The sequence below is a fragment of the Acinetobacter sp. YWS30-1 genome, assembly GCF_033558715.1.
In the GTDB taxonomy this organism is placed as follows: Bacteria; Pseudomonadota; Gammaproteobacteria; order Pseudomonadales; family Moraxellaceae; genus Acinetobacter.
Map to the genome: position 1 here is coordinate 2,422,206 of NZ_CP114606.1, position 57,671 is coordinate 2,479,876.

Below are 57,671 nucleotides of genomic sequence, written 5' to 3' on the forward strand. Positions count from 1 at the left end.
AAAGTACACCATGTTGGACAGAAATTTAGAGCGGCTTCCCGGTGGGATCAGTTTATTGCCATATTGATGTCTCAATTCTCTTGTAGGCAAAGTCTGAGAGATATTCAATCCAATTTGGAGTGCCAACAGGAAAAGCTAAGTCATCTCGGAGCAAAGTCTATTCCCCGAAGCACGCTGGCACGAATCAATGAGCAGCAGCCTGCTGCCTTGTATCAACAGCTATTTTACAAGTTGCTTAAATACTATGACCACTCAAAAGTCGCTCATAAATTTCGCTTTAAGAATCCCTTGTATTCCTTGGATGCCAGTCATATTGACCTGTCGCTTTCCTTATGTGAATGGGCCAAAGTTCACGACTCAAAAGCCAGCATGAAACTCAGTATAGGATTGAATCACAGCAATGATATTCCTGAGTTTGTTGCAGTTGAAAATGGCAAAGAAAATGACATGGTACAAGGCCGCAAATTCCAGTTTCCTGCTGGCAGCATTGTAGTTTTTGATAAAGGCTATGTCGATTACCAATGGTATGCAAATCTGACTGCTCAAAACATTGGATTTGTCACACGTTTTAGGCCTAAATCTGTGTATCAGGTGATCCAGCAACATCCAGTGCTTGAATCCAAAGGTATTCTAAAAGATGAAACCATTCAGCTGAATAGCGCACATGCCCTAAAAAGAAAAGCCCCAGTGTTAAGAAGAATTGAATATAGAGATCAGCAAAGTGGCAAGCACTTTAGCTTTCTCAGCAATAACTTTCATTTAGCCGCCTCCACCATTGCGGTGATTTATAAAGATCGTTGGAAAGTTGAGCTGTTCTTTAAGGCGATTAAGCAGAATCTCAAATTAAAAGCGTTTCTAGGCCGCAGCAGGAACGCAATTCAGACACAAATCTGGATTGCGATGATCGCCTATTTATTGGTGAGTTTCGCTCAACATTTAGGAAAAACAGGTTGGACAGTTCAACGTTTACTCAGAATAATTCAAGTGAATTTGTTTGAAAGAAGAACTTTAAAAGCTTTATTTTCACCCGATAAAATACCCATAAAACAAGAGGAAGCTCATTTGAGCTTCTTCTTGTGAAAAATTGTGGGACAGCAATGAGCTTAACTCCTCTTTTTTATTTCAACACCATAGAATTTCTAAGCCTGATATTCTCTCTAAATGACACATTTTGATCTGCTTTCCAGGCAATTTATGTTATAAAGTTACATGAGTTAGACATCCACGATGGGTACATGCATATGACTGATCACAGTTCACCTGAAAAATCACCTTGGGGTTGGAAAGCACTGATTATCTTCTGTATTTTAGGTGGATTATTCATGTTGTTTTTCTGGCTTGCGGTCAGCAATGAACCAGACTACATGCCAAGCCAGCAAAAGAAAGAAAATACCCAGCAGCATGCTTTTAAGAATGCACCTGCGATGTCTCCAGAAGCTTTAGCCAAAGCACAGGCTGACCGTGAAGCTCGTCAGGCGACCTCTTCATCTCATCAGACTCATGAGACGAGCGTGGAAGAGCACAATATGTCTGCTGAAGAACATGCACAGATGGACAATGCTAGCCATGACGAAAATACCACTCATGGCCACTAAGCAGTTCCAAGATCAAATTTAAAAAAGCGAGGTTTTCCTCGCTTTTTTATTTTTTAGTCTTTTAAGCTGAGATACATATCTATATGTGGAATGCCACAATCCAGATATTCTTCACCCTGCACGTCAAAACCCAAGTTCTGATAAAAGCCAATCGCATGTACCTGTGAAGAAAGCTTTAGGAATTCACGTTGCTCTGCCTTGGCCTGATCAATCACAGCCTGCATGATCTTTTGGCCAATACCCGTACCACGTGCCGACTGTAATACAGCTACGCGACCAATACTGTGATTCTTTAATAAGCGTGCAGTCGCCACGGCTTGATCCTGTAAATAAGCCACAAAATGCGTAGAGATTGCATCCTCCACATCCCATTCATCTTCAGGAGCAATTTGCTGTTCCTGAATAAAAACGGCTTCACGTATCACTCTGGCATCTTGGGCTAACTCATCCCAGCTGCCTGACACGATCTTAAGATTGTGATTGTCTAGCATTTAGAACCAATTCCCTGCTGATCCCACTGGTTATTCAATAACAATTCCAGTGAATGTTTTTGAATTCCATACATCTCTTTTAATACCTGAATCTGGGCGAGAACAGCCTGATCGGGCTGTTCATAATCCTTCCGCTTGGTCGCCAGAATCATTTTATTTTTACTGGTGTGTTCTAGGGCCACAAATTCAAAGACCTTGGTTTCATACCCATACGCCTTAAGCAATAAGGCACGAATGGTATCCGTCAGCATTTCGGCTTGCTGCCCAGCATGGATGCCAAACTGCAACATTGGTGACAGCACTTTCGGACTCTGTAATTGCGGTCTTAACTCTTTATGACAGCATGGAGCACACATGATGATCTGTGCATTCAAGCGAATACCGCTATGGATTGCAAAATCGGTCGCCACAGCACAGGCATGCAGAGCGATCATCACATCGAGACGTTCCGGTTCATAGGTACGCACATCGCCCTGGAAGAAATCCAGCTGGCTAAAACCGGATTGCTGTGCAACATTCTGACAGAACTCGACCATTTTGGGATTCAGCTCTACGCCAGTGACATACGGCGTCTGGCCATGTTTTTGCATATAGTCATACAGCGCACAGGTTAAATATCCCTTACCTGAACCAAAATCAACGATACGTAATCCTTGTTCCTGTGGCTGGATTTGTGCCAGTGCGCCTGAGAAAATCTCGACAAATTTATTAATCTGTTTCCACTTACGCGCCATGCTCGGAATGATCTGGCCTTGCTGATCGGTGATTCCTAAATGCTGTAGGAATACACTGTCCTGATCGACATAACGCTGTTTAACCCGGTCATGGCCCTGCTCGGCTTTTGACTTTGTAGAGGCAGGTTTAGCTTTACTTCGTGTCAGCATGGCCTTTTTCTTGTTTTTCTTCAGCTGCAATTCTTCCTGATCGGTAAACAGGTTAGCTTGCTTGCAACAGGCCAATAATTCCGTTACTTGAGTCAAGGCTTCATTCAAAGGATAGTTTTTGGTGACATCCTGAGTCTTGTATCGATAGACACAGCTCAAAACCTTCTGTTCATTGAGCGAAATGACTCTAAAGGTCATTTTCTCCAATTGTTCAAGTTCACCTTTATACTGACTCAAAATCAGACGATCAAAATGATCAGTTTCAAAGGCTTGCTGAAAAGCCTCCAAGAATTGTTGTTCCTGAACCGAGAGAGAAGTCGATGGCGACATAAGAAAAACCTGATATGAATTGCTGCTCAAGTTTAATTGTTCTTAACTTAAAAGCAAAATTGAATTATTATACAAGTGTATATTTAAAAAGAATGACAACCATGCAGAATGCTCCCCTAGTTCCAGATTATGATCACAATGAGGAACGGATTAATTATATTAGTCATGGCCTCGGTGCTGCACTGGCTTTAATTGCCGGTATTTTATTGATTATTAAAGGCTCTTATTTGAGTGCCGGACAATGGATTGGCCTTTGGGTCTATGCTTTCAGCATGATTCTGCTTTTTTCCGCTTCGATGCTCTACCATATGTCTACGGCTGCAGACCGACGCTATTTTTACAAAAAAGTTGATCATACGGCAATTTATTACCTGATTGCAGGTACCTATACCCCGTTTCTGTCGATTGCGATTCCAACAGCCAAAGCCCAGTATTTACTGATTGCCTTATGGGTGATTGCTGTACTGGGAACACTATTCAAGTTCATTTTCATCAACCGTTTCCAGAAACTTTCTTTGGTCGCTTATCTGGTCATGGGATGGCTGGCATTACTGGTTATGGACGATATGCAGCAGCACTTAAGTGCTCAATCTTTAACCTTTCTGATCATTGGTGGCTTAGCATACACTGTAGGTGCATTGTTTTACGCTTTAAAAAGAGTAAGATATACCCACGCTATCTGGCACATTTTTGTATTGATAGGCGCAGGATCACATTTTCTGTCTATTTATCTTTACGTGATTTAATCATCTCATTTCTCCATTTCAGTGACCCTGAGCGAGTTGAAACGAGAAGATTGCAGTTGTTTTTTTAAAAAATTACGCCTTTTTTAAAAAGATTACGCTTTTAAAACTAAGTTTTTTATTTTTAGTAAGTGTAAGGTTATTCATGGCGTCTTCAGATTCTATCGTTGTAACAGAAACTACAGCAACCAATTCAAAATTTCGTGTTTTAACAGCAAGTTTAGTGGGCACTACAATCGAATTCTTCGATTTCTATATTTATGCCACAGCTGCCGTTATTATCTTCCCTTATCTGTTCTTCCCTACAAGTACAGATCCTATGACTGCGACTATTCAGTCGCTGGCAACCTTTGCGATTGCCTTTATTGCCCGTCCAATCGGTGCTGCACTCTTTGGTCATCTGGGAGACCGGATCGGACGTAAAGCGACACTGGTCGCGGCCTTGTTGACCATGGGCCTTTCTACCGTTGCCATTGGTTTATTGCCAACTTATGCACAAATCGGTATTGCTGCGCCATTATTGCTGGCCCTTTGCCGTTTAGGCCAAGGTCTTGGTTTGGGTGGTGAATGGTCAGGTGCGGTTCTACTGGCAACTGAAAATGCGCCAGAAGGCAAACGTGCCTGGTATGGTATGTTCCCGCAACTTGGTGCACCAATTGGCTTCATTCTGGCAACAGGTTCATTCTTGACGCTTGGCGCATTCATGTCTGAAGCAGAGTTCATGCAATGGGGCTGGCGTATTCCATTTATCTCTAGTGCGCTACTGGTGATTATAGGTTTATGGATTCGCTTGAAATTGCATGAAACCCCTGCATTCCAGAACGTGTTGAAAAAGCAGAAAGAAGTGAATGTACCCTTCTTCGAAGTATTCAAAAAGCATTCTAAAATGCTGGTATTGGGTACCATCGCTGCGATCTGTACATTCGTGGTGTTCTACCTGACGACTGTATTCGCATTGCAATGGGGTACTAAACAGCTCGGCTATACACGTGAAGAATTCCTTCAATTGCAATTAGTTGCAACTTTGTGCTTTGCTGCATTTATTCCACTTTCAGCAGTACTTGCGGAAAAATTCGGTCGTAAGACAACTTCAATCGCGGTATGTGTGGTCTCTGCTATTTTCGGTATCTTCTTTGCCGATATGCTTGAATCAGGCAGTACGCTGGTTGTGTTCTTCTTCTTATGTATCGGCCTAGCGATCATGGGTCTAACTTATGGTCCGATTGGTACTGTATTGTCTGAAATCTTCCCGACTTCAGTACGTTATACCGGTTCTGCACTGACCTTTAACCTGGCGGGTATTTTTGGTGCATCTTTCGCGCCATTGATTGCAACCAAACTGGCAACAACTTATGGCTTGTCTGCAGTAGGTTATTACCTCACAGCAGCATCTATCCTGTCATTGCTTGCATTCTTGCTGATCCGTGAAACTAAAAATGATGATGTAAACAATCAGATCTAAGGATCATGACAAATTAAGTCATCTCAATCAAAGCCAGCAGTTCACGCTGGCTTTTTTTTATGATTTCACAACAAAAACTTGCTACTTCTTTGCTGATATTTCGGGAACAATCAAATAAATAAAGCCAGAGAATGAGGCAGAGTGATGCAGGATCTTATTGAGCAACTTACTCAAGAACAGCTGGTAGATATTGTGATTCTGCTAGAGGATGATAAAAAACTAGAAGCCATTCGCTATATCCGGACGCATACAGCTTTAGATGAATCACAGGCGATACAGGTCATTGATGAAATTGTCCGTGAACATGATCTGGCGCTGAATCGAGACAATAAAGGCAATATTGGCCCACGGTTCACTGATGATGCAGATGAAAATATTCCAGTGGTAACTACACCTTTGGAAGTTCCAGATCATCCCAACCTGAGCATCGCTAAAGATACTGAGGTAGCTGCACAGCAAGTCGGCAAACGCGTACCCGGCCGTGAGATTGAAAAGAAAATCTGGATCACCGCAGCCATTATTTTACTGATTATTATTGTGCTCTGGTTGCTGCTTTAGCAGCAGTAAATGAATCCTTTTTTATACCAATTCGATAATATCAATGGTTGGTGGTACGCGAAAACGAAATGGCACGCCCACCATACCCGTTCCCACAGTCACAAATACATCTGCATGTTCATGCCGGTATAGACCTTTTTTATGGCCCAGAATGGAGACCTTTTTCATCACATAATCCGTCAGCCAAGGTAACTCGACCTGTCCGCCATGCGTATGCCCAGAAAGCATCAGTGGTCGTGTTGGCAATTTCGGCACCATATCCACGGTATCTGGATTATGTGACAGAATCACCCAAGGTTTGTCTTGAGGCAGATCCGGCATTGCGCGCATATCGGTTTTTCCAGCCCAAAGATCCCCTACCCCGAGCAGACGGAATTCATCAAACTCAACAATCTGCCCTTCAATGTCCATAACCTGATTCACTTCCAGCGCATAACGAAGCAATTCCTGAATAGGCGGACCAGGATACTGTTCATCATGATTCCCTGTCACCGAATATACCGGCGCATGAATTTCTTTCAAGACCGCCAATTCCTGTGCCAGTTTATTTTCAGGTTCATAGGTCCAGTCCCCTGCAACCACCACCAAGTCCGGTTTCAGATGGTTCAGCTTATGTACAATCTGTCTTAACTGGCGCTCATGTCCGGAAAACAGACCAATATGTAAATCTGCAATCAGGGCAATCCGTACCGGTTTTTTAAGTTTCTGCTGAGGATTGATTTGATAAGGCGTGGTTTTAACCCGAATCAAATGCGGCTCGATAAAACGTGCATAACTGAGTACGGCACTAATCACGAAAATAAAAATAGACTCATGAATCGAATAGTAGCCCATCCATCCTGCATAAATACTGAAGAACACCAACGGAATCAGTAAATAGGCCAGATAGAAAGCCAGCAGGTGACAAAACGCTTTAAAGGGATGAATGGTTTCTGTACGAGACTGACTCGACCAGGCCTGATACACTGCCCAAACGGCAAGAATGGCCATGCCTAGATAAAAATAAAAAAGTACGGAACTGGTATCCCACATAGATTTGCCTTGTCGAGTCGAGGAGCTGATTAGTGGCTTTATATTTATCTTTTCATAGCTGGCAATTATACTCAATCCAAATTTTTCAGTCTTTGATGTTTATGGTAAATGCTCCCCACGCTTCCGCTCATTCAAAACCCTCTGGCTTATCAAAAGCTTACCGCTATAAAGCTGGCATTTTACTGAGCTGCAGCCTGGTACTCGGCATTCCTGCTTGCAGTACGCTGCCTCCGCAAACTGAACAGCCTAGCCGGATGGCATTTGAAACGGATACCTCGCAAACCAGTCTGGCCCAGATTGTTGAACCTTTACGTCGGCAGAATATTGGCCTGACCGGTTATCACGTGTTACCAGATCCGCTCGAAGCACTCGCTGCACGTATCCAGCTGATTAATAAAGCGGAACGCAGTCTGGATCTGCAATATTACATCTGGGATAACGACCGTATTGGTGCACTGGCTCTGCATGCCCTCATTCAGGCAGCAGACCGTGGCGTCAAAGTCCGTTTGTTGATGGATGATAACAATGCCAAGAAAATGGAAGGTATTTATCTGGCACTAGATCAGCACCAGAATATTGAGGTCAAACTGTATAACCCCTACCGTTTCCGTAAATACCGTGCCATGGATATGCTGCTGGATCTAAAACGGATCAACCGCCGCATGCACAACAAAAGCTTTATTGCCGATAACCAGATTGCCCTGATTGGTGGCCGTAATATGAGTAGCCAGTATTATAACGTCAGTGACAGTTATCAGTTCTCTGATGTAGATGTGATGCTGGTCGGTGCCGCTTCTGACGAAATCATTCATTCTTTTGATGAATACTGGAATGATGATTATGCCTATCCGGTTCGGCAGATTGTTAATCCTCGTCATCATACGCTACGCTACCCGAGCCTGAAACAGCAGCTGGAAGAATATAGCCATGATACTGCAATCCAGAACTACCTGAATCTGGCCAATCGTTCACAGGCTTTCGATAAATGGCTGGAACACAACATTCAACTTGATTGGGTAGAAGCTGAAGTCGTCAAAGATCCACCAAGTAAAATCAAGTCAAAGGCTAAGACTGAAGATCACTTGAACTTCCAGTTATTACAGCATCTGGAAAAACCGGAAGAAAGTGTGGATATCGTGTCGGCCTATTTTGTACCGGAAAAACAGGGTGCAGAACGTCTCAAGAAATTGGCTTCAGAAGATGTCAAAGTTCGAGTACTGACCAATTCTTATAAGGCCAATGACGTGCCGCTGGTCCATGCCTTTTATGCTAAATATCGTCAGGAATTGCTAGAAAATGATGTAAAACTTTACGAGTTTTTGGCCGCGCCAGATGCCGACAACCTGAATGCCAATACTGAAGAGCTGGCACAAAAAGCGAAGGTCAGCTTAAAAGGCCTGAGCCGTTCCAGCCTGCATGCCAAATTGATGGCCATTGACCAGAAACAGGTATTTATTGGTTCTTTTAATTTCGATCCACGCTCAGCTTATTTGAATACTGAAATTGGCGTATTGCTAAATAGTCCTAATCTGGCCCGTGCGGTACACGAAACCATGGACAAGAATTTAAGCAAGTATGCCTATAAGTTGGTTCTGGATGCCAACCAGAACATTAACTGGAAAATCCGCAATGCCAAAGGTGAAACAAAGACCTTTAAAAAAGAGCCAGGAATGAAGTGGTATCAAAAAGCCTCAATAAAATTCCTGTCGATACTCCCGATCGAAGGTTTTATGTAATGAATATCTCTGAGTATTTCTAATAAAAAAGCCTCTTAATGAGGCTTTTTTAATACTTTGATTTGTAACCTTTGCAAACCTTCTAGCATATTTTCATGTACTAATGCAGTCAGGCTTTCTACTGTATGCCCTTCAGTCGAAATTGCTGGTAAGGCCATCAGATGAGCTGTCACTTTAGGCATTTCCAGAACATTCTGTACATGTTTGGCAAAACTGATGTTCCCAATAAAAGGCGCCACCATATCCAGTTCACCCTGCTGATTCACATAACAGATCAGACAGATTTGTACCGGACGTTGCGCTTCAATCGCTGCACCCAGAATACGTCCATAAATTTTTTTAATTGAGCGTCCATCAGATGTGGTCGCTTCAGGAAAAAACAGGACTGGAATATTCTGTTTCAGGAAGCCGGTAATCTGTTCACGGATTCTGACCGAATCTCCTGAACCACGCTTGATAAATAAGGTGCCACCACCTTTAGCCAGCTTGCCTAGAATTGGCCAATTTTCAATTTCAGCTTTGGCCAGAAAAAACACTCGCGCGCCTGAACCCAAAACGGCGATATCCAGCCAGGACACATGATTGCTCACCCATAATGCCGGCTCACGTGGAATCACGCCATGGACCTGAACCTCAATATTAAATACCTTGCACAACTGGCGACAGAAATACTGCACATATCGGGTATTGTTCGGATTATTCGGATCTTTATACAAACCATGACGGTAAACCAGATAAAACCCCTGGCTGATGGCTGCTAATGCAGAAGTCGTTTTTCTTGTATAAAGAAAGAATTTTGCAAAACCTTGTATCTCAGGTGATTGATTTTGTACAGTCGAGTTCATAAAAAGATCACTAAATCCTAAACAAGATACAGGGAATATCCACGAATTAAACCCATTTTATACTGTTCATGTCCAACTTGCATTGATAATAAAAAACGACCAAGTACATCTATATTTTCAATTTAAATTCATTAAATGAATTAAATAAAATAAATCAATCGAAATATTAGATTAAAAAGGATGCTCATCATGCAAGATGAAACAGTGAAATCAGCTGAGATGATTCGGCCCTTAAAAGTATTGAGCTATATCTTGGGGGGTACCCTGTTATATACGGCGCTGCTCGTAACACTTGCACAACTGTTTGTCACGGCACTCTAAAACAAAGCCTGCTATTTCAGTATCTGTAAAGTTCATTTTCAACTAAAATGAAGTTTTCAACTGGAGATTGGCCTGAGTGGAATATTTTGAGCAACATCAGGGAAAAGAACGCGTCATACTGGTCAGTGTGAGCGTACAAATGCTGGATGACCTTGATGCTGAAGAGTTTCATCTGTTAGCTCAATCTGCAAATGCCGAAATTCTGGAACATCTCTTTGTTCAACGCTTAAAACCGGATGCCAAATTTTTTGTGGGTTCAGGAAAAGCAGAAGAAATTGCTGAACGGGTCAAAGAATTGGATGCCAATCTGGTCATCTTCGATCATGCGCTGACACCTGCCCAAGCACGTAACCTTGAAAATGTGGTGCATTGCCGGGTGGTTGATCGTACCGAACTCATCCTCGATATTTTTGCACAGCGTGCCCGTACCTATGAAGGTAAACTGCAAGTTGAACTGGCACAATTACAGCATCTGTCTTCACGACTGGTTCGTAGTCGTACCAATCTGGATAGCCAGAAAGGCGGGATCGGTCTGCGTGGTCCGGGTGAAACCCTGCTAGAAACAGATCGCCGTTTATTGCGTATCCGCATGGGACAGCTTAAAACCAAAATAGAAAAAGTCCGTCAAACCCGTATTCAGGGCCGTGTTGCTCGGCAAAAAGCGGCTGTTCCAACCGTGTCTTTAGTAGGTTATACCAATGCGGGAAAATCTACCTTATTCAATATTCTGGCCGATAGCGATGTTTATGCAGCAGACCAACTATTTGCGACTCTGGATCCAACTTTAAGACGCCTGCAATGGGACGGCGTCGGTAATCTGGTACTGGCAGATACGGTAGGCTTTGTGCGTAATCTTTCGCATTCACTGGTCGAATCTTTTAAAGCCACACTGGAAGAAACCGTTGAAGCCACCCTGCTTTTGCATGTGATTGATTCCAGCAGTCCGGAAATGCTTGAACAAATTGAAGCCGTTGAAAAGGTGCTCAAGGAAATTGGTGCCGACGTCCCGGTGTTACGAGTTTATAATAAAATCGACTGTAGCGGTGAAGATGCCAAAATCATTTATCGCCAGCCCGGTCAGCCTGAACGGGTCTATGTTTCAGCACATAGTGGTGAAGGTCTGGATCTGTTACGCAAAGCCGTGCATGAAGCATTAATGGGTCAGATTCAGCACTTTGAACTGGTATTGAAACCTGCCTATGGCAAACTGCGCAATCAACTTTATGCGCTGAACGTGATTCAGTCTGAACATTATGATGATGAAGGTCAGTTACATATCGATGTACGGATTGCACCTCCGAAGCTGGAACAGTTGATCAAACAGGCTCATTTACCGATAGAAGAAATTCTGGGATCTCAAGCACTTCAATTCCAGCGTCCACTTGAAGAGTTTGAAATCCAGCGTAAGATCGAGTAAAACTTGATAAGTAAACTTTTAAATGACATCACCAATGAACTGGATAAAACATATTGACTGGCCAGCATGGATCAGCACTCTCCTCTTAATTATTGTATTTCGTGAAGCTTCAGTCTGGCTAATGACCCAGCTAGATCATCCTGAATTGGGCAACCTGGTCGGACTCATCAGCCTGCTAGTCACCTTATTTGCCTGGCGCTATTTTGGCAAAATTCCAGCGCGTCTGGTGGATACTAATAACAAGCTGATGAAAGAAAGTGCCTTCGCTTTTTTACCGATTAGTGCAGGCGCGCTAATTATGTTGATGCATATGGGACAAAAAATTCCGGCCTTTATGCTGGTGTTATGCCTGAGTACTCTGCTCCCTCTTTGGATCTACGCCAAAATGGCAAAACGCTGGTTATAGGAGTCGCACATGTTTTCTGTTCTTTATGGCTTTGCGATTACCTTAATTGCTTATCTGCTTGCCAAACCCTGCAATCGTATTATTCCGCAAATTCCTGTGATTGTGTTTAGCATGTTCCTAGTGCTGGTGATTTTATTGGTGCTGGGTATTCCTTATGAGCATTATATGGATGAGGTCAATCCACTGTTTAACCATTTGCTTGGTTATGTCACAGTTGCACTGGCGATTCCGCTAGCCGCCATGCGTTATGATGACCTGCCACTGAAAGCTATTGTCGGAATTCTGGTTTTTGCCAGTATCAGTGCGGTCGCCTTACCGATGGGTCTCGCCTATTTACTACATATGTCTTCTGGCGACATCATGGCCTTTGCCACCCGTGCAGTCACGACACCAATTGCAATTAATATTGCGACCTTACTGGAGGCACCTGTTAGTCTGGCCATTCTGATCGTCATTTTGTCTGGCGTAATTGGTGCAGCATTTTCACCATTTATTTTACGACATATCAATGATGAGCGTGCTTCAGGTCTGGCTCTAGGTCTAGCAGCACATGCGATTGGTACAGCTCAAGCCTGGCAGCGTGGCAGTGTTGCCGGACGTTATGCTACGTTTGGCATGGCAGTGAATGCCGTTTTTACTGCGATCTGGTTGCCAACTTTTATACTTTATCTGCAAAAAATGTGACTCATCAATCAATATTTAACGTTTGTTTCTGAATGAAACTATTCTTACTATAGGGAAATAAAGAATTTTTCACTCAGGAACAGACCTATGAAAAAGGTTCAATTATTATCCGTTTTAGCCCTGACCTTTTTCAGTCATCTGGCTTTCGCTTCCGATATTTCAGGTACCTGGAGAAGTATTGACGATAAAACAGGATCAGCTAAAGCAATTCTGGAAATTCGTGAAACTTCAAATGGTGTTTATACTGCCAAAATTACCAAGATCACGCCTCGTCCTGGCTACACACCACGCGAAACCTGTGTTTCCTGTCCTGCACCTTATACCAATAAACCGATTCTTGGTCTGGATGTACTCACCGGCTTAAAAGATGCAGGTAATAATAATTTCTCTCAGGGCAAACTGATTGACCCTTTATCTGGCAATATTTATAACACCAAAGCTAAATTAAGTGCCAATGGCAAACGTCTAACCCTACGTGGTTATGTGGGTGTTTCAGCCTTAGGACGCAGCCAGACTTGGATTAAACAAGATTAATTCATGACTTAGTGCACAGAAGCTTGCATTTTCATGCATTAAGTTGTATCAATATTAGACAGATGCTTTTTTTATACAATATAAAACATGCATATAAATATTAGATTCATTTGCTTTAACAGGCTTAGCATCAAACGGATTTTGATGGGCAATATAAGGAGATAGAATGCAAGACATTACCATGTTAAAGATCTTACTGAATTTCTCTGCTTTTACTGAAAATTCAGCCACAAAGCAATTAACATCGGCATATTTCTGTCATGGGGAATCAACAGGGTTAAAGCAGATTGATCGAGCAATCTGCAACGCTCATTACTCTAAAATCAACCAAAATTAAAAAACCACACGCTTGTGTTTGGGATAGTTTGTTTCATCTATGAAAAAAGGATAAATATAAATGAATAAATCTAAATTAGGATTAATGCTCATTGCTACATTCATGACTGGGACCATTTATGCACAAGACTTGACCGGGACATGGCAACAAATCGATGATAAGACTGGTTCACCCAAAGCACTGATTGAAATCCGTCAGGACAGCAATGGTACTTATGCCGGCAAAATTGTCAAAGTAACGCCTCGTCCAGGTTATACCCCACAAAAAACCTGTAATAAATGTCCTGCTCCTTATACCAATCAGCCGATCCTGGGGATGGACGTACTGACAGGTTTAAAACAGGTCGGTGATAGCGTGAATTATGAAAAAGGTCGTGTGATTGATCCATTGACAGGTAAAATTTACGATGCCAAGGTTCGTCTGAGCAGCAACGGCAAACGTTTAACCCTACGCGGTTATGTGGGTGTATCTGCTCTGGGTCGTAGCCAAACCTGGATTCGTCAGGAATAAGTTCACACTTTTTCTCAAAGCTGCCAAACAGGCAGCTTTTTTTATAAATTTAATTCCATGTTTTTAATTATTTATTGACTATTTGTGCAATCTTCCTAACATGTGCGGGTAATAATGAAAAGTTCTTTGGAATGATGGATATGTTAAAGAAGATATTCCTTGCCACATTGACTACAGGATTCATGATGAACCTGTGGGCTCAAGATATTAGCGGAACCTGGCAACAAATTGATGATAAAACTGGAGCAGCAAAAGCCATCATTGTCATCGAAAAAGAAGCAAATAATACTTACTCAGGCAAGATTGCGAAAATCACGCCACGTCCAGGTTATACACCACGCGAAAAATGTAATAAATGTCCAGCCCCTTATACCGATCAACCGATTTTAGGCATGACTATTCTAAAAGGCCTGAAACACGTTGAAGGCACCAAAAATTATGAAAAAGGTCGTGTCATTGATCCATTGGCAGGTAAAATTTATGATGCCAAGGTTCGTCTAAACAATACCGGCAAGCGTTTAACGCTACGTGCCAGTATGGGCGTTTCAGTTCTGGGTCGCAACCAGACCTGGATTCGCGCAGACTAATGATCAGCACATAAAAAAGCCACGTTGAACGTTAATGCCAGTCAGTTAAGAGATTGACTGGCTTTTTCTTGGGTATTTTTGAGGTTTTCCTTTTACAACCCTTGGATAACTCCTCACTCTTCTCTCAGGTATAACATACCGATTAGATTTCTCCATTAAACTTTCCAGATGTTTGGGGAGATTACCTGCAGAAGCCAAAGAGTCGAATCTGAGTAAATTAAGAAGGGCAATAGATGCAATATGAAAACTGATTCTCAAAGGACTTACTTTAGCTCGTTGAGCCATATGTTTCATTTGTCGTCTCAGAACATTATAGGCAATCAAGACACCCCATAATTCTTGATAAATTAAGTCTGGTTGCTTGCTTCTTAAGAGCTTACCTTTCTGCAAATTGCTTTTAATTTCTCGGTAACACATTTCAATTTCCCAACGCTGAGCATATAACTTTGCCAAGGCTATAAGTGGGTATGTCTTTGAATCTAATAATGAAGTAATGTAACGTCTGATTTTTCCTGCCTGCTCAACTTCAATCAAACGTGCCTCCCAATAATCCCCTAACGTTGGGTTAAGCTTCTTGGCTCTAGGTGATATTGGCATCCTGATATGAAAATCATGTGGGGAATTCCGTTTAATAATTTCATAACGTAAATTATCTTTTGCTCGCATCAGCCAATGACTTGATTCTGCACGTGTTTGCCACCCTATTAGAAAATCAGCAGAGAAATAAGCTCGATCAAATAATGTAATACTTTGTGCTGGAGGAGATAATTGATTTGCTAATGTGAGTTCACCCTGATCCATACTGCCTATTTGGGCATCTATGATTTCATGGGTATTGGTATTGACTAGGCACGTGGCTCTCACTTGTGGGTAAGGTGCTACAGCAGTTTTACCTTTAGATGAGCCAAAATGATTAAAGTTCTCTTCGGTCAGCGGCATAGACCAAACCACCCCATCAACAGCACATATGCTAAGTCCTTGAAAGTTTGAATATTGTTGCTGTGTTTCATCAAACCATGCTTGGCTGAGCAGAGAGAATAAGGTACTTAAAGGCTCTTGTCCTAAACGTTGTCGTGCTTGGACTGCTGCACTAGGAACACAATATTCTGTTGTACCAAACACGAGGTTTAATTGCTCTACAACATAGCTGATGGGTTGATTTCGAAACAAGGCAAGCCCAATAACAAGCCAAACCACATGCTCAGCAGGTAATTTTCTCCTTCTGATTGATGCCTTACCTGTTTGATGCAGGCTTGTTTCAATCCAATTTAAATCAATAAGTTCACAAAAATGGTTGAGTGATGGGAGAGAATGTTCAAGAGTGGATTCTAAATGTTCAGATAAAGACATAAAAAAATGAGCGTATTTACATACACTCATTTTTACTACATTTTACTAAAATTTGCTTAACTGACTGGCATTAACGTTGAACGTGGCTTTTTTAGCTTTGAATTTTTTAAAATACCGGATTATCGACAGCGAACATTTGCTGGTCTTCCAGTCGATAAGCCATCAGCTGATTACCCCAGACACAACCACCATCGACATTCTGAATTCGCTCAGAAATGGTTTTACCCTGTAAGGCAGCCCAATGCCCAAATACAATTTGATGGGTTGCGGCAGTTTTCGATTCAAATTCAAACCAGGGCTTAAAGCCTTCCGGCATTGGATCATTCAGAGAGTCTTTAAAACTGTATTCTAAACGTCCTTCTGTATCGGTTAAACGCATCCGGGTCAGGTAATTCACGATACAGCGTGTACGCTCATGACCTTCTAATTCATCTGACCAGAGTGTAGGCTCTTTCCCAAACATTTCCTTTAAGAAAGTATCCACCACCTCAAAATCATCATGGGCAATAATGGCTTCTACTTCTTTAGCCAATTCAGCCGTCTTGGCTGCATCCCAGATATTGGGAATACCGGCATGGGTCAGTACCGTCTGTTCATTCGGAAACAGACACATCGGCTGTTTACGGATCCAGTCAATTAACTCATCACTGTCGATCGCATCAATCACATCACGGACATTATCCTTGTCTTTAATCGGCTTAATACCGCGTGCATAAGCCAGCAAAGTCAGGTCATGATTACCCAGCACTGTTGCCGCCACGCCATTATCGACAAGCTTTTTAATGAAGCGTAATGCACCCAGCGAGTTTTCCCCTCTAGCCACCAGATCACCAGCAAACCAGACAAAGTCCTGATCAGAATCAAAACGGATTTCTTTCAGCAGTGCCTTCAAGGCTTCAAAACAGCCTTGTACATCACCAATCACATAATTGTATCGAACAGTGCGGGTCATTATTTTTAAGCTACCATTTGATCAGATAAAGCCACAAATTGGGCAAGTGACAGTATCTCTGGACGTGCCATTGGATCCACACCTGCCTTTTCAAAACCATCTTCAACCAGCATCCCTTTCAGGCTATTACGCAAAGTCTTACGGCGCTGGGTAAATACATGCGATACCAGATGAGCCAAAGCTTTTTCATTTTTTGCCACGATCGGTTTTACATCGTACGGCTCCAAACGGAACACGGCAGACGTCACTTTTGGTGGCGGATTGAAAGAGCCTGGCGGCACTTCAAACAGGAAAGTCGGTTTGCAGTAATACTGGATCATGACCGACAAACGACCATATTCTTTGGTATTTGGTGAAGCTGTAATACGATCGACCACTTCTTTTTGCAGCATGAAGTGCATGTCTTTGACTTTGTCACCAAATTCCAGGAGATGGAACAACAGCGGTGTCGAAATGTTATAAGGCAGGTTTCCGACTACACGTAACGGACGACCTTCTTCAAACAAATTGGTGAAATCGTATTTCAGCGCATCTGTTTCAATAATGGTTAAACGTTCAGGATGCGGCACACGACCCGGCAAACCAGCGGCCAAGTCACGGTCCAGCTCAAGTACGGTCAAGGCATCACATTCACCAATTAAAGGAGATGTCAAAGCAGCCAGACCCGGACCAATTTCAACAATATTTTCGCCTGCACGCGGATTTACGGAACGCACAATTTTGGCAATGACACGTTGGTCATGTAAGAAGTTTTGACCAAAACGCTTACGCGTGTGATGCCCTTCATCTTTTGGGTTTAAGGCATTAATCTGATACATAGACATTTCCAACGTGTAATAAAGACGAGATCATTGACGCGCTAAATCCAGCGCCAAGTCCACAGCCACATGTAAGCTTGAGCTTTTCGCAAGGCCTGTACCTGCGAGGGAGAGTGCTGTGCCGTGATCGACAGAAGTTCGGATAAACGGTAAGCCCAAAGTAATATTGATGGCTTCACCAAAGCCCTGAGATTTTAACACAGGTAAACCCTGATCGTGATACATCGCCAGAACAGCATCGGCATCTTTCAAATTTTCAGGGGTAAATAAAGTATCTGCAGGCAGGCTCAGGCTCATATTGATACCCTGAGCGCGATAGCTTTCAAGCGCAGGATTGATCACTTCAATCTCTTCCATCCCCAGATAACCGCCCTCACCTGCGTGTGGATTTAAACCGCAGACCAGAATATGCGGATGTTCAATTTTGAATTTGGATTTCAGGTCATGAATCAGGATATCAATCACCTGATGCAGGCGTTCCGGAGTAATCGCATCAGCAACTGCACGAAGTGGAAGATGTGTGGTTGCTAAAGCCACGCGCAAGGTTTTGGTTGCTAACATCATCACCACACGCGGTACACCTGCAAATTCCTGGTAATACTCGGTATGACCGCTAAAATGGATGCCTGCATCGTTAATTACCGACTTTTGCACTGGTGCAGTCGCTACACCCACGCTTTTATTCGTCATAGCATATTCAGCTGAACGACGTAGCTGCTCCAGTACATAAGCGGCATTATGGCTATTCAGCTGTCCTAGTACTACCGGCTCTTTTAAAGGCACATGCTCGACATAAAGCTGACTTTTTTCTGAAGAAATCGTTTGCCCTGTATATTCAATCAGTTCAACCAGAAGTTTTAACTGCTGTGCCCGTTGACGGAGCATTTCCAGATCGGCAAGTACCACCAATGGACGTTCATCAATACGATCCGCCAGACTCAGGCAGATATCTGGACCAATTCCGGCAGGTTCACCACTGGTAATATATAAAGGCAGCATGACTTTCTTCTGTATTATCAATTGTCCTTATTTTAGTACAAATTTCACAGGGAAAGTTTTAGATAAAGGTTTAGATGATGTTTATTCAAATAATACTATACCTTTCTCATTATATTAAAGAAAGATAAACCGGACGGACGTCAATAAATCCTATAAAGAGTTTCAGGCAATCATCTCAACACTCGACACGTTTAGCTTTTGGCATTTTCAGGGAGGATTGTCTCAAGTTTAGAAAGTAAACCTAAGCAGAATCGAAGACGGGCCATTTGCTAAAGAAATACATATTAAAAAACAGGTGAATCCATTCATACAAAGATGTGCCCCCTAGTCTTAGATCCGTTTTATTATTTAATGATTAATCATATGGGCTTATAGGCTAAAAATCCTACTGGTCATTCATTGAAAGACGTTGTAAAATACAGCGCTTGAAATTTTATATTTTCATTGTGGTTCTCCCGGCTTTCGGGTAGAATTCGGTCTCCTTTTGTTTGGACAGCTTCCATAGTCCAAACCAACTATAATAGGTAGTGGTTTAATGAAAACTCTCAGCGCTAAGCCAGCTGAAGTTCAACACGACTGGTACGTTGTTGATGCTTCTGGCAAAACTTTAGGTCGTCTCGCGACTGAAATCGCTCGTCGTTTACGCGGTAAGCATAAAACTTCTTATACTCCTCACGTTGACACTGGTGATTACATCGTTGTTATCAATGCTGAGCAAGTCCAAGTGACTGGTAACAAATCACTTGACAAGAAATACTATCGCCATACTGGTTTCCCTGGTGGTATTCGTGAAACTAATTTTGAAAAATTAGTTGCTCACAAACCAGAAGAAATTTTCCAACGCGCTGTAAAAGGCATGTTGCCAAAAGGTCCTCTTGGTTATGCAATGATCAAAAAAATGAAAGTGTACGCTGGTACTGAGCATCCACATACTGCTCAACAGCCACAAGTTTTGGACATCTAAGGGATACAGCACATGGCTACTAACTATGGTACAGGTCGCCGTAAGACCGCAACTGCACGTGTTTTCCTATCTGCTGGTACTGGTAAACTCGTAATCAACAACCGTTCTTTAGAACAATACTTCGGTCGTGAGACTGCTCGTATGGTTGTTCGTCAACCTCTTGAACTTCTTGAAGCGACTGAGAAATATGACCTTTACATCACTGTTGCTGGTGGTGGTATCGGTGGTCAAGCAGGCGCTATCCGTCACGGTATTACTCGTGCACTGATCGCTTCTGACGAAACTCTTAAACCTGCTCTTCGTCAAGCTGGTTTCGTTACTCGTGATGCTCGTGAAGTTGAACGTAAGAAACTTGGTTTACGTAAAGCTCGTAAACGTCCTCAATTCTCTAAACGTTAATTCGTTTACCGAATCGGACAAAAAACCCTGGTGTATACCAGGGTTTTTTTATGGCTTGAAAATGACCACTTAATATTATTTTTATTGTCATTGTTCATGCACATCCTTACCCCATACCCCTTCATGACACCAGAAGGATTTGGTCAGATAATAATTCGCAACACCGATGATAATAAACAGAATAATTAAGCCAAAATTCATGATCATGTTGTTCTGCTCCTTTCATTTTTTTCTACTCTACCCTGCCTTAGTCCAATTGGCTTTTTATGCTTCGTGCTTTTTAGGTTGATTTTTAGTATCCTAGTCTATTCATTAGAACTTAATCAGGATTTATGTCAGTCGAAAGCGCGCCACTTCAAGGACTCACCTTATATAGCCATGCCGATGACTTTCGTTCCCATTGGATTCGCTACGTACTTGCCGAAAAGCAGATTAAATATAACCTGATCCTGGTCGATAGCGATGATGAAGATCTGGCCAGCCTCAATCCTTATAACCAGCTGCCCATGCTGATTGAAAATGATTTAAAATTATTCAATACCAGCATCATTTCCGAATATATAGACGATCGTTACCGCCAGAACAAGCTCTATGCAGATGCCCCCATGCCTCGTGCGGAACAGCGGCAATATATCTGGCGTTTTGAAAATGACTGGCTCAAACTGGCAGATATCATGCTATGCCATCCGGATACTCTGGACGCTGCAGCCAAAGTGAAGGCTCAAAAACAGTTGCATGATATCCTGATTTCATTAACGCCCCTGTTCCAGCATTTTCCTTATTTTATGTCGGAACAATTCAGCATCTTAGATTGTATGCTGGCTCCCATTTTCATTCGACTCAAAAGCATGGGAGTAGAATTACCTCGACAACAATGTCGTCCATTTTATTTATATTGCCAACGAGTTTTTAGCCGTCCTGCATTTGCAAAATCCATGACCTTGCAGGAAAAAAACCGCTACCAAGAGCAAATCAAACCTGTAGAGAAACATCATGTCTGAACAAGAATTCAACTTAAGTCCTACCCGTCCCTATATGGCACGTGCAATCTATGAGTGGATTTGCGATAACAATATGACGCCTTATCTGCTGGTCGATGCTACACGTCCAAATACCATGGTACCCGAGCAGTTTATTAAAGATGGCCAAATTGTCCTGAATATTGTGCCGCATGCAGTTCATGCGCTAAATATGGATAATGAAGCCATCACCTTCTCAGCACGTTTTGGTGGCGTATCACGTGATATCTATGTACCGATGGCAGCAGTCCTCGGGATCTATGCACGTGAAAATGGTCAAGGATTATTCTTTGATCCAAATGAATATGAGCATACACAAAGTGATGAAGATGCTTTAAAATCAAGCACTGAAGAACAGCCTGAACCCGCAAAGAAAAAACCAACCCTAAGGTTATTAGATTAAAAATAATGGAGTAAGTGAATGGCTTTTGATTTAGTACAATATTTTGTTGAACAGATAGAAACTCAAAAGCCTGAGCTTCTACAAGGCTATACAAAAGAAGAAAGACGTAAATATATTTCAGAAATCAATGCTCTCACTTTAGGCAAACTGATTAGCGAATGGCGTAACAATCCGCAAAAAATATATAATGAAATCAAGCATCCAGATAAACTTTATATTCTGGAAATCGCCCGTCACCTGACTACCCGAGTGGAAAACAAGTCAACTTTACCGAAACCCGAGCTGGAGCAGCTCACGTCTGAAATTTTCCATTTTCAGCTGACTGAATTGAAGCAGTTACATGATACTGGCAATCATAATCAGACCAGTATCCAAGAGCTGTTGAAAGGACAAATTGAACATTTGTCTGGGCAGGCAGATGATTGGGTTTGGACAACAAATAACCTAACAGAACTCAAAGGCTCTAAACCAATTCATGAAGAAGAGCTATCATTAGAAGCATCAATGAAGGAGTTTAGCCAAATGGTTCATCAAAATAGCCAGCATCATGATATTGAAGAAGTTGCTGTTGTAGAAACACCAACCTGGGCAAAAATCGTTGAGCCAGTGGTTGCGCTTGCGATTCTTTGGGTATTGATTGAAGCAGTATTACGCGTATTTGCATAACTACTTCAACCTCAAAAATTTAGTTTTACTAAAAGCCAATGAGATATTGGCTTTTTTTATTCTTTAAATTTATTAGAGAATGAAGTGAATCTATTTTTTCAACTGAAATTTTTACCTAATTAGTTCCATAATCCATTCAAAATATTTTATTACATCTTTTAGATTAAGGTGAGATTATAGATTAAAAAATAATCACAGAATCATTTCACATATCCTTAAATAAAAAGATAAACGCATCACATAATTAAAAAGTACAAGTTAAAAATTAAGATATAAAGTAAAACATTAAATTTTATATGGTTTTTATTTCAATTGTAATTTACTCCCCCATTTTTATAATGAATTTGAATGAAAAAGATAATATTCGAACTTCATCAAATACAACTAACGCATCAACTATTTTTATAACAGGGAAATAATTATGGCTAAGGTAACCTAAGATACACTTACAGACATTGATGGTTTCGTTGCTGTAGCATTAGCTGATGGTGAAAGCGGCTTGGCTCTGGCAACTCAAGATGGTGGCAATATCGATCTTGAACTTGCAGCAGCCGGCAATACAGAAGTGGTTCGCGCAAAACGCCGTGTAGCGAATTCATTAAACCTGAATGACTCGATTGAAGATATTCTGATTACGCTGGGCAAGCAATATCATCTCATTCGCCCACTCGAAAAGAATAACAATGTATTCCTGTATCTTGTACTGGATCGTTCTAAAGCAAACCTGGCTATGGCTCGTCATGAGCTTAAATCTTTTGAACAAGGTTTAGACTTTAGCTAATACACAGTTTTCCCCTTTATTTCATGTAATAAAGGGGATCCTTATGCGCTTCACCCAATAAAATATAAACTTTAATCGAGACTTAAAATGCATAGGCATTATATTCATATTGGAATAGCAGGTTTAAGTATTCACGATGCAGATAAACTAAAAAAACTTTACAACACATCATTCCTGACCATTTTATCCTGCAATGGAACACTGCTTCCGATCCTCATCTCGATTGCCTGTTGGTGTATGAATACTTTCTTGAAACAGAGGGTATTCAACGTGTTCTCAAAAACCAAAAATGCCCTTATTTATGCATTTCTAAAAATACTCAATACTCGAACCAGATTATAAATAATACGCTCGCTTTACCCCTGCAAAATACACAAAATCTCAAGCACTGGTTTGAGCAAAACGTCCTAAATTCAGAAATTACCTCAGAAATAGAAGAACCTATATTTTCAGCCCCCATTCAGATCCAGCAATCTTCTGACCATCCTTACACCATTAACTTTTTTAAAGAGATGCTGCATCCTGAAAAAGGTAAATTACATCTCTATGATCAGCATGGCACCATTGCCATTATTGACTCAGCAAAAAACCTGGCCTGGTTAAACAAAGACCGGGCTGAAACTGGCACAGACTTTTCTTTTCAATATGACTTCGCATCTACTAGCGACCTCTTAAAAGTGACACGTAGAGAAACGCAGATTCTCCAAGACTGGTTATGGAATTTTTTCTGGAACTCGCCTAGTTTTGCTCAGATCGCACCTGAAGATGGTCATTATAAAATTCATTACTGGCCAAAGCCGGCTCATCCGCTGCATAAAAAACGTATTTTTCAGATATCAGCCTGTTTTATTCAAGGGGCTAAAATTTCAAAAATTGCTGAACAACATGCAATTTCTTTACTCACGCTTCGACAATTTATCGCAGCCAGTATGGCTTCAGGAAATATTGAAAAAATTAATGCTTGGGAAAGTCGCTATCGCACCACTGAGCCAGTTGAAAGAATAGAACAGCAAAATTTCATTAAAAGCTTTTTTGGAAAGCTTCGATTTAAATTTGGATTTTAATAAAGTAAATACTTATGATTTTACAACAATATAAAATCGTTTTTGCGGGCTCCATGGGCGCAGGTAAAACAGCCGCGATACGTTCATTATCTGATATACCAGTGTTACTCACTGAGGCACTGAATACTGACGACCGCAGCCATACAAAAATGGAAACCACGGTAGGAATCGATTATGGTGAGATCACATTAGAAGATGGAACCAAAATTGGCCTGTATGGGACGCCTGGACAAAGTCGCTTTGACTTTATCTGGCCTGTCATCTGTCAAGGCGCACTAGGTGCCATTATCCTTATTGATCATACAGTGAGTGATCCGATCCAAGAACTGGAAAGCTATATCGAAGTATTCCAGGAATATACCCATAATATTGCCATTGGGATTACGCACAGTGATCTTGAAAGCCCTCATTTTACCCAGATTTATAAGGACTGGCTGATCCAGCAGGATCTCTATACCCCCCTCTTTTTTGTAGATGCTCGTCAAAAAGACGACATCTTGCTTCTCTTAGAAGCCCTCATTACTTCAATCGAAGTCAACCATAACCTCATGAGCTAAGGATTAAAGCATGCTTACTATACAAGAAAGACGTCAAGCCCCCGAAGCCCTCGTTCAGCATGCCAAACAGCAAATTCAGGAGATCATTAGCAATGTTCGTGGCGTATATTATGTAATGGTCTGCTCAACAGATGGGTTTGAATTGGCCACAATTCATAAGAAAGACAACTATAACAATAGCAAGCTTGCTGCTGTGAGTAGCTCGATTTTAGCGATGGTTTCTGCATTTACTAAAGAGATCCATCTTACTGGCTGTCAGAGCATTACTTTGGATGCAGAAAATGGTAAAGCCATTTTGACAGCGGTTGCAGCACCGAAACACCCTCTTATTCTGGTCACTTTAGCCGAAAAAGATATTTTATTGGGTCAGGCCCTGTATATGCTGAAGAATGCCACACAATCCATTATCGCTGCAGATCAATAAATATGTCTTGTCCTGAAATAGATTGACAGTATTCCACTTCAAACCGAGTTAAGCAATTAGCTCGGTTTTAGTTTGCTCATACGTCTGATTCGGGGTGTTCATATTTAAACTTAAATGTGGTCTATAGCAATTATAAATCATAATAGATTCCGCAATTAAGTGATCTAACTCCTTCATGGTTTGACATCGTGTAATTAAAAACTCCTGCTTTAATATTCCATTAATCCGCTCTGCTAATGCATTCTGGTAACAGTCTCCTCCATCTGTCATAGAAGGACATACCCCATAATGGCGTAATGCCGATTGATATAGTTCAGAGCAATACTGAGAGCCTCTGTCTGAATGATGAATCATCCTTGTCGCTCGATCCGTCACATGCTGCATCGCCATATGTAGAGCCTGCACAACATTCTCCGCACGCATATCATTCGATAACTTATAACCTTTAATCTGACGGGTATAAGCATCTGTCACTAAGGATAAATAATGTACGCCTTCAGCACTCTCAACATAAGTAATATCACTAACAAAGACTTCGTTGGCTTGCACTGCTGAATAATCCTTTAATAAATTTGGATGCTTCTTCATCCAATGCTTGCTATCCGTAGTTTTTGTATAGCGACGCTTGGGGCGAATCAATAAATTATGCTCTTTCAATATTTTAAATAACTGATCCCGTCCACACTTTAAACCACGCTGCAACAATTTGCCTTTAATAAGCCAATACAGCTTACGTGTTCCGATACTTGGCATGAGACAACGATATTCCATAACCAACTCAAGTATTTGTTCAGTTGCTTGTGCAGTCATTTGAGCACGTTTTTCTGCTTGATAATAAGCTTGTCGGGTGATTCCCAACCACTGACAATAACTTGAAACGCTTAGTCTTCTTTGGCTTTGCCAATCTTTGAAACGTGCTCGGTATACTTTTTTCCAAGATCAGTCCCACATTCTTTATCAATGTGATAAATCACATCCTGAATAAATTCAGTTTTAAGCTTTTCTGCGGCTAACTGCTTTTCTAATTGGCGGATTCGTTGTTGGGGGGTTAATTGGCGTTTAGAAGAAGTCGGCATATTCGAAGTCCAGTCCTGTTGTCCGTGCTTGCGTAACCATACCAGCACAGTTGATCTTCCTTGAATACCATATTTTGCCTGAGCTTGTTTATAAGTAATTTGCCCTTTTTCTACTTCATGTACAACCATCATTTTAAAGGCGAAGCTATAATCACGTTGTGTGCGTTTAACTCGTTGTTCTTGTGCATGTTCCATAAAATAAGTCTCTTAAGGTGTAAACTTATTTCAGGACGGGACAATAGATAGATTCAAAAAGGCTTAAATTTATTTAAGCCTTTTTCTATTTCATCTTTATTTCACGCATAAAAAAAGCCCCCTGCATGAGCAGAGGGCTTTTGGAATAATGAGCTGGCGATGACTTACTCTCACATGGGAGACCCCACACTACCATCAGCGCTAAGAGGTTTCACTTCTGAGTTCGGGAAGGGATCAGGTGGTTCACTCTTGCTATGGTCGCCAGCACAACTGGTATGCTTACTCGCTATGGTCTTATTTACGTTGCTTGCGCTTCGTTTGCCTAGCTTTCTTCAAATAGAATGCATTAACAGATGTATCTGAGTTCTTGCGAGTAGAACTAAGCAGTGCTTAATTATACTCTCATTTGTTCGATTAGCTTAACTAAATCAAGTTTTTGTCTGATCGTTAGATCAATATGAAATCAATTGATGCTTTATATACAACTGCTTGGGTGTTGTATAGTCAAGCCTCACGAGCAATTAGTATTGGTCAGCTTCATGCATCACTGCACTTCCACATCCAACCTATCAACGTCGTAGTCTTCAACGGCTCTTTAGGAGACATAAAGTCTCGGGGAAATCTTATCTTGAGGTAGGCTTCCCGCTTAGATGCTTTCAGCGGTTATCCCTTCCGAACATAGCTACCCGGCGATGCGACTGGCGTCACAACCGGTACACCAGAGGTTCGTCCACTCTGGTCCTCTCGTACTAGGAGCAGATCCTCTCAAATTTCCAGCGCCCACGGTAGATAGGGACCGAACTGTCTCACGACGTTCTAAACCCAGCTCGCGTACCTCTTTAAATGGCGAACAGCCATACCCTTGGGACCTGCTTCAGCCCCAGGATGAGATGAGCCGACATCGAGGTGCCAAACACCGCCGTCGATATGAACTCTTGGGCGGTATCAGCCTGTTATCCCCAGAGTACCTTTTATCCGTTGAGCGATGGCCCTTCCATACAGAACCACCGGATCACTAAGACCTACTTTCGTACCTGCTCGACTTGTGGGTCTCGCAGTTAAGCGCGCTTTTGCCTTTATACTCTACGCGTGATTTCCGACCACGCTGAGCGCACCTTCGTACTCCTCCGTTACTCTTTAGGAGGAGACCGCCCCAGTCAAACTACCCACCAGACATGGTCCTCGCTCCCGATCAGGGAGCAGAGTTAGAACCTCAATATTACCAGGGTGGTATTTCAAGGACGGCTCCATGGCAACTAGCGTCACCACTTCAAAGCCTCCCACCTATCCTACACAAGTAAGATCAAAGTTCAATGTCAAGCTGCAGTAAAGGTTCACGGGGTCTTTCCGTCTAGCCGCGGGTACACCGCATCTTCACGGCGAATTCGATTTCACTGAGCCTCTGCTGGAGACAGCGCCGCCATCATTATGCCATTCGTGCAGGTCGGAACTTACCCGACAAGGAATTTCGCTACCTTAGGACCGTTATAGTTACGGCCGCCGTTTACTGGGGCTTCGATCAAGAGCTTCGCTTACGCTAACCCCATCAATTAACCTTCCAGCACCGGGCAGGCATCACACCCTATACGTCCACTTTCGTGTTTGCAGAGTGCTATGTTTTTAATAAACAGTTGCAGCGGCCTGGTTTCTGAGGCTGCCAACAGCTCAAGGAGCAAGTCCTATCACCGCCGGCAGCGTACCTTCTCCCGAAGTTACGGTACCATTTTGCCTAGTTCCTTCAGCAGAGTTCTCTCAAGCGCTTTGGTCTACTCGACCTGACCACCTGTGTCGGTTTCGGGTACGATTCCAGTGTAACTGAAGCTTAGAGACTTTTCCTGGAAGTATGGTATCAGCCACTTCACCAGTAAACTGGCTTGCTATCAACTCTCAGCATAGAGTACCCCGGATTTGCCTAAGATACATGCCTACAGTCTTCCACCTGGACAACCAACGCCAGGCTGACTTAACCTTCTCCGTCCTCTCATCGCATTACACTGAAGTATTGGAATATTAACCAATTTCCCATCGACTACGCCTCTCGGCCTCGCCTTAGGGGTCGACTCACCCAGCCCCGATTAACGTTGGACTGGAACCCTTGGTCTTTCAGCGAACGGGTTTTTCACCCGTTTTGTCGTTACTCACGTCAGCATTCGCACTTCTGATACCTCCAGCATGCTTCTCAACACACCTTCATCGGCTTACAGAACGCTCCCCTACCACTTGCAATAAATTGCAAATCCGCAGCTTCGGTACATAGTTTTAGCCCCGTTACATCTTCCGCGCAGGCCGACTCGACTAGTGAGCTATTACGCTTTCTTTAAAGGGTGGCTGCTTCTAAGCCAACCTCCTAGCTGTCTATGCCTTCCCACATCGTTTCCCACTTAACTATGATTTAGGGACCTTAGCTGGCGGTCTGGATTGTTTTCCTCTTGACTACGGACGTTAGCACCCGCAGTCTGTCTCCCGGATAGTACTCATTGGTATTCGGAGTTTGCATCGGTTTGGTAAGTCGGGATGACCCCCTAGCCGAAACAGTGCTCTACCCCCAATGGTATTCGTCCGAGGCGCTACCTAAATAGCTTTCGGGGAGAACCAGCTATCACCGAGTTTGATTAGCCTTTCACCCCTATCCACAAGTCATCCCCTGGCTTTTCAACGACAGTGGGTTCGGTCCTCCAGTTAGTGTTACCCAACCTTCAACCTGCTCATGGATAGATCACCCGGTTTCGGGTCTATACCCAGCAACTAAACGCCCTATTAAGACTCGATTTCTCTACGGCTCCCCTATTCGGTTAACCTCGCTACTGAATATAAGTCGCTGACCCATTATACAAAAGGTACGCAGTCACCACACAAAGTGGCTCCCACTGCTTGTATGCATGCGGTTTCAGGATCTATTTCACTCCCCTCACAGGGGTTCTTTTCGCCTTTCCCTCACGGTACTGGTTCACTATCGGTCAGTCAGGAGTATTTAGCCTTAGAGGATGGTCCCCCTATATTCAGACAAGGTTTCACGTGCCTCGCCCTACTCGACATCATCATATCAGCCCTTTCGTGTACAGGACTATCACCCACTATGGTTGCACTTCCCAGAGCATTCCACTAAAACTGATATGACTTAATGGGCTGTTCCCCTTTCGCTCGCCGCTACTGAGGGAATCTCAATTGATTTCTTTTCCTACGGATACTGAGATGTTTCACTTCTCCGCGTTCGCCTCATAAACCTATGTATTCAGTTTATGATACCGACCTTATAGCCGGTGGGTTTCCCCATTCAGACATCTCCGGATCACAGGATATTTGCCGCCTCCCCGGAGCTTTTCGCAGGCTATCACGTCTTTCTTCGCCTCTGACTGCCAAGGCATCCACCACATGCACTTAATTACTTGACTATACAACCCCAAACAGTCGTTCATCCCTACAAGTAGGATAAACAACATAATCAACCAATCACTCAGTTAATTACACAGTTAGAGTCTCGTGAACTTAATCACTGTACAGCTTCAATTAGATTCATATACCAAAACGCTTGATTCAGTTAATTTCGCTAGTTCTCATTCAATCACTTCAACAATCAATCTTGCGATCTCCTGTTTCCGCTCTTTCATGAGTATGAACAAATTATTTCAACTCAAATATATTCTGTTAATGATTTAATGCATCCTCGTCGGATTGCATTACTGTGATAAATCACAGAGATTATCAAGTGGTGCGTATCTTAACGCTTCTACTTGTTAATCTCTAGGATCTAAACACTTGATCGCTTAGGAACTAAACATTCACACCACTGTATGATCACATACTGCGCGAAGCGTAGCTTCTTGCTTAAATTTCAAGGAAAAACGTTGTTTTTCTGGTCTTGAAATTTGGTGGAGACTAGGAGAGTCGAACTCCTGACCTCCTGCGTGCAAAGCAGGCGCTCTACCAACTAAGCTAAGTCCCCAGCTTATCAATTAAGTCAATGTTTCTGATTTTCTGTTTTCTGGCAGATGGTGGGTCTGACAAGACTTGAACTTGTGACCCCACGCTTATCAAGCGTGTGCTCTAACCAACTGAGCTACAGACCCTCAGATACATCGTCATGAAGAACAACTTGTTGTGGATTCTTACCAATCGTCAATCTTTCGTTAAGGAGGTGATCCAGCCGCAGGTTCCCCTACGGCTACCTTGTTACGACTTCACCCCAGTCATCGGCCACACCGTGGTAAGCGTCCTCCCTAAGGTTAGACTACCTACTTCTGGTGCAACAAACTCCCATGGTGTGACGGGCGGTGTGTACAAGGCCCGGGAACGTATTCACCGCGGCATTCTGATCCGCGATTACTAGCGATTCCGACTTCACGCAGTCGAGTTGCAGACTGCGATCCGGACTACGATCGGCTTTTTGAGATTAGCATCTGCTCGCGCAGTAGCAACCCTTTGTACCGACCATTGTAGCACGTGTGTAGCCCTGGCCGTAAGGGCCATGATGACTTGACGTCGTCCCCGCCTTCCTCCAGTTTGTCACTGGCAGTATCCTTAAAGTTCCCACCCGAAGTGCTGGCAAATAAGGAAAAGGGTTGCGCTCGTTGCGGGACTTAACCCAACATCTCACGACACGAGCTGACGACAGCCATGCAGCACCTGTATCAGAGTTCCCGAAGGCACCAATCCATCTCTGGAAAGTTCTCTGTATGTCAAGGCCAGGTAAGGTTCTTCGCGTTGCATCGAATTAAACCACATGCTCCACCGCTTGTGCGGGCCCCCGTCAATTCATTTGAGTTTTAGTCTTGCGACCGTACTCCCCAGGCGGTCTACTTATCGCGTTAGCTGCGCCACTAAAGCCTCAAGGGCCCCAACGGCTAGTAGACATCGTTTACGGCATGGACTACCAGGGTATCTAATCCTGTTTGCTCCCCATGCTTTCGCACCTCAGTGTCAGTATTAGGCCAGATGGCTGCCTTCGCCATCGGTATTCCTCCAGATCTCTACGCATTTCACCGCTACACCTGGAATTCTACCATCCTCTCCCATACTCTAGCTAACCAGTATCGAATGCAATTCCCAAGTTAAGCTCGGGGATTTCACATTTGACTTAATTAGCCACCTACGCGCGCTTTACGCCCAGTAAATCCGATTAACGCTTGCACCCTCTGTATTACCGCGGCTGCTGGCACAGAGTTAGCCGGTGCTTATTCTGCGAGTAACGTCCACTTATCCCGGGTATTAACCAGGTAAGCCTCCTCCTCGCTTAAAGTGCTTTACAACCAAAAGGCCTTCTTCACACACGCGGCATGGCTGGATCAGAGTTGCCTCCATTGTCCAATATTCCCCACTGCTGCCTCCCGTAGGAGTCTGGGCCGTGTCTCAGTCCCAGTGTGGCGGATCATCCTCTCAGACCCGCTACAGATCGTCGCCTTGGTAGGCCTTTACCCCACCAACTAGCTAATCCGACTTAGGCTCATCTATTAGCGCAAGGTCCGAAGATCCCCTGCTTTCTCCCGTAGGACGTATGCGGTATTAGCGTCCCTTTCGGAACGTTGTCCCCCACTAATAGGCAGATTCCTAAGCATTACTCACCCGTCCGCCGCTAGGAATCAGGTGCAAGCACCCTATCCCCGCTCGACTTGCATGTGTTAAGCCTGCCGCCAGCGTTCAATCTGAGCCATGATCAAACTCTTCAGTTAAAATCATTTCGAACTTTATAAGTAAAGTTCTTAAACTTGGCTCATCAATTTTCTGACTTAAATTTCGCTCAAATAAACTTCGAGTAATTTAAACCAATCAATCAATGAAAATAATTTCGATCAATCAACCAGTAAAAATCCACACAAGTTGTTCTTCATAATCTCTTAATGATCTTCTTGCTACTTCGTCAGTAGCAAGCTAGGTCGGCTATATTACTCTCTATCTCTAGAAAGTCAACCAGTAATGAAAATTATTTTTAAACTTTCTTTCTAAAACCTAACTCAACCATTTCATGCTAAGTTACTGTTTTATCAGAAGTTTTAATCTTCATCACCGCCGATGGATGTGCATTCTACAGCATTTCAGAGGGCTTGCAATACCTTTTTCAAATAAATCTTACCGCATGTCTAATTTTTAGCCTTTTATGAAGTTTTTATTCATTTATTATACAATTTTGCTTAAATTACGCCTATTCCTAGTAATACAGTTTATTATTCCGGGTTAAACAACGCCACTATACTCAGAACAAGGCTTTGGGGTTTCCTTATGCATCGCTCTATTTATTTATCTTTATGCTTATTTTCTTTGGCCTCTAGCCCATTAATTTTTGCTGAAGACACTACTCAGTCTGAACAGACTGAAATAGAAACTGAATCTTCTACTACTGCTACGGTTCCACTCAGAGAAAAAATATCTTCTAAAGTGAGTCACCTGCAAACCCAGCTAAAAGTCGATGCTAGCGCTGCACAGGCTGAAGAAGTTAAAGATCCTTTCCAGGGCTGGAATAGAAAGGTGTATCAATTTAATGATGCAATCGATCAGGCAGTTGTTCGCCCCATTGCGGTTCAGTATCAGGAAAAGGTTCCTCAAGATGTGCGTGGCAGCTATACCCAGTTCCGTAGCAATTTAGGTGAACCATGGAATGCGGTAAACCAGTTGATTCAGGGCCGTCCTGCTCGTGCAGCAAAATCTTTGGGCCGTTTTACCCTTAATACCTTAACTACTTTAGGTCTGGCAGACCCAGCCCGTCGTCTGGGACTGGATCATGAAGATGAAAAGTTCGGGATTACGCTAGGTTATTACGGTGTACCTTCCGGTCCTTATGTGATGTTACCGTTCCTAGGCCCAAGTTCTGTGCGTGATACTTTCGGTATGGCAGTCGATAGCCAGACCCGTCCACAGAAATATATTCTTGAAGATGATGAAGGCTTGTATTGGGGTGATCAATTCTGGCGTGCAATTGATAATCGTGCAGAATTACTTGATATTGAAGGTGTGTTAACAGGTGATCGTTATGCACAAATTCGCGATATTTATTTGCAACGTACCAATTATATGATCGCCCAGAAAAAAGGTCTGGAACAGGAATCTTTATTCCTTGAAGATGACTTCGATGATGAAAATCTTGAAGATGAATCTTTCGATGAAAATGAGACTGAATCTTCTAGTGATGACCTTTGAAACCTAAGCTCAATGATGATTTGCTAGCGAAAACCGTTCGCTAGCAATCATTTGCTTGTTATAGTACATCTTATAACTCATTCCAGGATCGAACTACCTGTCTATGTATTTCATTCAACCTACTCGCGATATTCCTTATTTAGATCAAGTGCTTGAGAAGCTTCCGCACGTTCAAGTAATCAAGCTGGAAGATCACGAGTTGTACGATGCAACGATTATTGCCATTGCAGATGTACATGATTATCTGAAATACAAGTGGAACCTTCCGACTGTAGTATTAGCGCTGGAAAATGAAGGAACAGCCTTGGCACAAGCTTGGGAACAAGGCGCTTTGGCAGGCTGGATCTGGAATAAACTGCCTGAACAACCCGATATCGCATTACAAAAAATTGATGCGCAATATAAGCGTAATCAGGATAGTCGTGACCTTCCTTCTGCGGCAGAGCTACAAAAACGTTTGCTACCGAATGAAATTGAATTAACCAATTATGCGGTTGAAACCTATTTTCAGCCTTCTGCCTATCTATCTGGCGATTGGTATGATTACTGGAAAATCAGCGATAAAGAAGTCATTTTCTATCTGGCAGATGTTTCTGGTCATGGCGTTACCAGCAGTTTATTAACATCCTGGATGGCAGCCTTTCATGGACGTTCGAAAACGCCTCGTGAGCTGATCAAGAAGCTGAACGGGATGCTGGTTCAGGAAAATATTGAAAAACATATTACCATGATTGCCGGAATTCTGAATCTGGAAACCCATGTCTTGAAATGGTCTAGTGCTGGCCACTACCCTCCTCCGATTATCTTTGAACCGAATCAGGAACCTAAAATCCTGTCATCCAGCAGCTTTCCTCTTGGCCTCACTGAAGACCTTGAGGTAGAAGAAAATGAATATATCCTCAGCCGCAATGCACGATTTATTATCTGTTCAGATGGAGCATTGGAGCCGTTTAACGGCGGTCTGAATGAACAATTTTCCCAATTATTGCATCACTTACAGAACGAATCCTTCGAAGCACCCGAACATGTTGCCGACGATATTGCCATTCTCAGCTTTATAAGAGTGAAATAGCAGTATAATCACAAGCTTTATAAGCACTTAATTTGATTGCGACTTTCAGCTACTTGAGTATCCGTAGACCCTATGGGATAATTTAATATCCTTCTCTGCAAATGGCATTTATATGTCAACAGGTCATGTTGAATATGCAAGCTTGAATGGAACGCATATTTTTAAGCTTATCGGCGAAGTGCGGGCCCAATCTTGTATTAGTCTAGACAAATTACTGAACAAACTTGAGCAGCAGGACAACGTTGTTGGCGCAATTGTTGATCTGACTGAAACCAGCTTTATTGACAGCACTGTACTGGGTGTCCTAGCAAAATTAGGACTTAAACTTAAGCAGTTCCATAAGATCCAGGCGGTGATGTTGTCGACTAACTCTGATATCACGACTCTGGCCAACAGTATGGGCTTGGGGCAGGTCTTTGTCATTTTGGATTACTGCGGTGATTCAAATGTATGTACGCGTAAACTGATGGAAGAACATGTGACGCATCAAGCAATGCTGAAAACTGTTCTAGATGCACACAAGACTTTAATGCGGTTAAATCAGAGCAACCAGAATATGTTTGAGCCCTTGGTCAAACAGTTGCAAAAAGAACAAGATAATCTAGATCAAGTGTCTGAACAAAAGGTATGAACACACAATAAGGAATCCCTATGACTTTACTTTCTGTTGCACAGATGAATTCCCAAAATGAAATTGAGCAAAATTTCATGACCATCGAATCATTAATTCAACAAAGTAAAGCAAAAGGTGCTGAGCTTATTGTCTTTCCTGAAAATTTCGTCTGTTTTGCTGCTGGTAAGCAGCGCGAAACTGCAGCTCAATTCGAGAGCATTCAACAACGCCTGGAACAACTAGCGCATCAATATCAGATCTGGATTATCGCAGGGACATTACCCTGTCCTTATCGTCCTGATGGTTCGATTATTGAAGATGGCCGGGTTAGAACCGTAAGTCTGTGTATTAGTCCAGAAAAAACTGAAGCTCGCTATGATAAGATTCACCTCTTTGACGTGCAGGTCGGTGATGCTGTTGGGGGCTATCAGGAATCCCAATTCTTTGAACCAGGTACCGATGTCGTCGTTGCGAAGACGCCTTTTGGCAATATTGGCATGATGGTCTGCTATGACCTGCGCTTCCCTGAACTTGCGCTTCATTTACGTACACAAGGTGCAAATATTTTGACTGCACCATCTGCCTTTACCTTCACCACTGGCCAAATGCACTGGCAATTATTATTGCAAGCACGTGCTATGGATACCCAATGCACAGTTCTTGGCGCTGCTCAACAGGGCTGGCATGGTGAAAAACGTCAAACTTGGGGACATGCCGCTGCCACAAACAGTCGTGGTCAACTTCTCGATATGGTGCATACCGAAGGCGCACAGATTATTACGGTTGATTTTGATTTGACTGAGCAGGCTAAAGTGCGTGAGTCTATGCCACTCATGCAGCATCGCAAGCTGCTACAATTCTCTTAATTCAGACTTTCCACCGTATTCTCATTCGCTTGCATAAATTAACAAAATCCCTGCTTATTCTTCCCTAGAAATTATGGAGCATAGAAGTTCCATAAAAGAACAAGCAGGAAATACTCTCATGTCATTAGAAAAAGCAGTATATACCGCACGTGCCAAAGCTACAGGCGGTCGAGATGGCCGTGCAACCTCTGACGATCAGATTCTGGATGTAAAACTGGCAGTGCCTAAGGAAATGGGTGGCCCAGGTGGCGGGACCAATCCTGAACAATTGTTCGCTGCAGGTTATTCAGCCTGTTTTTTAGGTGCCATGAAGTTTGTTGCCAACCGGGATAAAATCAATATTAGCAAAGATGCCCATATTGAGGGTGAAGTTGGCATTGGTCCGATTCCTACCGGTTTTGGCATTGAAGTGACTTTAAATATTCATTTAGAAGGAATGGAACAGGACGAAGCTCAAAAGCTGGTCGATGCCGCACACATCGTTTGTCCTTATTCAAATGCAACCCGAAACAATATTGATGTTACTTTGAATGTCATCACCTAAGTCTACATAAGCATTCCACTCTCTATCCTGAAAAATCAGAAGTCATTTCAGGATAGAGCTGATTATTCTTATAAAATTTTAATCAAAATTGCTTTGTGCTATTTAATAGAAAAATAATCATTTGAGATATTTACTTAAGAAAACTGCGCCTTCCTATCACAACGAATAAAAATTTACTCTGCCGCCTCATTGGTCACACGCAAAACTTCTTCAATAGTCGTTTTACCAGTCAGCACTTTACGTAAACCATCATCACGAATTGAACCAGATTGCTGACGTGCATAGGTTTCCAGCTCATATTCAGCCGCATTACCATGAATCAGACGGCGCATATGCTCATCAACCGGTACAATTTCATAAATGGCGGTACGTCCACTAAAGCCGGTATTACCACACCGTTCACAACCGTGCGGTTGAGGTAATCTTAAATCCTGTGGATGCTCAATATGTTCAAACAGATTCTTTTCAAATGCATCCGCATCCTTCCAGGTCGCACAATGCGGACATAAGGTACGTACCAGACGCTGAGCAACTACCCCAATTAAGGAGCTGGATAGCAAGAATGGCTCAATTCCCATGTCTTTTAAACGGGTCACTGCACCAATCGCAGTATTGGTATGCAGCGTTGACAATACCAAGTGACCTGTCAGTGAGGCTTGAACTGCAATTTCTGCGGTTTCCAGATCACGAATCTCACCGACCATCACCACATCCGGATCCTGACGCAACATGGCTTTTAAAGCACGAGCAAAGGTCATGTCGACTTTGGTATTTACCTGAGTCTGACCAATCCCTTCTAACTGATATTCCACCGGATCTTCAGCCGTCAGGATATTTTTGGAACCATCATTTAGATCAGAAAGTGCTGCATATAAGGTAGTGGTCTTACCCGAACCGGTAGGTCCAGTCACCAGAATAATGCCATGAGGACGATGCACCAGGGTCTTGAGTCGATCATAATCGTTATTCATCAAGCCCAGATGAGTCATATTTAGACGGCCAGCCTGTTTGTCTAGCAATCGCATCACCACCCGCTCCCCATAAGAGGATGGCAAGGTTGAAACACGGACATCGACTTCACGCCCTGCCAGACGCAAGGAAATACGTCCATCCTGAGGAATACGTTTTTCTGCAATGTCCAGCTTGGCCATGACCTTGATCCGTGATACCAGTAATGGCGCCAGCTCACGACGTGGCTGCACAATTTCACGCAACTGCCCATCGACACGCAAGCGTACCGAAAGTCGTTTTTCGAAAGATTCCACATGAATATCTGAAGCTCCAACCCGGATTGCTTCAGACAACAAGGCATTGATCAGACGGACAATAGGCGCATCATCCTCCTGATCCATCAGATCTTCGGCTTCAGGGACCGAATCAGCAAGGCTTAATAAATCCGGGTGATCTTCCAGACCAGCCGCGACCTGCTGTGACTCACCACTATCGCCGGCAAAACTGGAACTGAGTAACTGATTGAATTCTTGTTCTGTACAATGTTGATACTGGGCCGGATGACCCAGCAAACGGCGTGCTTCCTGTAATGCAAGCATAGATGTATTATCACGACGGACAATAAAAGCCTGATCTCCCTCATAACGCAACAGCACACCATGACGTTTCGCAAAGCTATACGGGATTTGTAATTGTTTCAGTACTTGCATCGCAGATTATAATAATGATGAAAAAATTTAAATTGAGTGTACTCTAAGCATATGACAGCGTGAAGTATGTTTTCAAAGATTTAGCAAGAAAGGATGCCAACATTGCCCCAAGATCAAGAGGAATTAAACCTGCAGTCTCCCCGAATCCAATGGTGGGGAGAGCAAAGTTTTGAAATTAACGAGTCCAAGGCCTGGCAATTTGGCTCTCTGCTGTTTCGTTTGACCCGAGGCTTGCAGGAATGGCGACTAGAATATTACCGTCCGAGGGTTCAGTACGATTATGAACAGCAATGGCATCAGATCAGTGACCCACTGTTTGCATTTCCAACCCCGGTAAAAATTGAACGCTATATGTTCAAATCTACCCAAAGCAAATTACAGCTTATGCCTCGGCTGGCAAATCGCTCTGTGGTGATTAAACCGGTTGATCCGATTTATATTCCGGCTGGACAACGTGGAACGCTCTATATCAGCACTCCGCTATGGATTGCCGGTTTTGTCGAAGGTCAACGTGAACCGATTTTTGATCTTCCAGTGATTTTACCGAAAGACACCTGGTTTGGACCCAATCATCGTTCCGGTGAAATTTGCTATGCTACCGCGGTCGACGGAAGAACCGAGCTAGAACAATTACGTCCTCGTGCATTCCGTGCTGTGACTCCAATTGAATTTCATAATACCAGTCACAAGCAACTACGTTTCGATCGTATGAATGTTCCAGTACCTGCATTACCTCTCTTTTATAGTGCCAGCACTGAACGTCTGTGGACCTCGCAGATTAAGGTTTTGCATGAAGGTCTGGATCGCCCACCCCGGATCCGGGTAGAAAACCGTACCCCGCCCAATGCGGGTGAAGTAGATTATTTACACCCACCGCGTGATCCGGCGGGAAATTTATTTAATATGTTTGATTCATTTTTCTAAGAGCGTGTGATGCCAAATTCGAATATTCCAACCGAAGTCACCAACAGTCTCAAGGGAGTATTTACTAATATTAATACCGATCGCCTGACTGAAATCGTCGTCGCGGTTGTGCTGTGTTTTATTGGTTTCCTGATCGCACGTTTTTTTTCGAATGCTTTTATCCGTACTATTGGTATACGCTTTAATGCGCATCAGCAAATGGTCTGGCGTCGTGGGATTTTCTACTTTATTTTCCTGCTGTTTGTAATGGCAAGTTTAAAGGAGGCTGGCTTTAAGCTGAGTGTTTTCCTTGGTGCAGCAGGTATTTTAACTGTGGCCTTGGGTTTCGCATCCCAAACCTCTGCATCCAACCTGATCAGCGGTATCTTCCTGATTGGTGAAGGATCTTTTGAGGTCGGTGATACCATTCAGATTACACTGATTCGTGGACATACCGTTGAAGGTGAAGTGATTTCGATTGATCTGCTCTCGGTCAAACTGCTTACCCAAGATAATATCTATGTACGTTTACCGAATGAACAGCTGATTCGGGCTCCGGTACATAACCTGTCCAAGTTTCCAATCCGGCGTATTCCGATTACCTTGGCTATTAATTTCCATGAAGACATCATCAAGGTGCGTGAAGTACTGCTTGATGTTGCCAATAAATATCCGCTGGTTCTGGCCGATCCAAAGCCTGCAGTCACAGTCACCGCCTTCCGTGAATCTTCGATTGAACTTTTGTTTGCGATTTGGTGTCAGCAGGAAAATTATCTGAAAGTCCGTGATGAAATGCAGGAACGGATTCGAAATGGCTTTCTCGATAACCAGATTGAAATTCCGGTACCGAAAATGGGCTTTGTTGATCATCCACTGGCTCGCCCACTGGAAAATGAAGACGTTGATCAATATGCCAATGAGAAGGAGCTGAAGAGAGAGCCGGATTTAAAATAACTTTTTCTAAATCACTCCTCACCTCCCTTTACTAAGGGAGGAACTGTCATAAAAAGCCTGTCTTTCTTTTACATATCGCTTAAAGCAGTGCTTTAAGCTCGTTCAGGGTTTGGGGAGATTAAATTAACGCTCAAATCGAGTAATTTAGATTCAAACCCTTTTCTCCCCATCCGGCATTGGTGCTATATACGCAATCAGTAGCATGACCCCACCGGCCAGCAAGAATGAAATCACACGTGTCAGTGTACCGGTATGAGATAAGTCGAATAACACCAGCTTCAAGCTGACGATTACCAGAATACTGCCTCCTAAAATCCACATCGGTTTAAGCCTTTTTAGCGTAGCCGTCCACATAGTCGCCCAGGCCAGCAATACCCAAAGAATCGTCAGGCTTAACTGTACTGTGGCATTACTCCACAATTCCAGACTATTGAATGGTGTTTGCAGATAGATATGTAAGGCCCGTAATACAATATAGCTCGACAGCCATAACAGGCTCAGCACCATCAGTACCGACATCATCCCACGATCGTGTCCTGCCCGAATCTGCTGCAACAGCATCCACAGGAAACTGGCAAGCATGGCCAGACTAATCAGGTCAAATGGATTGAATAGAGGTAACCAGTAATATTGGAAAGCTTGCTGGTTAAACAGTTGTGAGCATATTAACCAAGCTCCCATTAACACCAAGCAGTTTTTACTTTGCCAGAGTAAGCGCCACTCTGAATTTTCTTTTTGTCGGTAACACCAGAACCAGAACACCAGAGGAAGAATTACCATACTCAGATAAGGCATACCTGGAAGCAGGCATACACTGGTCAAAGCCAAACTGGCAAATACCCCAAAGCTCATCCACTCTTTGGATAAATCAATTCCTTTCACCGGTCTTAACCATAAAGCAGCCAGCAATAATGATGAAAGTGCAAAGATTCCACGCTCCAAAGCACTTGGCCAGACCAGAATCCCATTTTCGCTATAATCAACAGCCAGCAAAATCGCAATGATCACCAATGGCGTAAGACCGCTCCATTTTGGCAATAACCAGCACCATTCCTGATGCTTGCGCTGTATGATTTCACTTAGAACCGTATAACCCAGTCCAAGACTGAATAAACTATAAATATAAGCCTGTTCATGAGCAAACTCATCTTCAAGCAAGGCAAACAACATCAGGGTCGAAGCAAAACTGAGAATGCTCAGAAAACTGATACTTAAACTATTGAGCTGCTGGCGGTATTTGGCTTTAAGCTGACTCAGGAAGACGACGGCGACATAACAAAAGCTGAGAATCCAGAAAATTTTCCGCGGTGTGGGATTAAGCTCGATCAGATAGTAAACACTACTGAAGCCTGCCATGATCAGCAGTCCCATACTCAGATAATGCGCAACCCGAATATTCTTTTCCAATGCCCAGAGATAAATTAGTACGCCTTCAACTGCCCAACCGACTACGCTCCACTGCTCTGTCAATAAAATGGGTGGAACCAAAGCCAGAAAGATCAGCATCAAGCTGAGATAACTTTGGGAAATGACCTGAATACTTTCTCTACGACGCACTAAAGTCCAACAGATTGCAAATATCCCGGCAAATAACAGACTAAGCCCGGCTTGCCAAAGCTTCTGATCAGGCTGATTGAAATGAATCAGATACAGGAAAATATATGCGGTAATCGGTGCAGCGAAAATCAGGGCAAGATCCAGAACCGGTTTTAGACGAAAACGGGAAAGATCTTGCTTGGCCAGTAACTGGCTAAAGCGAAAGCCTAGCCAGATGAATACCGCACTATGTGCCAGAATTAGAGCGGTCATGGTATAACGCTCGTATGTGTGGCCATGAATCAGGCTATACATCCCACCTACTATGACTGTGACCAGAAAAGCAATCTGGTTCAGGATTTTCCAGGGCCGCAAACTGCTAAGTAACAGCACGCCGATATTAATCAGCAGATAATAACTAATGAACTCAACCGCAGAAGCATCCCGGGTCGGCAAGGTAAACGGCGCCAGATAGGCAATGAATAAGGCCATGACTGCCAGCTCAATACTTTCCTGTTTCAAGCTTAAGTACAGCGTAATTGCCAAAATGACCAAGAACACCAGAGCTGCCAGTGGCAACGTGGCAATCACCAGATTGTAATAGGCAAAGAACAAGGTCAGAAATAGTGCCCCTAATCCCAAGCCTTCCAGTGCCAGACCAAAACTTCGATTTTTAGCGATCAGGGTATAACCCAATCCGGTCACAACAACAGCAGATAAAGCGACCAGTCCTAATTTTACCGCCAAGCTCAGCTGCCAGTGCTCTGTCGCAAAACGAAGTAATAAAATAATCCCAATGACCAGAATCGCGATCGCAGCTTTAAGGACCGGATTTCCTCGAAAAATCCATTGTTGGATCTGATCCAGCAATTGTGGTTGCTCTGGACTAGCTTGAGCAGCAATAGGTAAAGGAATATCTGGTTGAATGATTTCTGGATGTGTCTGATCTGCTGACCGGTAACGAGATTGCAACTGGACAATCTTACGTTCCAAACGTTGTAACCAGCGTAATAGAAAGAAAATCCAGGCAGTAATGCCAATTCCCATCAGCCAGTTGAGCTCAGTCACACCTCCGACAATGGCGATAATAGAAGAAATATATAGCGGTATTTTAGAATTGGCTGGCACAATCACCTGCGTCGGTGCAGCCAGATCTCGCATGGGCGCTTCAATCGCACTGATATATTGCATCACGCTGATCAGGAAACCCAGACCAGTGAGATAAGTCACGATCTGCAATTCCAGATACCATGCACTTATTCCCACAATTACCAGACTAATCAGCCAGATCATACGCAATTCATTTTGCCCTGCCGTCATTCTTCTCGTTCTCGTTCCTTAACCATGTCATCATACAACAGCTTGTACTGCTTATTTCATCTTCACCCGATATTCGCTAAGCTGTAGAAACCGACTTGCCCCTGCGAGTGCAGTAAAAATCACGTACAATAAAACTGTTTTTTGAATAAGGAATTGATTACATGCCACCATTTGTCTTGGTCGATGGCTCTTACTTTTTATTTCGTGCCTTTCATGCACTACCACCATTAACCACGTCAACCGGTCTGCACACCAATGCAATTCGTGGTGCGATTTCTGCTATTCAAAAACTGATGCGCCGTACCCAGCCAACCCATATGGCGGTGATTTTCGACACGCCTGAACCGACTTTCCGTCACGAGCTATCACCTATTTATAAAGGTGACCGTCCGAGCATGCCGGAAGAACTGTCACAGCAAATTCCATACTTACATGCCTTGATTCGTGCTTTGGGCATTCCCCTGCATATGCTGCCAGGTGCGGAAGCGGATGACATTATTGGTACACTGGCTAAACGTGCTGAAGCTTTAGGCCATCAGGTGCTGATTTCAACCGGTGATAAAGACATGGCACAGCTGGTGACTGATAAAGTGACCCTGGAAGACAGTTTCAAAGAAAAACCAATGGATGTTGATGGGGTTTTTGAAAAGTTTGGTGTATGGCCAAACCAGATCATTGACTATCTGACCCTGATGGGCGATGCCTCAGACGGTATTATGGGTGTGCCTGGGATTGGGGCGAAAACTGCAGCCAAATTACTCAATGAATATGGCTCGATTGGTGGCATTCTGGAAAATGTCGACAAGATCAAAGGTAAAGTGGGGCAGAATATTAAAGACAATACCGATGGCATTGCATTGGATCATCAATTGGCCAGCATCATTTGCGATCTGGATTTAAGCTTCACTTATGATGACCTGAAACTTCAGGACCCAAATGTAGAAGCTTTACGTAATCTTTATACTGAACTGGAATTCCGTAACCAGCTGCAATCACTGGACCATCCGAATAATCCAAACAATCGTAACTATAAACAGGCTACCCAATCGATTACTGCTAAAGCAGCACCTGAACCTCAGGAAGCCAATGACCAGCAGGCAACACTAAGCAGTGATAACGATCATCTCGGAAAAGCGACGTATCATACTGTGTTGACTCAGGAAGATTGGGACAAGCTGTTTGAACGTTTAAACACTGAAAAACGCTTTGCTTTTGATACTGAAACCACCAGCCTGGATTATCGTATTGCACAGATTGTTGGTTTTTCGGTGGCTTTTGATGCAGAGGAGGCCTATTACGTACCGCTAGCACATGATTATGAAGGTGCGCCAGAACAGCTAAATCGTGAAGAAATTCTGGCTCAGATCAAACCGATTTTAGAAGATGAAGCGATTCAGAAAATTGGCCACCACCTGAAATATGATGCGCATGTTCTGGAAAATCACGGCATTCATCTGGCAGGCTGGTATTTTGATACTATGCTGGCTTCTTATGTACTCAACTCGGTTGCCACCCGTCATGGCATGGATGATGTGGCTCGTCTGTACTTAAGCCACTTAACCACGACCTATGAACAGGTGGCAGGTAAAGGCGCCAAACAAAAAACTTTCAATAAAATCGAGATCGAAACTGCCGCCCACTATGCCGCAGAAGATGCGCATGTGACCTATCGTCTGTTTGAAGTACTAAGCAAAAAGCTGCAGACTTATCCTGAACTGGTCAATATTCTGTACAATATTGAAATGCCGGTAGCGCGTGTGCTGACCAGTATGGAAGAAAATGGCATCCGACTGGATCTGGCTTTCCTGGATCAGCTCGGTTGTGAGTTCGCTCAAACCATGCAGAATCTAGAAAATCAGATCACGGAAATAGCCGGTGAAGCGTTTAATGTCAGCTCTCCAAAACAGGTCGGTGAAGTTCTATTTGAAAAACTAGGCCTGAAAGGTGGCAAAAAGACCTCTACCGGTCAATACAGTACCAGCGAAAGTGTACTGGAAAAACTGGAACACCCGATTGCTGAACTGATTTTGGAATATCGCGGTCTGTCTAAACTGAAAAGTACCTATACCGATGGTCTATGCAAACAGGCCAATAACGAAACCCATCGTGTGCATACCAGTTATCATCAGGCACTCACAGCCACTGGCCGTTTATCGTCTACTGATCCAAACTTGCAGAACATTCCCATTCGTGCAGAAATCGGACGTCAGATTCGTAAGGCCTTTATTGCGCCTGAAGGCCGTGTCTTACTCGCAGCAGATTATTCACAGATTGAATTGCGTCTTATGGCACATTTATCTCAGGATGATGCGCTAGTAGATGCCTTTAACCATGGACAGGATGTGCATCGCCGTACCGCAGCTGAAGTTCTGGGTATCCCGCTTGAAGAAGTGACCAATGATCAGCGTCGTCAGGCCAAAGCCGTGAATTTCGGTCTGCTCTATGGCATGTCTGAATTTGGTCTGACCCGTCAGTTAGGTTTCACTCGTCAGGAATCACAGGAATATATCAAACAGTATTTCCGCCGCTATCCGGGAATTTATGAATATATGCAGCGTACCCGTCAGGTGGCATTGGAACAAGGCTTCGTTGAAACTATTCTAGGTCGCCGTTTATACACACCTGATATCGATGCCCGTAACATGATGGTCCGCAAAGCCGCTGAACGTGCGGCGATTAATGCACCATTACAAGGTTCAGCTGCAGACATTATCAAAATGGCGATGATTGAGGTTGATAAAATGCTACCTAAAGATCAGGCCAAAATGCTGCTACAAGTGCACGATGAATTGGTATTTGAAATCGATGAAGCGATTGCAGATGAACTGGCTCCTCAACTGGCCGAAGTGATGCAATCTGTGATTGAAATCTCTGTGCCTTTGGTCGTGGAAGTCGGTAAAGGCATGAACTGGGATGAAGCGCATTAATACTAAAGCTCCTTCCTCCTTTTAGGAGGAAGGTTGGGATAGAGGTTATTTAAATTTATAGACCTCACCCTAACCCTCTCCTACAAGGAGAGGGAATTTTCTTTGGGATCTGATTAAAGGCCGGTTAGCAACACAATTGCCACCTGGTTCATAATCATTTCAATTACGATCAGTGCCAAAATTGCCAGAATTGGAGACAGATCGATCATTCCCATATTCGGCATGATACGACGGAACGGTGCCAATAATGGTTCTGCAAGTTCCTGAACCACTTCAATATAAGGTGAACGGGATTGCGTAAACATCACCACCCAGCTCAAAATAATCGTTGCAAAAATCAGGTAACGACAGAAGCGGATCAAATCCTGCATCATGGTGACGAAGGTTAGAATAAGCAAATGGATTGGACCATTTGGCATTCCCCCAGACAAATACATGATGCCAAAAATTTTCAGCAAATACAGCACGACCAAAAGTGCCAGTGCAGCAGTATTCACCCGGCCTTTACCTGCAGTTGGGAAAATACGCCCAAACACATCTACAATTTTAGTCGCTTTGACAGTAGATAGAACGACAGGATTATAAGGACTCACCGCGGCTAATTGCATTAAAAAGCGGAAGAATACGAGCAAAATCGCGACGTTAATGATAATGCCAAAAATTAGCGCAGAATTTGCACCCATACTTGAACGTTCCTAAAAATTAAACTGATAGATTATTTGCTATTGTCACTGAGCTCTTGGGCCAGTTCCTGACTACGTTTTTGCGCAGCAGCAAGCGCTGCCTGAATATTCTGAGAAATCTGCGCGCGATCAAACACTTCCAATGCCGCCTGAGTTGTACCATTCGGAGATGTTACATTTTTACGCAGCTCTGCCGGTGTATTCGAACTGGTGATCGCCATTTGCGCTGCCCCCAAAGCAGTTTGCAATGTCAATGCAGTAGCTACTTTTTCATCCAGACCTAAATTCTTGCCTGCACGAATCATGCTTTCCATCATATAGAAGAAGTAAGCAGGTCCTGAACCAGAGACTGCAGTTACGGCATCAATCTGAGCTTCTGAGTTTACCCAAATTGTCAGACCGGTAGAAGCCAAAACCTGACTCGCCAGCTCACGGTCATCATTACCAACTTCTGCATTGGCAAATAAACCATGTGCACCAGTCTGTACCAATGCGGGTGTATTCGGCATCACACGGACAACACGGTCAGTACCCAATAGCGCGGATAATGTTGCAATCTCGGCACCCGCAACAATTGAAATCACCAGCTTGCCATCAAGTAAACCTTGAAGTGGTTTTAACACACCAGCTAAAACCTGTGGTTTGACTGCAAACAGAACGATATCCGCATCTTTAATGGCAGCAATATTATCATCGGTGACATTCACTTCTTTTTCTGCAAGAAGTGAGCGTACTTTCTCAACCGGATCAGAAACTGTAATACGCGTTGCTGGCAACCCCTGTGAAATCAGCCCGCCAATCAAGGCTTGAGCCATATTACCGCCACCAATAAAACTAATATTACAATTTAAAGCTGCACTCATGTTTAATGCTCGTCGTTGAATTCTAAAGTTGAAGAAACCGAAATGGGTAGCCACCCCCCTGCTTCACAATATGCAGATTGAGCTAACCAAAATCCTTTAGGTGTAAACACGCCTAGCATAACATTATCTATGCTTAATATTTGAATAGTATGCCGAGTCCAGGGAAATATTTGCGCTTGCTGAATGGCTTTTTTGAGCGGCCAGTGCCCAATCCGGCCATAGAGATGAATTTTTTCACCCCCCTTCCGTTGACGCAAATACAAGGGTTGTCCTAATAAAGTGGGAGATAATCCTATCTCAGCCCTTTGAATCCTAAATTGACCAGAAGGAAGATGAACCTGATCTTTATTCTGTAAAATGATCTGCTGTTCGGCTACAGTCGATTGTTGGTCAACCAGATAAACTTCAGCTTTTAGGCGATGCAACTGCTGCTGATAACGCACATAGTAATAACCCGACCAATGCAGCGCTGCTTGGGCATCTGGTTTCGCTCCAATTACTTCAACCTGTACACGCTCAACCATGTTCAGAGAGGGACGATATTGTCCTTCGCCTTTCATCCAGACCGAGAGTAACTGACGCTGCCGTGCTTTGGATAAACTTGAGAATGAAGGTAGATCGAGAATTTCGGCATTGCCACAGAGTTTCAGATCCTGCTCTAATACGTCTTGCAGAATGTTTTGCGCATCCTGCATCAGTTCACTAGTACGTGCCAAGGCAGACTGCATTTTCGGATAGCGATGACTTAATACTGGCCACAGCACCTGACGTGCCCAAGCACGGTCATAATGAGTATCCTGATTGGTCGGATCTTCAATATTCTGGATATTTAAATCTGCTGCCCATTGGCAAATCTGCTCACGGGAAATATCCAGCAGTGGCCGCCAGATGGTTAAATCGTGGCGGATATCGATGGCTTTCATCGCAGCCAGACCATCAATCCCTGCACCAGAAAGTAAGCGCAACATCAAAGTTTCCGCCTGATCCTGCTGATGATGGGCTAAGACCAGAATTTCATCGGGCTGAAGATGCTGTAAATAAGCTTGGTAACGCGATTGGCGAGCCTGAGATTCCAGATTACCACTGGCAACATGGACGGGCTGAATGATGCAAGGAATATTTAGTTGCTGACACTGATGCTGGACAAAAGTGCCCCATTCATTGCTGATACTTTGCAATTGATGATCAACATAAATCGCGCGGATTTTTTTCGGGTACAAAAAAAACATCAGATGCAGCAACAGCATAGAATCTACGCCGCCACTGCATCCGATTAGAAATTTTGTTTCTGCAGGAAATTCCTGCAGTTGCTTTAAGATGCCAGACCTAAATTGTCGCTGCCAAACTTCATTAAACGTTGGTAACGTGCTTCGCATCGTGCTTGTGGTTCCATTGCTTGCAGTTCATTTAAAGCTTCTTTCAGGACTGCTTTCAGTTGGTACATGACTTCATCCGGATCCAGATGTGCGCCTTCACCTTCATCAACGACGTATTCAACAATGCCCATCTTCTGTAATTTTTCAGCAGTCAATGCCAAAGCTTCACTGGCCTGTTCTGCTTTTTCTGCGGTTTTCCACAGAATAGATGCACAACCTTCTGGTGAAATCACTGAATAAATACTGTGAGAGAGCATCACTACACGATCCGCAACACCAATGCCGAGTGCGCCACCTGAACCACCTTCACCCAAAACTGTAGCAATTACAGGTACTTTCAGATTAGAAAGTTGTGCCAAACTTGACGCAATCGCTTCAGCCTGACCACGCTCTTCCGCACCCACACCTGGGTATGCACCCATGGTATCAATAAAGGTGAAGACTGGCAGATTAAAGCGTTCCGCCATATCGAGCAGACGCTGAGCTTTACGGTAACCTTCCGGGTTACTCATCCCAAAATTATGCTGCAATTTTTCACGGGTACTACGACCACGGTGCTGACCCACGATCATCACCGGTTGTCCATCAAAACGTGCCAGACCACCGATCATTGCGCCATCATCACCATAGAGACGGTCGCCATGTAAAGCATCAAATTCGGTGAATATTTCACCTACGTAGTCCAGAAATTGTGGACGTTCCGGATGACGAGCAATCTGTACTGTCGTCCATGCTTTTGATGGGGTAGCTTTATTTTTCATAGGTCAACCGTTTTCATCCCTATAAAGGTATTAATTAACAAATTGTTCAGATTGAACCGAGAGCTCGATCTCCCAATTTTTAAACTGCACCTGTTCATCATGCAGTTCAGCAATCAGCAATGGCCATTGTTTGGCATCACCAGAAATGCTGAGCTGCCATTGTTGCGCATTCTTGACCTTGAGTTCAATGGCAGGAAGCATCTCATCACTACGACTGTGATTGACCAAAACCGCCAGACGCAACAGCAAACACAGCTGTAAAAGTTTAGTTCCACCGACTTTCATCACATCATGCTTGGCATCAGCGCGCAATTTACGGCGATGGTGTGCGACCAAATGTGACAAATAATTCTGATCTACCTGCGAAAAACCGGCAATGTCAGAATGTTGCAATAAATAGGCACCGTGGCGGTGATAACCACTATGACTGATCGCTAAACCAATTTCATGCAAATAAGCGGCGCGACGGAGTAAATCACTGTCTTCACTATACAGGCCGAGATCACCAGCCACATCATCAAACAGTTTTTGCGCAGTCTGCACTACACGTTCGGCCTGTTTGGCATCGGCATTATAACGACCAATTAAGGCATGAACAGAACGATCACGGATATCTTCATGCTTGAAACGACCCAAGAGGTCATACATCACGCCTTCACGCAATGCGCCATCTGAATAGACCAGATGTGGGATATTCAGTACATCAAATACTGCATATAAAATGGCAATTCCTGCAGGTAAAACTGCACGACGGTCATCTTTCAGACCTTCAAACTCCATGTCCGAAACATGCTTATATTTTAATAATTTATCTTTAAGTTTTTCCAGACCTTCACGGGTGAGCTGTTCTTTATCATTGCTCCAGCCCATATTGACACAGATCTGACGACAGGCTTTGATCGTACCACTCGAACCAACGACTGCATCCCAACCGGCAGATTTATAAGTATTGGCAATGCCTGAAATTTCTTTACGTGCCGCAGTCACTGCCTTATCAAATGCTTTATGGGTGATTTCACCATCAGCAAAGAATTTCTTGGTAAAAGTCACACATCCCATCTGCACAGATTCGGTATGAATGGGTTCGAATTCTTCCCCAATAATCAGTTCAGTCGAACCCCCACCGATATCTACCACCAGACGACGGCCAGTATTGGCCATGGTATGTGACACACCGAGATAAATTAGACGCGCTTCTTCGCGACCAGCAATAATTTCAATCGGTTTTGGTAAAATTTCAGCTGCTTTCTGAATAAATTCATGACCATTTTTGGCCTGACGCAAAGCATTCGTTGCCACAATCCGTAAACGGTTCGGTTGTACCGATCCCAAGCGTCCGACAAAACGGGCCAGACAAGCCAAACCGCGCTGCTGTGCGGCTTCAGTCAAATTTTTATTTTCATCCAGTCCCGCAGCAAGTTGAACCTTTTCTGACATTGATGCGACTTTTTTCACTTCGCCATGATCCACCCGGGCAATCGCCAAATGAAAACTGTTTGATCCCATATCGATGGCTGCGAGTAATTCTTCATCAATCAAAAAATCAGACATTCTAGAAATAAACCTTTTAAGAATTGTGCTTAGAGTAATTCACAACCATGCAATTTAAAAGCCATTTGTCAGGACAATTTCGCGTAATTATTTTTTTCATTTATAGGACAATTGTATGAGGCGATGGTGACTATCGTGATCATCCATTAGACAAAACAACATTAAAGCTTGAAAATTTACAGATTCCCCTACATTGTTAAAGATGGCTATGTAATACTAATAATTATAGTTATCTTTATAAAATTAATTCTGGAGCACTCCATGTCTGGCAACATCGTAAACACTACTGACGCAAACTTCGAAGCAGACGTTCTTCAATCAGACGTTCCTGTACTGGTTGATTTCTGGGCTGGCTGGTGTGCGCCATGTAAAGCTATTGCCCCTGTACTTGAAGTATTGGCTGATGAATATCAAGGCAAAGTGAAAATTGTCAAAGTTGACGTAACATCTTGCGAACAAACTGCTGTGAATTTCAATATCCGCAACATTCCAGCTTTATTGATGTTTAAAAATGGTGAAGTCGTAGCGACTCAAGTCGGTGCAGCACCAAAATCTAAATTGACTGCATTTATTGATCAAAACATCTAAGCATAAAATGCTATAGTAAAAATACGCGACCAAAGGTTGCGTATTTTTTTCGTCTATAAATTGACAAAAACCTGTTTCTCTCTTATATTTCAACTTCAAGAGATAAAGGATGCTAAATCCTGTCAGTTTCTTACAAGACACATTACATAACATGCCGCTCGGCAATAGAAATTGTTTTCACATTTCTCTTTGAAACAATCAAACAGACCTCTGAATTGTTCTTGTGCAAATTCAATTGCTTTCGTTTGAATGCTTATATGCGGCCGAATGTTACTCCCTTTCTAACCTATACCTTAGAACTTTGATTCTATCTGACCACCTATGAATTTAACCGAACTCAAGAAAAAACCGATTGGCGAACTCATCAAGATTGCCGAGTTTATGGGCCTTGAAGGTATGGCTCGTAACCGTAAGCAAGACATTATTTTTGCCATCTTAAAACGCCATGCGATGAATGGCGAAGAGATTTTTGGTGATGGCGTTCTAGAAATTTTGTCAGATGGTTTTGGCTTCTTACGCTCTGCAGCAGGCTCTTATTTGGCCGGTCCTGACGATATCTATGTCAGCCCATCACAAATTCGCCGCTTTAACCTGCGTACCGGTGACACCATTACGGGAACCATTCGTCCGCCTAAGGAAGGTGAGCGTTATTTTGCTTTGCTGAAAGTCAATCAGATTAACTACGATACCCCGGAAAATTCACGTAACAAGATCTTGTTCGAAAACTTAACTCCATTGTTCCCTACTGAACAATTAGTAATGGAACTTGGTAATGGTACGACTGAAGATTTAACTGCACGTGTCGTCGATCTGGTGGCACCAATTGGTAAAGGTCAACGTTCAATTATCGTTGCACCACCGAAAGCTGGTAAAACCATGCTATTACAGAACATCGCTCAATCGATTGTTCGTAATAACCCTGAATGTTTCCTGATTGTCCTTCTGATTGATGAACGTCCTGAAGAAGTCACCGAAATGGAACGTACCGTTCGCGGTGAAGTGGTCGCTTCTACCTTTGATGAATCACCTGCCCGTCACGTTCAAGTGGCTGAGATGGTGATTGAAAAAGCCAAACGTTTAGTTGAACACAAGAAAGATGTGGTGATTCTGCTGGATTCGATTACCCGTCTGGCACGTGCATATAACACTGTGATTCCTTCATCAGGTAAGGTATTAACTGGTGGTGTAGATGCACATGCACTTGAACGTCCAAAACGTTTCTTCGGTGCGGCACGTAATATCGAAGAAGGCGGTTCTCTTACTATCATTTCTACTGCACTGATTGAAACCGGCAGTAAAATGGATGAAGTCATTTACGAAGAATTCAAAGGTACAGGTAACCAGGAAATCACGCTAGATCGCCGTATTGCGGAAAAACGCGTCTTCCCTGCGATGAATATTAAGAAATCCGGTACGCGTCGTGAAGAACGTTTAATGTCCGAAGACAAACTTCGTAAAGTCTGGATTCTACGTAAACTTCTGCATACCCAAGATGAACTGGTCGCGATGGAATTCTTGCTTGACCGCATGAAAGAAACCAAGACCAATGATGATTTCTTTGATCAGATGAAACGCAAAGCATCGAACTAAAATTATCGGAAAGGTCACCATTCAAGGTGGCCTTTTTTTATGGTTGACGCATGTTACACAATGAAACAATGTAATGAGATATCTGTAAACTTATTTTTAAGTTTTTGATTATTAAAATAAACAAATAAATAACTGTATAATTTTTATAAGCTTAATAAGCCTTTCTCCAATCTATATCTTTCAATTAATTGTTATTTTCTGTTAAAAAACCCTTAATTTTTATCGTTTTTTCGCTGTTTTTGATGCTCCCCTAGTAGCAATTAAAAATGCGCAGTGATAGCATATTTGCAGACCAGTTAGACTGCTCCTGCGTTGTTAGTCCCTAACACTATTAGGAATAATAAAAGCATATTACAGCCTGACTTTGGTTTTTTTTAATCTCAATTTTTTAGAGAGTGATGCCATGTTATTCAAAAAAATCGCTATTGCTGCTGCAGTTGCTACTACTTTAGCTTTCGTTGGTTGTGCTAAAAAAGCTGACGACGCTGCTGCTGACGCTAACCAAGCTGCTTCTGAAGCTGTAGAAGCTGCTTCTGAAGCTGAAGCTGCTGCTGACGCTGCTGCTGTAGAAGCTACTTCTGAAGTTGCTGCTTCTGACGCTGCTGCTGTTGCTGAAGCTGACGCTGCTGCTGCTGTTGCTACTGACGCTGCTGCTCAAGCTACTGCTGCTTCTGAAGCTGCTGCTCAATAATCTTTACGATTATTCAGTACAAAAAAGAGAGCCTTTGGCTCTCTTTTTTTTGTTTGGCGGATTCAAGCGGCAAGTGCAACAGTATAAAAACCAGCCATAACTTCACTCGGTGTATACCAACCTAGTGTTTTTCTAGGACGATGGTTGAGTGCAAATTCTATCTGCTCTATTTGTTCGTTTGACACGCCATCAAACGATGATGATTTTGGCAGATATTGACGGATTAAACCATTCGTATTTTCATTTCTAGCTCGCTGAATAGACTTGTAAGGATCAGCAAAATACGTCTCTATGCCAGCATCAGTAATTCTTTTGTGTTCGGAAAATTCTTTGCCATTATCAAATGTCACACTATAAGCATGGCTCATTTGTAAACGATCTAATGCACAAGTAATCGTTTGAGAGGATGCTCTTGTTGGCCCTAAATGAACAATATGTACATACAGGCTCTTTCGATCAACGAGAGTCAATAAAGCACCTTTATGATGTTTACCAATCACCGTGTCACCTTCGAAATCTCCTAAACGTTGTCGTTGATCAATGACCTGGTCTCGGCAGTGAATACTTGTTTTATCAATGATTTGACCCCTACGATCCGTGTTTTTGTAACCGCGTTTTCGATATTTCTTCTGATGCCTTAAATGTAGATGAAGTTTACCGCCTTTTGATTTATCTTGATAAATGTACTGGTAAATCCACTCATGTGAAGGTACATCCAGCCAACCGCGTTGTGTTAAAGCACCTGAAATTTGTTCGGGTGACCAGTCCAAACCAATCAAATAATCAATATAAGCGAAGGCAAATGCTGTCATTGATGATGAAGGACGGTACCGTCTTTGACTTGCAAATTTAGCTGCCTGTTGAGCTCTATATCCACGTTGCCCAGTATTTCTTTTTAATTCACGGTAGATGGTTGATCGTGAACGTCCTAATTCCCGAGCAAGGGTAGCGATTGAACTTTTACTTTTCAAAGTAGCATAAATTTCGTATCTTTCATCTTGAGAAAGTTGGGTGTATTTCTTCATTGTGTGCTTTCCAATTGCGAGTTGAAAAAGTCTAATGATTCTATGAATACACCTAACTTTTTCAACTAACTACAAATGTGTTGCACTTGGGATTTGAATCTGCGTTTAGAAATATAAAAGATTAAAAAAATAAAATTTTTAAATGAAAAAAAGCAGATCAATTGATCTGCTCATTCCCCACACGTTGACGGAACTTCTGCCCCGCGCGGAACGTAACAACACGGCGTGCAGAAATCGGAATCTCTTCACCCGTCTTCGGATTACGGCCTGGACGTTGGCGCTTATCACGTAATTCAAAGTTACCGAAACCCGATAATTTTACTTGTTCGCCCGAGATTAGCGCTTGGCTAATCTCATCGAAAAACAACTCGACCATTTGTTTAGCTTCACGACGGTTTAAACTCGTGAGCTCACTTAAATGATCAGCCATTTCTGCTTTTGTTAATGCTGTCATGAAGCCCTCAATGTCGCTTGGTAAGTGTTTTCCAACACCTGAAGGATATTATCCATACCTGATTTAATTTCAGCATCTTCCAGTGTACGGCTTGGATGCTGCCAGAGAAGTGCAAATGCCAGTGAGCGTTTCCCTTCTTCTACTCCTTGTCCAGTGTACACATCGAACAACCATGTCGAGCCTAGAAGCTCTCCACCTGTTTTTTCGATAAGTCCCTGAATTTCGCTAACATTAATCTTATCACTAATTAAAAGCGCAATATCACGTCGAACCGATGGAAAACGTGATAATTCTGTAAAATTAGATACATAAGTTTGCAAAACAGCCGATTGATCTAATTCAGCGACCCAAGTCGTCGCCAAATCGAGCTCATCTTCAAGTGATGGATGTAAACGACCTAAGTAACCAATTGACCGACCATCCACTAGAATTTCTGCAGATTGACCAGGATGTAACCAGCTACGTTCAGAACGTACATATTCCACATTCAGACGTGCAGCTGCCAGCATTTCCTCAATGTCACCTTTGAAGTCAAAGAAATCCATTGGCTGCGCTTTACCATGCCAGGTTTCAGGCGTACGTGAACCAGTGGCAATCAAGGCAAAAGTTGGAATCTGTTTCAGATCATGAATTGAAGCCGCATTTTGGTAATCAAAACGCAGACCAAGTTCGAAGAAACGTACACGGTTCTGCTGGCGGTTGACGTTGTACTGTACGCATGGAATCAGGCTAGACAGTAAAGTTGAACGCATCACTGCCAAATCGCTTGAAATTGGGTTCGCCAAAGCCAATGGATTCACCGCTGGATTTAACTGTTTTTCCAGTTTCAGGTCAGCAAAACTGAAGCTGATCGCTTCCTGATAACCCAAGGTCACGGCTGTTTGACGAAGCTGAGTTAGTTCGAATTGATCTTCATATTTCGCCAACTTCACATCAATGACCGGTAAGCTGATTTGAATATTGTCATAACCGTGAATACGGGCAACTTCTTCAATCAGGTCTTGGTAAATTGCCATATCATAACGGTGTGATGGAGGAACCACTGACCACTGGCCTTCAGCTTTTACAGTCACTTCACAACCTAAACGCGTTAAAGCATCTGTAATGAAATCTGATTCAACTGTATAACCTAATAATTGATCGACTTGCGCTTGTTCTAGCTCAATCGCTTCACGCTTTGGTAATAGCTCTGGTTTTTCAGCTACAATGATTGGACCAAACTCACCGCCTGCAAGCTCAGCAATCAACTGAGATGCACGATGCATTGCAATCATAGGCAATTCGAAATCGACACCACGTTCATAACGTTGAGATGCATCAGTATGCAGACCGAAACGACGGGCACGGCCAGCAATATGCAATGGCGCGAAGAATGCTGATTCTAGGAAGATTTCAGTAGTTTCATCAGTTACCGATGAAGACAAGCCCCCCATAATCCCTGCAATCGCTAATGCTTTTTCATCATCTGCGATTACCATCACATCATCTTGCAGTTCAACTTCCTGTTCATTTAATAGAACAAGTTTTTCACCTGCAGTCGCTTGACGTACATGTACTGAACCTTGAACCTTGCCACCATCAAAGGCATGCAGAGGTTGACCCAGTTCCATCAATACATAGTTGGTGATGTCGACCAGAATACTGTGCTGACGGATACCGGCACGTACTAAAGCTCGTTCCATCCACTCAGGGGTTGGTGCTTTGGTATTGACGTTTTTGATCACACGACCGAGGTAACGTGCACAACCTTCAGTTTCAACAACGACTTTCTTCTCATCTGCAAGAGTTGCTGCAACTTCTTTAGTTTCAGGTGCAGTGACAGGCAATTGGTTAATTACACCAATTTCACGTGCGATCCCGCGAATACTGAAACAGTCACCACGGTTCGGAGTGATGCTGATATCAATCACGTTGTCATCAAGGTCTAAATATTCACGAACATTGACACCGACTGGTGCATCTGCAGGCAGTTCTAACAGACCATCAATTTTATCTTCAAGATCGATTTCTGAAGCACCGCATAACATACCTTGTGATTCAACACCACGCAGTTTGCCTTTCTTGATTTTAAAATCGCCTGGTAATACTGCACCGATGGTAGCTACTGGTGCTTTCATACCGGCACGTACGTTCGGTGCACCACACACGATTTGCAAAGGCTCACCTGAACCAATGTTCACAGTCGTTACACGTAAGCGATCTGCATCAGGATGCTGTTCGACAGTCAGGACTTCACCCACAACCACACCTGTGAAGGGTTTTGCGGCTGGAGACAAATCATCTACTTCCAAGCCCAGCATAGTCAGTTGGTCAGACAGTTTTTCGCTATCGATGGCTGGGTTAACCCATGTGCGTAGCCAATTTTCGCTAATTTTCATTTATAAAAAACCTGTAATTTCAATCTCTAGAATCCCCCTCTGATTCCC

The 57,671-nt window shown here is 43.2% G+C and carries 52 protein-coding genes, 2 tRNA genes and 3 rRNA genes (1 of these 57 only partly in view); 33 read left to right on the forward strand and 24 right to left on the reverse strand.

Annotated features, from left to right (window positions below):
* Together O4M77_RS11410 and O4M77_RS11415 are read left to right on the forward strand one after the other, a co-directional pair.
* Nucleotides 1-1,080: the 3' portion of an IS4-like element ISAbe18 family transposase gene (locus O4M77_RS11410; RefSeq protein ID WP_323713474.1), read on the forward strand. 72 nt of this gene lie to the left of the window's left edge; 1,080 of the gene's 1,152 nt are visible here — the last part of the coding sequence; the start codon falls outside the window, past its left edge; its stop codon occupies nucleotides 1,078-1,080.
* 161 nt (nucleotides 1,081-1,241) lie between these two features.
* A complete protein-coding gene (locus tag O4M77_RS11415) occupies nucleotides 1,242-1,595 on the forward strand; it encodes a hypothetical protein (RefSeq protein ID WP_034705429.1) in 354 nt (117 codons plus the stop codon).
* 53 nt (nucleotides 1,596-1,648) lie between these two features.
* On the opposite strand, the gene O4M77_RS11420 is transcribed toward O4M77_RS11415, so the two are convergent.
* A complete protein-coding gene (locus tag O4M77_RS11420; RefSeq protein ID WP_323713475.1) occupies nucleotides 1,649-2,086 on the reverse strand; it encodes a GNAT family N-acetyltransferase in 438 nt (145 codons plus the stop codon).
* Complete coding sequence (locus O4M77_RS11425) at nucleotides 2,080-3,300, reverse strand: SAM-dependent methyltransferase (RefSeq protein WP_323713476.1); 1,221 nt, start codon at nucleotides 3,298-3,300, stop codon at nucleotides 2,080-2,082. Before O4M77_RS11425 ends, O4M77_RS11420 begins: the two co-directional genes overlap by 7 nt.
* A 101-nt stretch (nucleotides 3,301-3,401) precedes the next feature.
* On the opposite strand from O4M77_RS11425, the gene trhA reads away from it, so the two are divergent.
* From trhA to O4M77_RS11440, 3 genes are all read left to right on the forward strand, one after another.
* A complete protein-coding gene (gene trhA / locus O4M77_RS11430; protein ID WP_159123667.1) occupies nucleotides 3,402-4,046 on the forward strand; it encodes a PAQR family membrane homeostasis protein TrhA in 645 nt (214 codons plus the stop codon).
* A gap of 142 nt (nucleotides 4,047-4,188) precedes the next feature.
* Nucleotides 4,189-5,505 carry an MFS transporter gene (locus O4M77_RS11435; protein ID WP_323713477.1) on the forward strand — a complete coding sequence of 439 codons (1,317 nt, stop codon included), beginning with the start codon at nucleotides 4,189-4,191 and terminating at the stop codon, nucleotides 5,503-5,505.
* A 144-nt stretch (nucleotides 5,506-5,649) separates the two neighbouring features.
* A complete protein-coding gene (locus O4M77_RS11440) occupies nucleotides 5,650-6,063 on the forward strand; it encodes a hypothetical protein (protein ID WP_323713478.1) in 414 nt (137 codons plus the stop codon).
* A 21-nt stretch (nucleotides 6,064-6,084) separates the two neighbouring features.
* Here the strand turns inward: O4M77_RS11440 and O4M77_RS11445 are convergent, their stop codons facing one another.
* A complete protein-coding gene (locus tag O4M77_RS11445) occupies nucleotides 6,085-7,095 on the reverse strand; it encodes a metallophosphoesterase (protein WP_179993349.1) in 1,011 nt (336 codons plus the stop codon).
* A gap of 101 nt (nucleotides 7,096-7,196) precedes the next feature.
* On the opposite strand from O4M77_RS11445, the gene O4M77_RS11450 reads away from it, so the two are divergent.
* A complete protein-coding gene (locus tag O4M77_RS11450) occupies nucleotides 7,197-8,831 on the forward strand; it encodes a phospholipase D family protein (protein ID WP_323713479.1) in 1,635 nt (544 codons plus the stop codon).
* Nucleotides 8,832-8,866: 35 nt separating this feature from the next.
* Here the strand turns inward: O4M77_RS11450 and O4M77_RS11455 are convergent, their stop codons facing one another.
* Nucleotides 8,867-9,676, reverse strand: a complete 810-nt coding sequence (locus tag O4M77_RS11455) for a lysophospholipid acyltransferase family protein (RefSeq protein ID WP_323713480.1) — start codon at nucleotides 9,674-9,676, stop codon at nucleotides 8,867-8,869.
* A gap of 189 nt (nucleotides 9,677-9,865) precedes the next feature.
* Here O4M77_RS11455 and O4M77_RS11460 point away from each other — a divergent pair, with 189 nt between their 5' ends.
* The 7 genes from O4M77_RS11460 (at nucleotide 9,866) to O4M77_RS11490 (ending at nucleotide 14,472) form a co-directional block, all read left to right on the forward strand.
* Nucleotides 9,866-9,997: a hypothetical protein gene (locus O4M77_RS11460; RefSeq protein ID WP_004785224.1), complete on the forward strand. Its 132-nt coding sequence runs from the start codon at nucleotides 9,866-9,868 to the stop codon at nucleotides 9,995-9,997.
* 76 nt (nucleotides 9,998-10,073) lie between these two features.
* Nucleotides 10,074-11,414: a ribosome rescue GTPase HflX gene (gene hflX / locus O4M77_RS11465; protein WP_180053025.1), complete on the forward strand. Its 1,341-nt coding sequence runs from the start codon at nucleotides 10,074-10,076 to the stop codon at nucleotides 11,412-11,414.
* A 34-nt stretch (nucleotides 11,415-11,448) separates the two neighbouring features.
* Nucleotides 11,449-11,820 (forward strand): hypothetical protein, encoded by a 372-nt coding sequence (locus O4M77_RS11470; RefSeq protein ID WP_034704120.1) that lies wholly within the window; start codon nucleotides 11,449-11,451, stop codon nucleotides 11,818-11,820.
* 9 nt (nucleotides 11,821-11,829) lie between these two features.
* Nucleotides 11,830-12,504, forward strand: coding sequence for an LrgB family protein (locus tag O4M77_RS11475; RefSeq protein ID WP_323713481.1), 675 nt, complete (start codon nucleotides 11,830-11,832; stop codon nucleotides 12,502-12,504).
* 87 nt (nucleotides 12,505-12,591) lie between these two features.
* Nucleotides 12,592-13,038 (forward strand): DUF2147 domain-containing protein, encoded by a 447-nt coding sequence (locus tag O4M77_RS11480; protein WP_004785231.1) that lies wholly within the window; start codon nucleotides 12,592-12,594, stop codon nucleotides 13,036-13,038.
* Between the two features lie 397 nt (nucleotides 13,039-13,435).
* Nucleotides 13,436-13,885, forward strand: a complete 450-nt coding sequence (locus O4M77_RS11485) for a DUF2147 domain-containing protein (protein ID WP_005237150.1) — start codon at nucleotides 13,436-13,438, stop codon at nucleotides 13,883-13,885.
* 140 nt (nucleotides 13,886-14,025) lie between these two features.
* Nucleotides 14,026-14,472, forward strand: coding sequence for a DUF2147 domain-containing protein (locus O4M77_RS11490; RefSeq protein WP_180034242.1), 447 nt, complete (start codon nucleotides 14,026-14,028; stop codon nucleotides 14,470-14,472).
* Between the two features lie 45 nt (nucleotides 14,473-14,517).
* Here the strand turns inward: O4M77_RS11490 and O4M77_RS11495 are convergent, their stop codons facing one another.
* From O4M77_RS11495 to pdxA, 4 genes are all read right to left on the reverse strand, one after another.
* A complete protein-coding gene (locus O4M77_RS11495) occupies nucleotides 14,518-15,822 on the reverse strand; it encodes an IS4 family transposase (protein ID WP_159124594.1) in 1,305 nt (434 codons plus the stop codon).
* Nucleotides 15,823-15,928: 106 nt separating this feature from the next.
* Nucleotides 15,929-16,774, reverse strand: a complete 846-nt coding sequence (locus O4M77_RS11500) for a symmetrical bis(5'-nucleosyl)-tetraphosphatase (RefSeq protein WP_323713482.1) — start codon at nucleotides 16,772-16,774, stop codon at nucleotides 15,929-15,931.
* Between the two features lie 5 nt (nucleotides 16,775-16,779).
* Nucleotides 16,780-17,592 (reverse strand): 16S rRNA (adenine(1518)-N(6)/adenine(1519)-N(6))-dimethyltransferase RsmA, encoded by an 813-nt coding sequence (gene rsmA / locus O4M77_RS11505; protein WP_323713483.1) that lies wholly within the window; start codon nucleotides 17,590-17,592, stop codon nucleotides 16,780-16,782.
* Nucleotides 17,593-17,622: 30 nt separating this feature from the next.
* On the reverse strand, nucleotides 17,623-18,591 hold the full coding sequence (gene pdxA / locus O4M77_RS11510; RefSeq protein ID WP_416359233.1) for a 4-hydroxythreonine-4-phosphate dehydrogenase PdxA: 969 nt from the start codon (nucleotides 18,589-18,591) through the stop codon (nucleotides 17,623-17,625).
* A gap of 535 nt (nucleotides 18,592-19,126) precedes the next feature.
* Here pdxA and rplM point away from each other — a divergent pair.
* The 9 genes from rplM to O4M77_RS11555 all read left to right on the forward strand — a co-directional run bounded on the left by rplM (nucleotide 19,127) and on the right by O4M77_RS11555 (nucleotide 24,868).
* A complete protein-coding gene (rplM, locus tag O4M77_RS11515; protein WP_004785249.1) occupies nucleotides 19,127-19,555 on the forward strand; it encodes a 50S ribosomal protein L13 in 429 nt (142 codons plus the stop codon).
* A gap of 12 nt (nucleotides 19,556-19,567) precedes the next feature.
* Nucleotides 19,568-19,954, forward strand: coding sequence for a 30S ribosomal protein S9 (rpsI, locus tag O4M77_RS11520; protein WP_004785251.1), 387 nt, complete (start codon nucleotides 19,568-19,570; stop codon nucleotides 19,952-19,954).
* A 332-nt stretch (nucleotides 19,955-20,286) separates the two neighbouring features.
* Nucleotides 20,287-20,955, forward strand: a complete 669-nt coding sequence (locus O4M77_RS11525) for a glutathione S-transferase N-terminal domain-containing protein (RefSeq protein WP_104425777.1) — start codon at nucleotides 20,287-20,289, stop codon at nucleotides 20,953-20,955.
* A complete protein-coding gene (locus O4M77_RS11530; protein WP_034704105.1) occupies nucleotides 20,948-21,376 on the forward strand; it encodes a ClpXP protease specificity-enhancing factor in 429 nt (142 codons plus the stop codon). The genes O4M77_RS11525 and O4M77_RS11530 overlap by 8 nt, the downstream gene beginning before the upstream one ends.
* An 18-nt stretch (nucleotides 21,377-21,394) precedes the next feature.
* On the forward strand, nucleotides 21,395-22,042 hold the full coding sequence (locus O4M77_RS11535) for a hypothetical protein (protein ID WP_159123653.1): 648 nt from the start codon (nucleotides 21,395-21,397) through the stop codon (nucleotides 22,040-22,042).
* A gap of 454 nt (nucleotides 22,043-22,496) precedes the next feature.
* Nucleotides 22,497-22,823 (forward strand): roadblock/LC7 domain-containing protein, encoded by a 327-nt coding sequence (locus O4M77_RS11540; RefSeq protein WP_323714104.1) that lies wholly within the window; start codon nucleotides 22,497-22,499, stop codon nucleotides 22,821-22,823.
* A gap of 233 nt (nucleotides 22,824-23,056) precedes the next feature.
* Complete coding sequence (locus O4M77_RS11545) at nucleotides 23,057-23,887, forward strand: hypothetical protein (RefSeq protein WP_323713484.1); 831 nt, start codon at nucleotides 23,057-23,059, stop codon at nucleotides 23,885-23,887.
* A gap of 14 nt (nucleotides 23,888-23,901) precedes the next feature.
* The gene (locus tag O4M77_RS11550; RefSeq protein ID WP_313484583.1) at nucleotides 23,902-24,444 is read left to right on the forward strand and encodes a GTP-binding protein; all 543 of its coding nucleotides are present in this window, start codon (nucleotides 23,902-23,904) and stop codon (nucleotides 24,442-24,444) included.
* A gap of 10 nt (nucleotides 24,445-24,454) precedes the next feature.
* Nucleotides 24,455-24,868: a roadblock/LC7 domain-containing protein gene (locus tag O4M77_RS11555; protein ID WP_004785266.1), complete on the forward strand. Its 414-nt coding sequence runs from the start codon at nucleotides 24,455-24,457 to the stop codon at nucleotides 24,866-24,868.
* Nucleotides 24,869-24,916: 48 nt separating this feature from the next.
* On the opposite strand, the gene O4M77_RS11560 is transcribed toward O4M77_RS11555, so the two are convergent.
* The 6 genes from O4M77_RS11560 to O4M77_RS11585 all read right to left on the reverse strand — a co-directional run bounded on the left by O4M77_RS11560 (nucleotide 24,917) and on the right by O4M77_RS11585 (nucleotide 31,805).
* Nucleotides 24,917-26,139 (reverse strand): IS3 family transposase gene (locus O4M77_RS11560; protein WP_159124595.1). Its coding sequence is split into 2 segments (ribosomal slippage): nucleotides 24,917-25,803 and nucleotides 25,803-26,139, totalling 1,224 coding nucleotides; the frame shifts between segments, so codons are not numbered across the junction.
* Between the two features lie 151 nt (nucleotides 26,140-26,290).
* Nucleotides 26,291-26,405: ribosomal RNA gene (rrf, locus tag O4M77_RS11565) — 5S ribosomal RNA — on the reverse strand.
* Between the two features lie 234 nt (nucleotides 26,406-26,639).
* Nucleotides 26,640-29,531 (reverse strand): 23S ribosomal RNA (locus O4M77_RS11570).
* A 475-nt stretch (nucleotides 29,532-30,006) separates the two neighbouring features.
* Nucleotides 30,007-30,082: transfer RNA gene (locus tag O4M77_RS11575), tRNA-Ala, on the reverse strand.
* Nucleotides 30,083-30,129: 47 nt separating this feature from the next.
* Nucleotides 30,130-30,206: transfer RNA gene (locus O4M77_RS11580), tRNA-Ile, on the reverse strand.
* A gap of 61 nt (nucleotides 30,207-30,267) precedes the next feature.
* Nucleotides 30,268-31,805: ribosomal RNA gene (locus tag O4M77_RS11585) — 16S ribosomal RNA — on the reverse strand.
* The 16S, 23S and 5S rRNA genes sit together here with 2 tRNA genes alongside, the layout of an rRNA operon.
* 547 nt (nucleotides 31,806-32,352) lie before the next feature.
* Here O4M77_RS11585 and O4M77_RS11590 point away from each other — a divergent pair.
* From O4M77_RS11590 to O4M77_RS11610, 5 genes are all read left to right on the forward strand, one after another.
* On the forward strand, nucleotides 32,353-33,267 hold the full coding sequence (locus tag O4M77_RS11590; RefSeq protein WP_323713485.1) for a VacJ family lipoprotein: 915 nt from the start codon (nucleotides 32,353-32,355) through the stop codon (nucleotides 33,265-33,267).
* A 103-nt stretch (nucleotides 33,268-33,370) separates the two neighbouring features.
* Complete coding sequence (gene gigA, locus O4M77_RS11595; RefSeq protein ID WP_323713486.1) at nucleotides 33,371-34,339, forward strand: RsbU family protein phosphatase GigA; 969 nt, start codon at nucleotides 33,371-33,373, stop codon at nucleotides 34,337-34,339.
* 112 nt (nucleotides 34,340-34,451) lie between these two features.
* Nucleotides 34,452-34,970: an anti-anti-sigma factor GigB gene (gigB, locus tag O4M77_RS11600; protein ID WP_323713487.1), complete on the forward strand. Its 519-nt coding sequence runs from the start codon at nucleotides 34,452-34,454 to the stop codon at nucleotides 34,968-34,970.
* Nucleotides 34,971-34,990: 20 nt separating this feature from the next.
* Nucleotides 34,991-35,818, forward strand: a complete 828-nt coding sequence (locus O4M77_RS11605) for a carbon-nitrogen hydrolase family protein (protein ID WP_323713488.1) — start codon at nucleotides 34,991-34,993, stop codon at nucleotides 35,816-35,818.
* A gap of 118 nt (nucleotides 35,819-35,936) precedes the next feature.
* The gene (locus O4M77_RS11610; RefSeq protein ID WP_323713489.1) at nucleotides 35,937-36,362 is read left to right on the forward strand and encodes an organic hydroperoxide resistance protein; all 426 of its coding nucleotides are present in this window, start codon (nucleotides 35,937-35,939) and stop codon (nucleotides 36,360-36,362) included.
* A gap of 173 nt (nucleotides 36,363-36,535) precedes the next feature.
* Here O4M77_RS11610 and gspE read toward each other — a convergent pair whose 3' ends face one another.
* On the reverse strand, nucleotides 36,536-38,023 hold the full coding sequence (gene gspE, locus O4M77_RS11615) for a type II secretion system ATPase GspE (RefSeq protein WP_180179890.1): 1,488 nt from the start codon (nucleotides 38,021-38,023) through the stop codon (nucleotides 36,536-36,538).
* Nucleotides 38,024-38,116: 93 nt separating this feature from the next.
* Here gspE and O4M77_RS11620 point away from each other — a divergent pair, with 93 nt between their 5' ends.
* Both O4M77_RS11620 and O4M77_RS11625 read left to right on the forward strand, forming a co-directional pair.
* A complete protein-coding gene (locus O4M77_RS11620; RefSeq protein WP_312332943.1) occupies nucleotides 38,117-38,947 on the forward strand; it encodes a hypothetical protein in 831 nt (276 codons plus the stop codon).
* A gap of 9 nt (nucleotides 38,948-38,956) precedes the next feature.
* Entirely contained in the window at nucleotides 38,957-39,880 is a 924-nt protein-coding gene (locus O4M77_RS11625; protein WP_004783545.1) for a mechanosensitive ion channel family protein, read from the forward strand.
* A 150-nt stretch (nucleotides 39,881-40,030) separates the two neighbouring features.
* Here the strand turns inward: O4M77_RS11625 and O4M77_RS11630 are convergent, their stop codons facing one another.
* A complete protein-coding gene (locus tag O4M77_RS11630) occupies nucleotides 40,031-42,736 on the reverse strand; it encodes a DUF2339 domain-containing protein (protein ID WP_323713490.1) in 2,706 nt (901 codons plus the stop codon).
* A gap of 161 nt (nucleotides 42,737-42,897) precedes the next feature.
* Here O4M77_RS11630 and polA point away from each other — a divergent pair, with 161 nt between their 5' ends.
* The gene (gene polA / locus O4M77_RS11635) at nucleotides 42,898-45,663 is read left to right on the forward strand and encodes a DNA polymerase I (protein WP_323713491.1); all 2,766 of its coding nucleotides are present in this window, start codon (nucleotides 42,898-42,900) and stop codon (nucleotides 45,661-45,663) included.
* Nucleotides 45,664-45,776: 113 nt separating this feature from the next.
* On the opposite strand, the gene O4M77_RS11640 is transcribed toward polA, so the two are convergent.
* The 5 genes from O4M77_RS11640 to ppx are packed head-to-tail and all read right to left on the reverse strand — an operon-like array spanning nucleotide 45,777 to nucleotide 50,897.
* On the reverse strand, nucleotides 45,777-46,346 hold the full coding sequence (locus O4M77_RS11640) for a YggT family protein (protein WP_004783550.1): 570 nt from the start codon (nucleotides 46,344-46,346) through the stop codon (nucleotides 45,777-45,779).
* A 32-nt stretch (nucleotides 46,347-46,378) separates the two neighbouring features.
* Nucleotides 46,379-47,209 carry a pyrroline-5-carboxylate reductase gene (gene proC / locus O4M77_RS11645; RefSeq protein WP_323713492.1) on the reverse strand — a complete coding sequence of 277 codons (831 nt, stop codon included), beginning with the start codon at nucleotides 47,207-47,209 and terminating at the stop codon, nucleotides 46,379-46,381.
* Nucleotides 47,210-47,211: 2 nt separating this feature from the next.
* Nucleotides 47,212-48,585, reverse strand: coding sequence for a tRNA lysidine(34) synthetase TilS (gene tilS / locus O4M77_RS11650; protein ID WP_323713493.1), 1,374 nt, complete (start codon nucleotides 48,583-48,585; stop codon nucleotides 47,212-47,214).
* Nucleotides 48,522-49,346: an acetyl-CoA carboxylase carboxyltransferase subunit alpha gene (locus O4M77_RS11655; RefSeq protein WP_004783557.1), complete on the reverse strand. Its 825-nt coding sequence runs from the start codon at nucleotides 49,344-49,346 to the stop codon at nucleotides 48,522-48,524. Before O4M77_RS11655 ends, tilS begins: the two co-directional genes overlap by 64 nt.
* Before the next feature lie 30 nt (nucleotides 49,347-49,376).
* A complete protein-coding gene (ppx, locus tag O4M77_RS11660; protein WP_323713494.1) occupies nucleotides 49,377-50,897 on the reverse strand; it encodes an exopolyphosphatase in 1,521 nt (506 codons plus the stop codon).
* A 261-nt stretch (nucleotides 50,898-51,158) separates the two neighbouring features.
* Here ppx and trxA point away from each other — a divergent pair, with 261 nt between their 5' ends.
* The 3 genes from trxA (at nucleotide 51,159) to O4M77_RS11675 (ending at nucleotide 53,766) form a co-directional block, all read left to right on the forward strand.
* Nucleotides 51,159-51,485 (forward strand): thioredoxin, encoded by a 327-nt coding sequence (trxA, locus tag O4M77_RS11665; RefSeq protein WP_005233946.1) that lies wholly within the window; start codon nucleotides 51,159-51,161, stop codon nucleotides 51,483-51,485.
* Between the two features lie 321 nt (nucleotides 51,486-51,806).
* Nucleotides 51,807-53,075, forward strand: a complete 1,269-nt coding sequence (gene rho, locus O4M77_RS11670) for a transcription termination factor Rho (RefSeq protein WP_004783562.1) — start codon at nucleotides 51,807-51,809, stop codon at nucleotides 53,073-53,075.
* A gap of 403 nt (nucleotides 53,076-53,478) precedes the next feature.
* Nucleotides 53,479-53,766: a hypothetical protein gene (locus O4M77_RS11675; protein ID WP_179992970.1), complete on the forward strand. Its 288-nt coding sequence runs from the start codon at nucleotides 53,479-53,481 to the stop codon at nucleotides 53,764-53,766.
* Nucleotides 53,767-53,828: 62 nt separating this feature from the next.
* Here O4M77_RS11675 and O4M77_RS11680 read toward each other — a convergent pair whose 3' ends face one another.
* The 3 genes from O4M77_RS11680 to pheT form a co-directional block, all read right to left on the reverse strand.
* The gene (locus O4M77_RS11680; RefSeq protein WP_125279924.1) at nucleotides 53,829-54,791 is read right to left on the reverse strand and encodes an IS30-like element IS18 family transposase; all 963 of its coding nucleotides are present in this window, start codon (nucleotides 54,789-54,791) and stop codon (nucleotides 53,829-53,831) included.
* 157 nt (nucleotides 54,792-54,948) lie between these two features.
* Nucleotides 54,949-55,245, reverse strand: coding sequence for an integration host factor subunit alpha (locus tag O4M77_RS11685; RefSeq protein WP_004783565.1), 297 nt, complete (start codon nucleotides 55,243-55,245; stop codon nucleotides 54,949-54,951).
* Nucleotides 55,242-57,623, reverse strand: a complete 2,382-nt coding sequence (gene pheT / locus O4M77_RS11690) for a phenylalanine--tRNA ligase subunit beta (protein ID WP_323713495.1) — start codon at nucleotides 57,621-57,623, stop codon at nucleotides 55,242-55,244. Before pheT ends, O4M77_RS11685 begins: the two co-directional genes overlap by 4 nt.
* Between the last annotated feature and the right edge of the window lie 48 nt (nucleotides 57,624-57,671).

What these genes read in the sequence shown, in the direction of transcription:
- O4M77_RS11415 (WP_034705429.1), top strand. Translation starts at nt 1,242, where the DNA reads ATGACTGATCACAGTTCACCTGAAAAATCACCTTGGGGTTGGAAAGCA.
- O4M77_RS11420 (WP_323713475.1), bottom strand. Translation starts at nt 2,086, where the DNA reads ATGCTAGACAATCACAATCTTAAGATCGTGTCAGGCAGCTGGGATGAG.
- O4M77_RS11425 (WP_323713476.1), bottom strand. Translation starts at nt 3,300, where the DNA reads ATGTCGCCATCGACTTCTCTCTCGGTTCAGGAACAACAATTCTTGGAG.
- trhA (WP_159123667.1), top strand. Translation starts at nt 3,402, where the DNA reads ATGCAGAATGCTCCCCTAGTTCCAGATTATGATCACAATGAGGAACGG.
- O4M77_RS11435 (WP_323713477.1), top strand. Translation starts at nt 4,189, where the DNA reads ATGGCGTCTTCAGATTCTATCGTTGTAACAGAAACTACAGCAACCAAT.
- O4M77_RS11440 (WP_323713478.1), top strand. Translation starts at nt 5,650, where the DNA reads ATGCAGGATCTTATTGAGCAACTTACTCAAGAACAGCTGGTAGATATT.
- O4M77_RS11445 (WP_179993349.1), bottom strand. Translation starts at nt 7,095, where the DNA reads ATGTGGGATACCAGTTCCGTACTTTTTTATTTTTATCTAGGCATGGCC.
- O4M77_RS11450 (WP_323713479.1), top strand. Translation starts at nt 7,197, where the DNA reads ATGGTAAATGCTCCCCACGCTTCCGCTCATTCAAAACCCTCTGGCTTA.
- O4M77_RS11455 (WP_323713480.1), bottom strand. Translation starts at nt 9,676, where the DNA reads ATGAACTCGACTGTACAAAATCAATCACCTGAGATACAAGGTTTTGCA.
- O4M77_RS11460 (WP_004785224.1), top strand. Translation starts at nt 9,866, where the DNA reads ATGCAAGATGAAACAGTGAAATCAGCTGAGATGATTCGGCCCTTAAAA.
- O4M77_RS11470 (WP_034704120.1), top strand. Translation starts at nt 11,449, where the DNA reads ATGAACTGGATAAAACATATTGACTGGCCAGCATGGATCAGCACTCTC.
- O4M77_RS11475 (WP_323713481.1), top strand. Translation starts at nt 11,830, where the DNA reads ATGTTTTCTGTTCTTTATGGCTTTGCGATTACCTTAATTGCTTATCTG.
- O4M77_RS11480 (WP_004785231.1), top strand. Translation starts at nt 12,592, where the DNA reads ATGAAAAAGGTTCAATTATTATCCGTTTTAGCCCTGACCTTTTTCAGT.
- O4M77_RS11485 (WP_005237150.1), top strand. Translation starts at nt 13,436, where the DNA reads ATGAATAAATCTAAATTAGGATTAATGCTCATTGCTACATTCATGACT.
- O4M77_RS11490 (WP_180034242.1), top strand. Translation starts at nt 14,026, where the DNA reads ATGTTAAAGAAGATATTCCTTGCCACATTGACTACAGGATTCATGATG.
- O4M77_RS11495 (WP_159124594.1), bottom strand. Translation starts at nt 15,822, where the DNA reads ATGTCTTTATCTGAACATTTAGAATCCACTCTTGAACATTCTCTCCCA.
- O4M77_RS11500 (WP_323713482.1), bottom strand. Translation starts at nt 16,774, where the DNA reads ATGACCCGCACTGTTCGATACAATTATGTGATTGGTGATGTACAAGGC.
- rsmA (WP_323713483.1), bottom strand. Translation starts at nt 17,592, where the DNA reads ATGTATCAGATTAATGCCTTAAACCCAAAAGATGAAGGGCATCACACG.
- pdxA (WP_416359233.1), bottom strand. Translation starts at nt 18,591, where the DNA reads ATGCTGCCTTTATATATTACCAGTGGTGAACCTGCCGGAATTGGTCCA.
- rplM (WP_004785249.1), top strand. Translation starts at nt 19,127, where the DNA reads ATGAAAACTCTCAGCGCTAAGCCAGCTGAAGTTCAACACGACTGGTAC.
- rpsI (WP_004785251.1), top strand. Translation starts at nt 19,568, where the DNA reads ATGGCTACTAACTATGGTACAGGTCGCCGTAAGACCGCAACTGCACGT.
- O4M77_RS11525 (WP_104425777.1), top strand. Translation starts at nt 20,287, where the DNA reads ATGTCAGTCGAAAGCGCGCCACTTCAAGGACTCACCTTATATAGCCAT.
- O4M77_RS11530 (WP_034704105.1), top strand. Translation starts at nt 20,948, where the DNA reads ATGTCTGAACAAGAATTCAACTTAAGTCCTACCCGTCCCTATATGGCA.
- O4M77_RS11535 (WP_159123653.1), top strand. Translation starts at nt 21,395, where the DNA reads ATGGCTTTTGATTTAGTACAATATTTTGTTGAACAGATAGAAACTCAA.
- O4M77_RS11550 (WP_313484583.1), top strand. Translation starts at nt 23,902, where the DNA reads ATGATTTTACAACAATATAAAATCGTTTTTGCGGGCTCCATGGGCGCA.
- O4M77_RS11555 (WP_004785266.1), top strand. Translation starts at nt 24,455, where the DNA reads ATGCTTACTATACAAGAAAGACGTCAAGCCCCCGAAGCCCTCGTTCAG.
- O4M77_RS11590 (WP_323713485.1), top strand. Translation starts at nt 32,353, where the DNA reads ATGCATCGCTCTATTTATTTATCTTTATGCTTATTTTCTTTGGCCTCT.
- gigA (WP_323713486.1), top strand. Translation starts at nt 33,371, where the DNA reads ATGTATTTCATTCAACCTACTCGCGATATTCCTTATTTAGATCAAGTG.
- gigB (WP_323713487.1), top strand. Translation starts at nt 34,452, where the DNA reads ATGTCAACAGGTCATGTTGAATATGCAAGCTTGAATGGAACGCATATT.
- O4M77_RS11605 (WP_323713488.1), top strand. Translation starts at nt 34,991, where the DNA reads ATGACTTTACTTTCTGTTGCACAGATGAATTCCCAAAATGAAATTGAG.
- O4M77_RS11610 (WP_323713489.1), top strand. Translation starts at nt 35,937, where the DNA reads ATGTCATTAGAAAAAGCAGTATATACCGCACGTGCCAAAGCTACAGGC.
- gspE (WP_180179890.1), bottom strand. Translation starts at nt 38,023, where the DNA reads ATGCAAGTACTGAAACAATTACAAATCCCGTATAGCTTTGCGAAACGT.
- O4M77_RS11620 (WP_312332943.1), top strand. Translation starts at nt 38,117, where the DNA reads ATGCCAACATTGCCCCAAGATCAAGAGGAATTAAACCTGCAGTCTCCC.
- O4M77_RS11625 (WP_004783545.1), top strand. Translation starts at nt 38,957, where the DNA reads ATGCCAAATTCGAATATTCCAACCGAAGTCACCAACAGTCTCAAGGGA.
- O4M77_RS11630 (WP_323713490.1), bottom strand. Translation starts at nt 42,736, where the DNA reads ATGACGGCAGGGCAAAATGAATTGCGTATGATCTGGCTGATTAGTCTG.
- polA (WP_323713491.1), top strand. Translation starts at nt 42,898, where the DNA reads ATGCCACCATTTGTCTTGGTCGATGGCTCTTACTTTTTATTTCGTGCC.
- O4M77_RS11640 (WP_004783550.1), bottom strand. Translation starts at nt 46,346, where the DNA reads ATGGGTGCAAATTCTGCGCTAATTTTTGGCATTATCATTAACGTCGCG.
- proC (WP_323713492.1), bottom strand. Translation starts at nt 47,209, where the DNA reads ATGAGTGCAGCTTTAAATTGTAATATTAGTTTTATTGGTGGCGGTAAT.
- tilS (WP_323713493.1), bottom strand. Translation starts at nt 48,585, where the DNA reads ATGCGAAGCACGTTACCAACGTTTAATGAAGTTTGGCAGCGACAATTT.
- O4M77_RS11655 (WP_004783557.1), bottom strand. Translation starts at nt 49,346, where the DNA reads ATGAAAAATAAAGCTACCCCATCAAAAGCATGGACGACAGTACAGATT.
- ppx (WP_323713494.1), bottom strand. Translation starts at nt 50,897, where the DNA reads ATGTCTGATTTTTTGATTGATGAAGAATTACTCGCAGCCATCGATATG.
- trxA (WP_005233946.1), top strand. Translation starts at nt 51,159, where the DNA reads ATGTCTGGCAACATCGTAAACACTACTGACGCAAACTTCGAAGCAGAC.
- rho (WP_004783562.1), top strand. Translation starts at nt 51,807, where the DNA reads ATGAATTTAACCGAACTCAAGAAAAAACCGATTGGCGAACTCATCAAG.
- O4M77_RS11675 (WP_179992970.1), top strand. Translation starts at nt 53,479, where the DNA reads ATGTTATTCAAAAAAATCGCTATTGCTGCTGCAGTTGCTACTACTTTA.
- O4M77_RS11680 (WP_125279924.1), bottom strand. Translation starts at nt 54,791, where the DNA reads ATGAAGAAATACACCCAACTTTCTCAAGATGAAAGATACGAAATTTAT.
- O4M77_RS11685 (WP_004783565.1), bottom strand. Translation starts at nt 55,245, where the DNA reads ATGACAGCATTAACAAAAGCAGAAATGGCTGATCATTTAAGTGAGCTC.
- pheT (WP_323713495.1), bottom strand. Translation starts at nt 57,623, where the DNA reads ATGAAAATTAGCGAAAATTGGCTACGCACATGGGTTAACCCAGCCATC.